The 54514-nt window shown below is 67.1% G+C and carries 58 protein-coding genes, 6 tRNA genes and 3 pseudogenes (1 of these 67 cut by a window edge); 38 read left to right on the top strand and 29 right to left on the bottom strand.

All coding sequences use genetic code 11. The features are described 5' to 3' along the window. Together AC1DXX_RS18060 and AC1DXX_RS18055 are read left to right on the top strand one after the other, a co-directional pair. A protein-coding gene (locus AC1DXX_RS18060) for an AMP-binding protein (RefSeq protein ID WP_478135574.1) crosses the window boundary here: on the top strand, positions 1-425 show its 3' portion. It extends 1228 nt beyond the left edge of the window; the window shows 425 of its 1653 coding nt (coding positions 1229-1653); its start codon lies off the left edge, out of view; it ends in the stop codon at positions 423-425. Beyond that, positions 418-861 carry a MaoC family dehydratase gene (locus AC1DXX_RS18055; RefSeq protein WP_478135573.1) on the top strand — a complete coding sequence of 148 codons (444 nt, stop codon included), beginning with the start codon at positions 418-420 and terminating at the stop codon, positions 859-861. Before AC1DXX_RS18060 ends, AC1DXX_RS18055 begins: the two co-directional genes overlap by 8 nt. Before the next feature lie 232 nt (positions 862-1093). Here the strand turns inward: AC1DXX_RS18055 and AC1DXX_RS18050 are convergent. Further along, positions 1094-1428: pseudogene (locus AC1DXX_RS18050) on the bottom strand (IS3-like element ISPsy28 family transposase); the annotation flags it as partial. A 75-nt stretch (positions 1429-1503) separates the two neighbouring features. On the opposite strand from AC1DXX_RS18050, the gene AC1DXX_RS18045 reads away from it, so the two are divergent. The 7 genes from AC1DXX_RS18045 to AC1DXX_RS18015 all read left to right on the top strand — a co-directional run bounded on the left by AC1DXX_RS18045 (position 1504) and on the right by AC1DXX_RS18015 (position 5076). After that, positions 1504-1893, top strand: a complete 390-nt coding sequence (locus tag AC1DXX_RS18045; RefSeq protein WP_478135572.1) for a DUF4345 domain-containing protein — start codon at positions 1504-1506, stop codon at positions 1891-1893. 50 nt (positions 1894-1943) lie between these two features. Next, positions 1944-2534: a hypothetical protein gene (locus tag AC1DXX_RS18040; RefSeq protein ID WP_478135571.1), complete on the top strand. Its 591-nt coding sequence runs from the start codon at positions 1944-1946 to the stop codon at positions 2532-2534. 120 nt (positions 2535-2654) lie between these two features. After that, a complete protein-coding gene (locus AC1DXX_RS18035; RefSeq protein ID WP_478135586.1) occupies positions 2655-3074 on the top strand; it encodes a styrene oxide isomerase in 420 nt (139 codons plus the stop codon). Positions 3075-3164: 90 nt separating this feature from the next. Then, positions 3165-3557 (top strand): DUF2750 domain-containing protein, encoded by a 393-nt coding sequence (locus AC1DXX_RS18030; protein WP_478135570.1) that lies wholly within the window; start codon positions 3165-3167, stop codon positions 3555-3557. 66 nt (positions 3558-3623) lie between these two features. Next, positions 3624-4007, top strand: coding sequence for a hypothetical protein (locus AC1DXX_RS18025; protein ID WP_478135569.1), 384 nt, complete (start codon positions 3624-3626; stop codon positions 4005-4007). Between the two features lie 56 nt (positions 4008-4063). Then, positions 4064-4600, top strand: coding sequence for a nucleotidyltransferase family protein (locus tag AC1DXX_RS18020; protein ID WP_478135568.1), 537 nt, complete (start codon positions 4064-4066; stop codon positions 4598-4600). Further along, complete coding sequence (locus tag AC1DXX_RS18015) at positions 4597-5076, top strand: VOC family protein (protein ID WP_478135567.1); 480 nt, start codon at positions 4597-4599, stop codon at positions 5074-5076. Before AC1DXX_RS18020 ends, AC1DXX_RS18015 begins: the two co-directional genes overlap by 4 nt. A 150-nt stretch (positions 5077-5226) precedes the next feature. Here AC1DXX_RS18015 and AC1DXX_RS18010 read toward each other — a convergent pair whose 3' ends face one another. Further along, entirely contained in the window at positions 5227-6144 is a 918-nt protein-coding gene (locus AC1DXX_RS18010; RefSeq protein ID WP_478135566.1) for a protein NO VEIN domain-containing protein, read from the bottom strand. Further along, the gene (locus AC1DXX_RS18005) at positions 6101-7036 is read right to left on the bottom strand and encodes a class I SAM-dependent methyltransferase (RefSeq protein ID WP_478135565.1); all 936 of its coding nucleotides are present in this window, start codon (positions 7034-7036) and stop codon (positions 6101-6103) included. Before AC1DXX_RS18005 ends, AC1DXX_RS18010 begins: the two co-directional genes overlap by 44 nt. Before the next feature lie 78 nt (positions 7037-7114). Between AC1DXX_RS18005 and AC1DXX_RS18000 the strand changes: the two genes are divergently transcribed. Then, entirely contained in the window at positions 7115-7591 is a 477-nt protein-coding gene (locus AC1DXX_RS18000; protein ID WP_478135564.1) for a helix-turn-helix domain-containing protein, read from the top strand. Positions 7592-7628: 37 nt separating this feature from the next. Continuing rightward, a complete protein-coding gene (locus AC1DXX_RS17995) occupies positions 7629-8462 on the top strand; it encodes an alpha/beta hydrolase (protein WP_478135563.1) in 834 nt (277 codons plus the stop codon). Between the two features lie 21 nt (positions 8463-8483). Here the strand turns inward: AC1DXX_RS17995 and AC1DXX_RS17990 are convergent, their stop codons facing one another. The 3 genes and pseudogenes from AC1DXX_RS17990 to AC1DXX_RS17980 all read right to left on the bottom strand — a co-directional run. Further along, positions 8484-8822: a carboxymuconolactone decarboxylase family protein gene (locus AC1DXX_RS17990; RefSeq protein ID WP_478135562.1), complete on the bottom strand. Its 339-nt coding sequence runs from the start codon at positions 8820-8822 to the stop codon at positions 8484-8486. Between the two features lie 42 nt (positions 8823-8864). Continuing rightward, positions 8865-9434, bottom strand: coding sequence for an RNA polymerase sigma factor (locus AC1DXX_RS17985; protein WP_478135561.1), 570 nt, complete (start codon positions 9432-9434; stop codon positions 8865-8867). A 31-nt stretch (positions 9435-9465) separates the two neighbouring features. Further along, a pseudogene (locus tag AC1DXX_RS17980) lies at positions 9466-9645 on the bottom strand (YgaP family membrane protein); the annotation flags it as partial. Positions 9646-9860: 215 nt separating this feature from the next. On the opposite strand from AC1DXX_RS17980, the gene AC1DXX_RS17975 reads away from it, so the two are divergent. Next, on the top strand, positions 9861-10199 hold the full coding sequence (locus AC1DXX_RS17975; protein ID WP_478135560.1) for a hypothetical protein: 339 nt from the start codon (positions 9861-9863) through the stop codon (positions 10197-10199). A gap of 59 nt (positions 10200-10258) precedes the next feature. After that, a complete protein-coding gene (locus tag AC1DXX_RS17970; protein ID WP_478135559.1) occupies positions 10259-10648 on the top strand; it encodes a nuclear transport factor 2 family protein in 390 nt (129 codons plus the stop codon). A gap of 4 nt (positions 10649-10652) precedes the next feature. On the opposite strand, the gene AC1DXX_RS17965 is transcribed toward AC1DXX_RS17970, so the two are convergent. Both AC1DXX_RS17965 and AC1DXX_RS17960 read right to left on the bottom strand, forming a co-directional pair. Beyond that, entirely contained in the window at positions 10653-11114 is a 462-nt protein-coding gene (locus AC1DXX_RS17965; protein WP_478135558.1) for an N-acetyltransferase family protein, read from the bottom strand. A 61-nt stretch (positions 11115-11175) separates the two neighbouring features. Continuing rightward, a complete protein-coding gene (locus tag AC1DXX_RS17960) occupies positions 11176-11625 on the bottom strand; it encodes a MarR family winged helix-turn-helix transcriptional regulator (RefSeq protein WP_478135557.1) in 450 nt (149 codons plus the stop codon). Positions 11626-11717: 92 nt separating this feature from the next. On the opposite strand from AC1DXX_RS17960, the gene AC1DXX_RS17955 reads away from it, so the two are divergent. Continuing rightward, entirely contained in the window at positions 11718-12131 is a 414-nt protein-coding gene (locus tag AC1DXX_RS17955) for an SgcJ/EcaC family oxidoreductase (protein ID WP_478135556.1), read from the top strand. A 4-nt stretch (positions 12132-12135) separates the two neighbouring features. Here the strand turns inward: AC1DXX_RS17955 and AC1DXX_RS17950 are convergent, their stop codons facing one another. Further along, positions 12136-13548, bottom strand: coding sequence for an NAD(P)/FAD-dependent oxidoreductase (locus tag AC1DXX_RS17950; RefSeq protein WP_478135585.1), 1413 nt, complete (start codon positions 13546-13548; stop codon positions 12136-12138). Positions 13549-13651: 103 nt separating this feature from the next. Further along, entirely contained in the window at positions 13652-14059 is a 408-nt protein-coding gene (locus AC1DXX_RS17945) for a nuclear transport factor 2 family protein (RefSeq protein ID WP_478135555.1), read from the bottom strand. Positions 14060-14187: 128 nt separating this feature from the next. Between AC1DXX_RS17945 and pdxR the strand changes: the two genes are divergently transcribed. The 4 genes from pdxR (at position 14188) to AC1DXX_RS17925 (ending at position 18900) form a co-directional block, all read left to right on the top strand. Further along, complete coding sequence (gene pdxR / locus AC1DXX_RS17940; RefSeq protein WP_478135554.1) at positions 14188-15726, top strand: MocR-like pyridoxine biosynthesis transcription factor PdxR; 1539 nt, start codon at positions 14188-14190, stop codon at positions 15724-15726. 154 nt (positions 15727-15880) lie between these two features. Further along, positions 15881-16891: a taurine ABC transporter substrate-binding protein gene (gene tauA, locus AC1DXX_RS17935; RefSeq protein WP_478135553.1), complete on the top strand. Its 1011-nt coding sequence runs from the start codon at positions 15881-15883 to the stop codon at positions 16889-16891. 337 nt (positions 16892-17228) lie between these two features. Further along, positions 17229-18017 carry a taurine ABC transporter ATP-binding protein gene (locus AC1DXX_RS17930; protein WP_478135552.1) on the top strand — a complete coding sequence of 263 codons (789 nt, stop codon included), beginning with the start codon at positions 17229-17231 and terminating at the stop codon, positions 18015-18017. Then, positions 18010-18900, top strand: coding sequence for an ABC transporter permease subunit (locus AC1DXX_RS17925; RefSeq protein WP_478135551.1), 891 nt, complete (start codon positions 18010-18012; stop codon positions 18898-18900). Before AC1DXX_RS17930 ends, AC1DXX_RS17925 begins: the two co-directional genes overlap by 8 nt. Here the strand turns inward: AC1DXX_RS17925 and AC1DXX_RS17920 are convergent. From AC1DXX_RS17920 to AC1DXX_RS17910, 3 genes are all read right to left on the bottom strand, one after another. Next, a complete protein-coding gene (locus tag AC1DXX_RS17920; protein ID WP_478135550.1) occupies positions 18812-19864 on the bottom strand; it encodes a LysR family transcriptional regulator in 1053 nt (350 codons plus the stop codon). The genes AC1DXX_RS17925 and AC1DXX_RS17920 overlap by 89 nt on opposite strands. A gap of 294 nt (positions 19865-20158) precedes the next feature. Next, complete coding sequence (locus AC1DXX_RS17915) at positions 20159-21214, bottom strand: DNA methyltransferase (protein ID WP_478135549.1); 1056 nt, start codon at positions 21212-21214, stop codon at positions 20159-20161. Continuing rightward, entirely contained in the window at positions 21211-22347 is a 1137-nt protein-coding gene (locus AC1DXX_RS17910; RefSeq protein WP_478135548.1) for a hypothetical protein, read from the bottom strand. Before AC1DXX_RS17910 ends, AC1DXX_RS17915 begins: the two co-directional genes overlap by 4 nt. A gap of 149 nt (positions 22348-22496) precedes the next feature. Between AC1DXX_RS17910 and AC1DXX_RS17905 the strand changes: the two genes are divergently transcribed. From AC1DXX_RS17905 to AC1DXX_RS17895, 3 genes are read left to right on the top strand one after another with little or no spacing between them, the layout of a single operon-like run. Continuing rightward, positions 22497-22946: a DUF4124 domain-containing protein gene (locus AC1DXX_RS17905; protein ID WP_478135547.1), complete on the top strand. Its 450-nt coding sequence runs from the start codon at positions 22497-22499 to the stop codon at positions 22944-22946. Positions 22947-22997: 51 nt separating this feature from the next. After that, positions 22998-23459, top strand: coding sequence for a ribonuclease HI family protein (locus AC1DXX_RS17900; RefSeq protein WP_478135546.1), 462 nt, complete (start codon positions 22998-23000; stop codon positions 23457-23459). 45 nt (positions 23460-23504) lie between these two features. Continuing rightward, positions 23505-23753: a DUF3297 family protein gene (locus AC1DXX_RS17895; protein WP_478135545.1), complete on the top strand. Its 249-nt coding sequence runs from the start codon at positions 23505-23507 to the stop codon at positions 23751-23753. 14 nt (positions 23754-23767) lie between these two features. Here the strand turns inward: AC1DXX_RS17895 and AC1DXX_RS17890 are convergent, their stop codons facing one another. From AC1DXX_RS17890 to AC1DXX_RS17855, 8 genes are all read right to left on the bottom strand, one after another. Continuing rightward, the gene (locus AC1DXX_RS17890) at positions 23768-24694 is read right to left on the bottom strand and encodes a DUF2272 domain-containing protein (protein WP_478135544.1); all 927 of its coding nucleotides are present in this window, start codon (positions 24692-24694) and stop codon (positions 23768-23770) included. 24 nt (positions 24695-24718) lie between these two features. After that, the gene (locus tag AC1DXX_RS17885; RefSeq protein WP_478135543.1) at positions 24719-26245 is read right to left on the bottom strand and encodes an AMP-binding protein; all 1527 of its coding nucleotides are present in this window, start codon (positions 26243-26245) and stop codon (positions 24719-24721) included. Then, positions 26242-27678, bottom strand: a complete 1437-nt coding sequence (gene sauS / locus AC1DXX_RS17880; RefSeq protein ID WP_478135542.1) for an acylating sulfoacetaldehyde dehydrogenase — start codon at positions 27676-27678, stop codon at positions 26242-26244. Before sauS ends, AC1DXX_RS17885 begins: the two co-directional genes overlap by 4 nt. Positions 27679-27695: 17 nt before the next feature. Continuing rightward, positions 27696-28685: a tripartite tricarboxylate transporter substrate binding protein gene (locus AC1DXX_RS17875; protein ID WP_478135541.1), complete on the bottom strand. Its 990-nt coding sequence runs from the start codon at positions 28683-28685 to the stop codon at positions 27696-27698. After that, positions 28682-29491, bottom strand: a complete 810-nt coding sequence (locus AC1DXX_RS17870; RefSeq protein ID WP_478135540.1) for an IclR family transcriptional regulator — start codon at positions 29489-29491, stop codon at positions 28682-28684. Before AC1DXX_RS17870 ends, AC1DXX_RS17875 begins: the two co-directional genes overlap by 4 nt. Positions 29492-29932: 441 nt before the next feature. Beyond that, positions 29933-31669 (bottom strand): cobaltochelatase CobT-related protein, encoded by a 1737-nt coding sequence (locus AC1DXX_RS17865; protein ID WP_478135539.1) that lies wholly within the window; start codon positions 31667-31669, stop codon positions 29933-29935. After that, a complete protein-coding gene (locus AC1DXX_RS17860; RefSeq protein WP_478135538.1) occupies positions 31666-32658 on the bottom strand; it encodes an AAA family ATPase in 993 nt (330 codons plus the stop codon). Before AC1DXX_RS17860 ends, AC1DXX_RS17865 begins: the two co-directional genes overlap by 4 nt. A gap of 27 nt (positions 32659-32685) precedes the next feature. Beyond that, on the bottom strand, positions 32686-33519 hold the full coding sequence (locus AC1DXX_RS17855) for an IclR family transcriptional regulator (protein ID WP_478135537.1): 834 nt from the start codon (positions 33517-33519) through the stop codon (positions 32686-32688). 159 nt (positions 33520-33678) lie between these two features. Here AC1DXX_RS17855 and xsc point away from each other — a divergent pair, with 159 nt between their 5' ends. Together xsc and AC1DXX_RS17845 are read left to right on the top strand one after the other, a co-directional pair. Next, positions 33679-35502, top strand: coding sequence for a sulfoacetaldehyde acetyltransferase (gene xsc, locus AC1DXX_RS17850; protein WP_478135536.1), 1824 nt, complete (start codon positions 33679-33681; stop codon positions 35500-35502). Further along, positions 35499-36716 (top strand): acetate/propionate family kinase, encoded by a 1218-nt coding sequence (locus AC1DXX_RS17845; RefSeq protein WP_478135584.1) that lies wholly within the window; start codon positions 35499-35501, stop codon positions 36714-36716. Before xsc ends, AC1DXX_RS17845 begins: the two co-directional genes overlap by 4 nt. A 30-nt stretch (positions 36717-36746) precedes the next feature. Here AC1DXX_RS17845 and AC1DXX_RS17840 read toward each other — a convergent pair whose 3' ends face one another. Continuing rightward, positions 36747-38240: an MFS transporter gene (locus AC1DXX_RS17840; RefSeq protein ID WP_478135535.1), complete on the bottom strand. Its 1494-nt coding sequence runs from the start codon at positions 38238-38240 to the stop codon at positions 36747-36749. Positions 38241-38327: 87 nt separating this feature from the next. On the opposite strand from AC1DXX_RS17840, the gene AC1DXX_RS17835 reads away from it, so the two are divergent. Then, positions 38328-39296, top strand: coding sequence for a LysR family transcriptional regulator (locus AC1DXX_RS17835; protein ID WP_478135534.1), 969 nt, complete (start codon positions 38328-38330; stop codon positions 39294-39296). A gap of 7 nt (positions 39297-39303) precedes the next feature. On the opposite strand, the gene AC1DXX_RS17830 is transcribed toward AC1DXX_RS17835, so the two are convergent. Beyond that, a complete protein-coding gene (locus AC1DXX_RS17830; RefSeq protein ID WP_478135533.1) occupies positions 39304-40239 on the bottom strand; it encodes a LysR family transcriptional regulator in 936 nt (311 codons plus the stop codon). Between the two features lie 86 nt (positions 40240-40325). On the opposite strand from AC1DXX_RS17830, the gene AC1DXX_RS17825 reads away from it, so the two are divergent. Genes AC1DXX_RS17825 through AC1DXX_RS17815 form a run of 3 tightly spaced genes read left to right on the top strand, consistent with a single transcriptional unit; the run spans position 40326 to position 44944 of the window. Next, positions 40326-43262, top strand: a complete 2937-nt coding sequence (locus AC1DXX_RS17825; protein ID WP_478135532.1) for a molybdopterin oxidoreductase family protein — start codon at positions 40326-40328, stop codon at positions 43260-43262. A gap of 4 nt (positions 43263-43266) precedes the next feature. Then, complete coding sequence (locus AC1DXX_RS17820; RefSeq protein WP_478135531.1) at positions 43267-44004, top strand: 4Fe-4S dicluster domain-containing protein; 738 nt, start codon at positions 43267-43269, stop codon at positions 44002-44004. 7 nt (positions 44005-44011) lie between these two features. Continuing rightward, a complete protein-coding gene (locus AC1DXX_RS17815) occupies positions 44012-44944 on the top strand; it encodes a dimethyl sulfoxide reductase anchor subunit family protein (RefSeq protein ID WP_478135530.1) in 933 nt (310 codons plus the stop codon). Positions 44945-44949: 5 nt separating this feature from the next. Here AC1DXX_RS17815 and AC1DXX_RS17810 read toward each other — a convergent pair whose 3' ends face one another. From AC1DXX_RS17810 to AC1DXX_RS17800, 3 genes are read right to left on the bottom strand one after another with little or no spacing between them, the layout of a single operon-like run. After that, a complete protein-coding gene (locus AC1DXX_RS17810; protein ID WP_478135529.1) occupies positions 44950-45879 on the bottom strand; it encodes an SMP-30/gluconolactonase/LRE family protein in 930 nt (309 codons plus the stop codon). A gap of 19 nt (positions 45880-45898) precedes the next feature. Beyond that, positions 45899-47302 carry a DUF2314 domain-containing protein gene (locus AC1DXX_RS17805; RefSeq protein ID WP_478135528.1) on the bottom strand — a complete coding sequence of 468 codons (1404 nt, stop codon included), beginning with the start codon at positions 47300-47302 and terminating at the stop codon, positions 45899-45901. A 59-nt stretch (positions 47303-47361) separates the two neighbouring features. Next, positions 47362-47658, bottom strand: a complete 297-nt coding sequence (locus tag AC1DXX_RS17800; protein WP_478135527.1) for a hypothetical protein — start codon at positions 47656-47658, stop codon at positions 47362-47364. Between the two features lie 123 nt (positions 47659-47781). Here AC1DXX_RS17800 and AC1DXX_RS17795 point away from each other — a divergent pair, with 123 nt between their 5' ends. From AC1DXX_RS17795 to lgt, 10 genes are all read left to right on the top strand, one after another. Beyond that, positions 47782-48438 (top strand): response regulator, encoded by a 657-nt coding sequence (locus tag AC1DXX_RS17795; protein ID WP_478135526.1) that lies wholly within the window; start codon positions 47782-47784, stop codon positions 48436-48438. A gap of 32 nt (positions 48439-48470) precedes the next feature. Further along, positions 48471-49832, top strand: coding sequence for a sensor histidine kinase (locus AC1DXX_RS17790; protein WP_478135525.1), 1362 nt, complete (start codon positions 48471-48473; stop codon positions 49830-49832). A gap of 92 nt (positions 49833-49924) precedes the next feature. Further along, a complete protein-coding gene (locus tag AC1DXX_RS17785) occupies positions 49925-50119 on the top strand; it encodes a hypothetical protein (RefSeq protein WP_478135524.1) in 195 nt (64 codons plus the stop codon). 84 nt (positions 50120-50203) lie between these two features. Further along, positions 50204-50280, top strand: a tRNA-Leu gene (locus AC1DXX_RS17780). A gap of 12 nt (positions 50281-50292) precedes the next feature. Beyond that, a tRNA-Pro gene (locus AC1DXX_RS17775) sits at positions 50293-50370 on the top strand. 25 nt (positions 50371-50395) lie between these two features. After that, positions 50396-50471 (top strand) — tRNA-Trp (locus tag AC1DXX_RS17770). A 7-nt stretch (positions 50472-50478) separates the two neighbouring features. Beyond that, a tRNA-Glu gene (locus AC1DXX_RS17765) sits at positions 50479-50554 on the top strand. A gap of 99 nt (positions 50555-50653) precedes the next feature. Next, a tRNA-Asp gene (locus tag AC1DXX_RS17760) sits at positions 50654-50729 on the top strand. Positions 50730-50760: 31 nt separating this feature from the next. Next, positions 50761-50835, top strand: a tRNA-Cys gene (locus tag AC1DXX_RS17755). A 27-nt stretch (positions 50836-50862) separates the two neighbouring features. Continuing rightward, a complete protein-coding gene (gene lgt, locus AC1DXX_RS17750; RefSeq protein ID WP_478135523.1) occupies positions 50863-51693 on the top strand; it encodes a prolipoprotein diacylglyceryl transferase in 831 nt (276 codons plus the stop codon). Positions 51694-51750: 57 nt separating this feature from the next. Here the strand turns inward: lgt and AC1DXX_RS17745 are convergent, their stop codons facing one another. The 3 genes from AC1DXX_RS17745 to AC1DXX_RS17735 all read right to left on the bottom strand — a co-directional run bounded on the left by AC1DXX_RS17745 (position 51751) and on the right by AC1DXX_RS17735 (position 53732). Continuing rightward, complete coding sequence (locus tag AC1DXX_RS17745; protein ID WP_478135583.1) at positions 51751-52044, bottom strand: DUF6985 domain-containing protein; 294 nt, start codon at positions 52042-52044, stop codon at positions 51751-51753. Between the two features lie 356 nt (positions 52045-52400). Continuing rightward, entirely contained in the window at positions 52401-52856 is a 456-nt protein-coding gene (locus tag AC1DXX_RS17740; protein ID WP_478135522.1) for a hypothetical protein, read from the bottom strand. A gap of 120 nt (positions 52857-52976) precedes the next feature. Further along, positions 52977-53732: an ankyrin repeat domain-containing protein gene (locus AC1DXX_RS17735; protein WP_478135521.1), complete on the bottom strand. Its 756-nt coding sequence runs from the start codon at positions 53730-53732 to the stop codon at positions 52977-52979. Positions 53733-54249: 517 nt separating this feature from the next. On the opposite strand from AC1DXX_RS17735, the pseudogene AC1DXX_RS17730 reads away from it, so the two are divergent. After that, positions 54250-54514: pseudogene (locus AC1DXX_RS17730) on the top strand (hypothetical protein); the annotation flags it as partial.

Here is a 54514-nt window from a genome sequence, read left to right as displayed (position 1 = left end):
AGGCGCTCGCCAACGGCTGGTTCCGCACCGGCGACGTCGCGGTCCTGCATGCGAACGGGTATGCGCAGATCACCGATCGGTCGAAGGACGTGATCATCTCGGGCGGCGAGAACATCTCCTCGGTCGAGGTCGAGGATGTCGTCCATGGACACCCGGCGGTGCTGCATGCCGCTGTGGTGGCCCAGCCCGACAGCAAGTGGGGCGAGGTGCCGTGCGTGTTCATCGAACTCAAGGCCGGTGTCGCTGCGCCCACCGAGCAAGAGATCATTTCGTTCTGCCGCGAGCGCCTGGCTCACTTCAAGTGTCCGCGCCGGGTGATCTTCACTCCCTTGCCGAAAACGGCCACGGGAAAAATCCAGAAGTTCCGCCTCCGCCAGCAGGCCGGAAGCCAGGAAGCCATCACCGTGCTGGCGAGCCATGGTTGAGTTCGAACCCGCAGCCCGTGCGCCGGTCGGACCCGGCTACCGTTTCTCGCGAACCTATACCTTCGACGAAGAACGAGTCAAGGCATTCGCCCTGGCCGCGGGAGACGAGAACCCGCTGCACCACGATGCGGAATTCGCAAGAGGCACGCGTTTCGGTGGATTGATAGCGAGCGGTACTCACACCACTTCGCTGTTGATGGGGCTGACCGCCACTCACTTCGCCAAGAAGGGAGACGTGCTGGGAATCAACTTCTCGGTGGACCTGTTGCGTCCCGTGCTGGCGAGCGAGACGGTTCTCATCGAGTGGACCGTTTCATCGATCGCGGCCCGTCCGAGGGGCGGCTGCATTGTCGAGATGCAGGGTCGGGTGAATGGGGCGGACGATCGGACCTGCGTTCTCGCGCACGGCACAGTCCTTTTCACGCCCGACGCATGACGGTCGGCAGCCGCTAGAGAGGGCGCCGTTTCTTTATCAGCCGGAGACAACCTCATGTCATTTGCAAGAAGCCTATCGGACATTCCATTCCGTCGTATTGCGGCGGGCATCGGCATCACGCTGAGTCTGACCGCGTGCGGGCGGCGGAGGCAGCCCTGGCTCGGCGGACTATAGACCGCACTGCTTACGTCGGCTCCGACACCGCGCGCAAGGGCGTGGCTTATTGACCATCGTCGCTCAGATGACGGCGCTGCGCGCTGCTGGCCTTGCGCACGAAGTGCTCGTGATATCCCGTCAAACTGATTCGAAGCACCCGGCATTGCACAGAGATCGGCCACACGCGTCGGTGGCGTTGGACGAAGGCGTACTTCACCGCTGCGCTTTCGCGAAGTACGCCGTGGCTTTTTCCAGGATGTCGCGCTCCATCTTCACGCGCGCCAGCTCGGCGCGCAGCCGGCTGATCTCCATCTGCTCGGCGCTCACCGCCTTGCTCTCAGCGCCGGCGAGCTTGCCTTGGCGCTGCGCCTCGACCCCGTTGAACAAGGTCTGCTCGACCACGCCCAATGTGCCCCGCCCCCGTCTGTATGCCGCTGGCCGCACGGGCACAATCGCAGCGTCGCAACAGTCCGATCGAGGTACACCGTGCTCGCAACCCAGCGCATCGTGCAAGTCAGTCTGTTTCTTGTTGCTGCAGTCGCATTGTTCGGCGGCACAGTTCAACTGGTCATGGGGCAGCCCGAGACAACGCCCAGATTGGACAACCTGCACCGTTTCATGGGCGGCATCTATCTGTCGATGGGGGTCATCAGCCTTTGGACGGCGCTCACCATCCGAAAACAGGGAACCCTTGTCTATCTGATTGCCTTTGCCATCTTCATGGCCGCCGTCGGACGGCTTGTTTCCATGAGCAAAGTCGGGTTGCCCGAGCCTGCAAGTGTCTGGCTTGCTTACCTCATCTCCGAGTTGGTGTTCCCCGTCATCATTGCTTCCGCTCACTGGGCTGCACAGCGGCGCACGTCTGGGAAAGGCTAGCGTGGCCGCGCTCGGCGGCACCCGACATTCGCGGTCGTGCTCCAATCGCAATGGACGAACGAGCCATATCCAAGATGCAGCTGATTGATCGATACCTTCCCGTCTTCCAGTTCCAGGAGCGTCATGCAGTTGTCGCAGCGAATTCGCCTGAGCAATTGCTGGATGCGGCGCTGCGTCCCGGCGCGACCGAAGACCCGTGGGCGAAGAGCTTCATTCGGCTTCGCGAGCTGCCTGATCGCCTGCTTGGCTCGCTTGGCGCCAGAAGCGGCTTGAGCCATCGCCCGGCTTTCGGCATCGACGACTTCATGCCCTTGGGACGCGACGCCGACCGCGAACTTGCGTTCGGCCTGGTCGGGCGTTTCTGGCAACGCGACTATGGCCTTGTCCAACTGTCGCAACCGCAGACGCAGTTCATCAGCTATGCCGAGTCGAGCCTGGCCAAGTTGGTGCTCAACTTCAGCACGGATGTGTTGCCGGATGGCCGTACGAGGCTGACGACCGAAACCCGGGTGCACTGCCTCGACGGTAGCGCGCTGCGCCGCTTCACGCCGTACTGGTGGCTGATCCGTCCAGTCAGCGGTTTGATTCGACGTCGCCTGTTGACCCGAATCCGCGACGTGGCAATTTCTGCCCACAGCTGATCGTGGCGTAAACCGCTGCAAGTGGCGCATCGTCACAAGGGCCTGGACCAGGCGGCGCCACAATCCCACGACCTCGCATTTGCGAGGGCTACACCCTTCCTTCTAAGTCTCTTGGAACTCATGCACTCCGCCGCACGCCACCTCGTCCTCCACGCATCGATCGTTCTTCTCTTTGGCCTGCTGCTCGGCGCCCCGTACGCGAAGGCAATCAAGCGAGGCGCGCCGCCGAATATCGTGAACTCCTGGCGCGTTGCTCACCTGAGCTTGCCAATCGGCGCGACTTTGATGTTGGCTGTCGCCGCCTTGCTGCCCTCCATGACTGTCCCGGCCGTGCTGGCCTGGATCATCACCATCGCACTCATCGTGTCGGCCTATGGCTTTGGCATCTCGACGCCGCTGGCCGCTCTGACTGGCGAGCGGGGCCTATCCCCTGGGGGCGCGGGCCTGGGGAGGCTCGTCTACCTTGGAAATTGGGTCGGTGCCGCAGCCTCTGCCATCGGTGCCGCTGCGTTGGTCGTCGCCGCGTTTCTGTCACTCTAGGCCCGAGTCGGCGGCGGATTCAACCAGTCATTCGCGACGACGAGCCAAAGTCGATGACCAACCCAAACTCCCCACATCCGGCAGCACCCGATGAAGCCGCTTCATGAAAGAGAGATTGCTGCGGTACTCGAGACCGACGGTCCCACCCGGTACGCGCACTTCGTTGGACAGGTCGCCGATTGGGAAGCCGTGTGGGGCCTTCGAGGTCCCGATGGCTGGGTCTCGATTTCCGATGAGACCGAGGCGCCCATGTTTCCGGTATGGCCCCACGAGCCCTATGCGCGCATGCTGGCCGTGGGCTTGTGGGCGAATGCAATCCCGACGCCGATCGAGGTTCATGAGTGGATCGAGAAGTGGCTGCCCGGCCTTGCGCAAGATCGTATGAAGGTCGCTGTTTTTCCCACGCCCGAAGGCAAGAGCGTTGTCGTTGATCCGCTTCGATTGCGAAGCGATATCGAGGCGGAGCTTGCGCGCATCGAATGACGAACCGTCGGCTATCGGTCAATACCAGAAACTCGACAGCCCGGCAGGGCTGGACAAGGATGCGATATGAATTTTGAAGAGAGCTTCCGCGCCTGGTTGGGCGAGTCCGTCTCGGAGCCGATTCCGGCATCCGTGAGGGCGTTTGCGTTCAACCTCTTCGAGTATCCAGAAACGCCGGCGGTGAAGTTCGGCGTCGAACTCATCGGTGCCGGCTCATTCGACCTGGCGGATGCAGACTGGGCCTGCGACGAAGTTTGGGAGCCTTCTTGCCGACGGCTCGAGATACCTGCGAGCTTTTCGGGCCAGGCTTGGGAAGACTGCCTCGACCGCGTCAAAGGCCTTGTTCTTCGCTGCCTTGAATCCCAGCTCCATGGCCCGCTGCTCAAGCGAGGGGAGGCGGTGGGATTGGGGTTTGTCGATGGAGACCTGAGTGTGGTCTGGCACAGGTAGCCACTCGCGGGTCAAGAGCCGACGGTCGCCCAAAGCTTCTGCCTTCGCCATCGCGTATGAACTTCGACCCTTCGCCTGAGCTCGAGACAAGGCTGGTTGCCATGGTGCGCTCGTCGAGCAGCTTGATGGCTGCGTTGAGGGAGGTCCGCTCGCTGGGATTGAACTCTTGGTGCATCGGCGCCGGTGCCGTGCGTTCGCTGGTCTGGGACGCGCTCCATGGCCATGAACAGCCTTCGGCGATGGAAGACGTCGATGTCGTCTACTTCGACGACGCGGCTGCTGATGCAGAGCAGGATGCGGACCTTGAACGACGTCTCCGCAAGGCCATGCCGGCGTTGCGTTGGGAGGTCACGAATCGGGCTCGACGACCTTTTCGCAATGCGCGTTCGACACAACCCGCTCAGAGCGAGCGCCGCGACCTATCGGCAGCGCGTGCAATCGAAGCGGTTCGGCGAGCGATGGCCTTTGCTTTCGATTCACGCGGACTGACGGCACTGCCTGGATCGCGAGGGCAGTTGGAATCATGGGCATTCCGGGTGCATCATGCCGAAGCCGCAAGGCTTATCCCTCCCAATTCAGGAGAACCCAGATGATCAGCAAGAACACGATTTGTCTCTGGTACGACGGCACCGCGTTGGACGCCGCGAAGTTCTACGCCGAGACGTTCCCCGACAGCGCGGTGGGAGCCGTCCATCGCGCGCCTGGCGACTATCCCTCGGGCAAGCAGGGCGATGTCCTGACGGTCGAGTTCACGGTGATGGGCATCCCTTGTCTCGGCCTGAACGGGGGCCCGGCGTTCACGCACAACGAGGCTTTCTCGTTCCAGGTTGCGACCGACAACCAAGCCGAAACGGACCGCTTGTGGAACGCGATTGTCGAAAACGGCGGCCAGGAAAGCGAATGCGGCTGGTGCAAGGACAAGTGGGGACTGTCATGGCAGATCACGCCACGCGCCCTGACGGCCGCGGTCACCGATCCTGATCCGGCGGTGGCCAAGCGCGCGTTCGAGGCCATGATGGAGATGAAAAAGATCGACATCGCTGCGATCGAAGCGGCCCGGCGCGGCTGACGCTCCCGGTGCCGGCCCGGCCTTCGCCGCCGCGACCGGGCGTTCGCTTGTGTTGGCCGGAATTCGTACTCGCCATGACAGCAGGGTTCGCAGCCAAACGGCTTGACCCCAAGGAGGAAGAGGGCCCCCTCCTGCCCAGCGAGAGGCTCGCTACCCCAGCGTCTCGAAGCCAGGCGCCTGTTCCATCTCGGAAGGCTTGTAGATCTTGTGCTGCGCCACGGGACCGAGGGCGTCCGCGACCACCAGGAGGCGCCAGAGCGGCTCGCGCGTCGAGCCCGCCCGTTCTTCGCTCGTGAGCTGGAAGCTGGGCAGCCCTGCGGAGGTGCCCTTCACCGCGACCTTGAGCAGCGCCGCGCCCTTGGCGTTCGACACCTCGATGTCGTAGCCGAGGTTCTGGCCGGTCACATCCTCGGCGTTGTAGCCGTAGCCCTTGAAGTGACGCATCACGTAGCCCATCGCGGCGGCCTGGACCTCTTCTCGCGAGGCGCCCGCCACAACCGCGGCGGCCGGCTCGCTCACATCCGGAACACCGCCTCGCGCCCGGGCTGCCTGCATGTCTGCTTCGTCGGGAACCCAGCCGCGTGGGCCGCGGACCAGGACCGCGAGCTTCTGTTCGGGCTCCCAGGTTGCGACGTGCCATTCGTTTTCGTCGCGCACCCGCGTGGACACCTTCGCGCCCTTGTTGCTCTCCAGTTCGGCGATGAGGACCCGGTTGGTCTGCAGAACGGCCCGAAAGCCCTGGCCTGCGTCGACCGTCCGCTTGAGCAATGCAAGGCGGTCCTTGGCACGCTGAACCTGGTGGGGGCTGCGCGCGCCGCCGCCTGCGCGGTGCTGCGTATCCAGCGACTCGAGGCAGAACCAGCGTCCGCCGGCACCGACGCTCACGTACTCGGCCCAGATGGTGGCAATGACGTTGTCGCCTGTCGCGAGCCAGGCGTGCTCGAATGGCTTGTCCCGCGCGTCGAACACACCCATCTTGGCGACGATTTCGACCGGCGTGAGGCGTGGTCCTGACAGCCGCATCTCATCGATGACGGCGAGTACGCGGGGGTCGACTTCCTTGTCCATTCTGGGGGCTTCTGGCGAGAGTTTGGGGGGAAGGAGTATGCCGTATCGGCGCCCGGGCGCCGATCAGCCAGCAGGCCGCGGTGAAGCGGACCTCGGGGCCGTGCACATACGGATCGAAGGCGGCGCGGACAGTGTCGATGACCTGCATGCGCGTGCGCGCGTCCGCCTCCTGGAGAATCAGGCCGACAGGGCCGAGCCGGCCGAGGTAGCCGAGCAGTTCCTTCTCGGGCAGCGTGCAGTCCACGTCGATCGGCTGGATGTCGATGTCGGCCCAGCCGCTCTCCTCCAGGATGGCGCAGACCCGATGCCGGTCTGCGAAGGCAAACTGTCCCGGCGCGCCCGGCTGGCGGGCGGGCATGTCCGGCAGCAGCGGCGCCGCGGCGCGCTCGGCCGTCGTCATGAACGGGTTTTCCGCGGCGCCGCGCCAGGCGATGACGCGGAGCGCGGCGCCGTCTCTTGCGGCGCGCCGCAGGTTCGCGAAGGCCAGGACCGGGTTGTCGAAGAACATGACGCCGAAGCGCGAAACGATGAAGTCGAAGCTCGCGGGCTCGAAGGCGTGGGCCTGCACGTCGGCGCGGACGAAGCTGGCCGGCACGCCTTCTTCCCGTTTGGCGCGTGCCCGGGCGGCGGCGATCATCGGATCCGAAATGTCGACGCCGACGCAGTGGCCCTCCGCGCCGCACCGCCGCGCAACGGCGAGCGTCGTGCTGCCCGTACCGCAGCCGACGTCGAGCACCCGGTGCCCGGAGCCGGCGCGGACCGCCTCGGCGAGCTGCTCCTCGAACGGCTTGAACATCTGGTCGAGCACCTCCTGTGCGTCGACCCACGCGCGTCCGGCGCGGCCGTTCCAGAGCGCTGCCTGCTCGTTGCCGGCCTGGGGCGTGACATCCATGATGGTTTTCCTTTCCTTGCATGCCCTCGAGAGGCGGGAGCTAGACTGTGCGACTTCAAGTCGACTTGAGGTCAAGAGGTGATTCATCTGGACATCGCCGAGGTGGCGCAGCGATCCGGCATTCCTGCCTCGACGCTGCGGTTCTATGACGAAAAAGGGCTGATCGCCTCGACCGGGCGGCGAGGGCTGCGCCGCCTGTTCGCCCCCGGCGTGCTGGAGCGGCTGGCGCTGATCGCGGTGGGGCGCGCCGCCGGCTTCTCGCTCGACGAGATCGGGCTCATGTTTTCGCCGGAGGGGCAACCGCGCATCGACCGGCAGATGCTCGCGGCCAGGGCGGACGAACTCGACAGGACCATTCGCAAGCTGAGCGCCATGCGCGACGGCCTGCGGCACGCCGCCGTCTGCCCGGCCCCGAGCCATATGGAATGCCCCACCTTCCTTCGCATCCTGCAGGCCGCCGGGTCTGGCGCCATCGGCGCGCGAAGCAAGAAGGCTCCGCAGCCGCCGGCAAACCCGCTCCGGAAGCGCCCGCTTTCTGGAACGAAGCGAAACTAGGGGCTGTACAGCCTGACCCTTCTCTCCGGAGCCCACCTTGTCATCCAAAGTCTCCCGCATCGCACTCTCGGCGTCGGCCGCTGCCATCGGCGGCCTCGCGGCGTACTGGACCCTCCTGGCAACACGCCAGGGACACATCCTGTTCAATGCCCGAAAGCATCCCGTCGTTCATTTGTCCGAGGACTTTTCCACGTACTCGCACACGGTGCCCGGCGGGATGGTCCGCGGGTATGTCTATCACCCCCAGGGCGAGGACGCGGTGCAGGACCTGTTCATCTATTTCGCAGGCCGAAGCGAAGACGTCCGTGCCACTGCGCAGACGCTGCACTGGCTTCCGGAAGGCTTCGGATTCGCCGCCATCAACTACCGGGGCGTGGCCGACTCGCAGGGGCACCCCTCCGAGATCGCCTCGGTGGAGGATGCGAGCCAGCTCGCCAAGCACTTGCGCCGGGCCTTCCCGCACGCGCGCCTGCACGTCGTCGGTCGAAGCCTGGGGACGGGCGTGGCCATTCAGCTCGTGGCGCGGCAGGACTTCGCGAGCCTGCAGCTGGTCACGCCCTACGACTCGATGCTGGAGGTCGCAAAGAGGCGCTTTCCGCTCGTTCCGCTTTCCCTGTTGCTGCGGCACCAGTTCAACTCCCTGGAGCACTGCAGCGAGGTCGCCGCGAAAACCCAGGTCCTGCTGGCCGAGCGCGACGATGTCGTGCTGCCGGAGCGCTCACAGAGGCTCATCGCCGCCTGGCCCACGCCCGTCAGCGTGCAGACCGTGCCCGGCTCCGACCACTACAACATCATGGGCCTCGAAGCGACCTGGCTTCATCTCATCGACTTCGCGTTGACGGCCGTCCTTCCCGAGACGAAGGCCGCGTGAGCTGACGCATGCGCCCTTGGGTCAGGCCGACGGTGTTTCGTCGAACAGACGCAGCGCCAGCAGGCCGTGGCCAACGGTGGCCCCTGCGCGCACGGCGGCCGCAATGAGCGCTATCTCGGCCAACTCTTCCCGGGTGGTACCGAGTTTCCTGGCGGCGCTTGCATGGACGTCGAGGCAGTAGGCACATTGCGTCGTCAGCGCGACAGCCAGCGCGATCCATTCCCGGACCTTCGGAGGAATCTCGCCATCGCTGCGCTTGGCCGCGTGATCGAAGCCGAGGAAGGCCTTGGCCTCGACGGGCGCCAGCGCAATCATCTGCCGCGCGTAGGCCATGTCGGCCGGGGATTGATAGTGGGTCATGTCGGTTGGGGATTGATGGTGGGTCATGGCTCGCGTCCGCGCTCAGCGCTCCGGGTGGCCCGGCTCGGGCAAGCCGTCCTTGAGCCAATAGCCGCTGGACAGCAGTTGCGTGCGAACCAGCCCCCGCGCCCGGTGCAGACGGCTCTTGACCGCTTCGACGCTGATGCCGAGCTGAAGAGCGACTTCGGGTGCCGTCAGCTCGTGGACGTCGCGCAGGATGAGCACCTCGCGGTAGGGCGGCGACAGGCTTTCGACGGCGCGCGAGAGGTCCATCCGCAAGTCGACGGGCGTGGCCTGGGCTTCGGGCAAAGCGGTTTCAGGCACGTCATCGAGTGCCTCGGTGCCGGCCCGGCCCCGAAACAGGCGGTAGCACTCCCGCTCGACGATGCGGAACAGCCAGGTGGCGAAGGTTGCCGCCGTGCGCAACGCACCGATGTGGCGATAGAGCCGCCAGAGCGCTTCCTGCACGGCGTCTTCCGCATCTTCGCTGGTCGAGCAGGTGCGGCGTGCGAAGCGCCGGACGTCCGGCTGGCAGACCTGCATGAGTTCGAGAACGGCTCCGGGCCTGCCGCTGCGCGCAGCCTCGACGAGTTGAAGGCGGGCGTCTTGCATGGGGCCACCCGCCGATCGACCGGCGTCCGATCATTGCGCACGCCGGGCAGAAGCCGACGAGGGCCGTCAACGCCAAGGTCGCGGCGATCAGCCATCCGGCCCAGGCGGCCGCACCCACGAGAAAAGCCGAGGCCGCTCCGGCCAGGAACATCGCGAGAACGACGCGTGCGGCGCGCTCCCAGTGGGGCAGGTTGCGTTTCAGATAAAACATCGTGAGTCCTTTCGGCTGGTTGTTACTCCTCTCCAAGAGGCGCAAGAAAAGCAAAAGGATTCAGGATTCCGGAAAATTTCCGGATCGGCCTTCTCCGGCGCGAGGTCGAAAGAATACCCTTCGATCCCGCCGTTGCCGGAACATGACCGTCGCTGTCCGGCTCGATTCCTCCCGTCCTACACGTGCGGCGCCCTCCTGCCCGCAGCATGGAGGGCATGAGCAAACTGATCCTTGTGTGCATGAGCGCGGCCGCGTGGTGCGCAACCGCCATCGCCGAACCCGTGAAGGTGCCCGTCGAGAGCGGCGAGAAGGGCACCGTCTACCTGGCGCCCAACGTCAACTCCACCGAAAACTCGGCCTACACCAAGGGGGCGACCTTCGGCGTGGAGCGGCCCGATGGCAGCGGTACCTACATCGGCACCGACACCACCATGCCGCGGCCCACGTACTCGCTGGGCGCCAGCACGGGTGGCAACCTGTCGCTCACGGGCGGCGTTTCTTCGGATGGGAAGAACAACAACGGCGTGAAGGCCGGGGTCAAGATCAGGTACTGACCGATCATCGGCCCGGGTGCCGCTAGACTCTCCCGCACCACCGCTTGAGGAGAATCATGATGTCGATCGACACCCTCGCTACCTGGCATCGGCTGGTCAAGGAACGAGACGTGAACGGGCTCAACACCCTGCTGGACGAAGACGCCGTCTTCTACTCGCCGGTGGTGCACAAGCCTCAGCTCGGAAGAAGCATCACGGCCAGGTACCTGGGCGCGGCGTTCCAGGTCTTCTTCAACGAGACCTTCCACTATGTTCGGGAGCTCAAGGGCGAGCGCGATGCGGTTCTCGAATTCGAACTCGAGCTGGACGGCATCACCGTCAACGGCGTCGACATGATCAAGTGGAACGAGTCGGGAAAGATCACCGAGTTCAAGGTGATGCTCAGGCCCCTGAAGGCCGTGAACCTGATCCATCAAAAAATGGCCGCGGCGCTTCAGGCCGCGACGTAGCAGTTCACACCAGCGTGCCGTACACGATGAAGCCGTCGTGCGTCGCCACCTTGTCGTAGAGCGTGCGTCCGGCCGTGTTGGTCGCATGCGTCTGCCAGTACACGCGGTGGCCGCCCGCGCGCTGCACGTGCGCGTACACGCCCTCGATCAGCTGTCTTCCGACGCCCTGGCCCCGCTGCGACGAGTGCGTGAACAGGTCCTGCAAATAGCAGGTCGGCTCGATGCGCGTCGTGCTGCGGTGGAACAGGTAGTGGGTCAGCCCCACGAGCTTGCCGTCGCGCTCCGCGACGAGTGCATGCACGGGTTCGTAGGCGTCGAAGAAGCGCTGCCACGTGACCCGCGTGATCTCATCGGTCAGCGCCGTGGGGCCCTCGCGTCCGTAGAAGGCGTTGTAGCCGTCCCAGAGCGGCTTCCAGCCTGCGTAGTCGTCGGGCGTCGGTGGGCGGATGAGGAGAGAAGAACTCATGGCGTCTGCTGATAGGGCGTTGGTGGGACGGCCGATTTCAACATGATCGGCGCTTGCGGCTTCATCTGTCCTTGCCCAGTTGCGCCAGCGCATCCGCATACGCTGCCGTCGCACCCTCCAGGTACAGCTGCAGCCCGGACAGCTGCTCGGGGCTCATCTGCTCGACGACCTTGGCGATCGGCGCCCTGACGTGCGCGAGCAGGCCTTCCAGGTTTTTCGGCAGCAAGTCCGTGTGTTCCACCACCACGCGCCGCCTGTCCGAGGGGTCGACGGTTCTGCGCGCGTAGCCGGCGTCGACCAGTCGATCGATGGCGCGTGTGGCGGCGCCGGTGGTCAGCCCCAGGCGCTGGCCCAGCTCGCCGCTGGTCAGCGCGCCTTCCATCTCCAGGATGTTGCAGGCCTGGTAGTCGGTGACCGTCAGGCCCAGGTCTTCGGCGGCGGCCAGGTGGAACAGGACGATCTCGGCGAGATAGCGGCGGTACGAGTTGCTCAGCTGTTTGGGTGGGGTCATCTCGGATCTTGCTGAGTCTGTCGCGTTACCTGAAATTACCTGCACGTATGCAGCTAATGCTAGCATGCAGCCATATCGCACGGAGCAAATGCATGAGCACAGATTCGGAATCCTCCATCGAGCAGACGCTGTACGCGATGAAAGCCGCCTGGGATGTGGGCGATGCCAAGGCCTACGCCGCGCAGTTCACCGAGAGCGCGAGCTACGTCATCTATATCGGCCTGTGCTACATCGGCCGTGCGGCCATCGAACGCGCGCACGAAGAGGTCTTCGCGCGATGGCAGAAGGGCAGCCGCATGGCGATCGAGGTGCTGGAGGTGCAGCGGCTCGGCGACGACGCGGCCGTCGTGCTGACCGAGGGCGGCGTCGGCAAGGGCAATGCGGTGTCCCGCAACAAGGTGCAGACCTTCACCATGGTCCGGCGCGAAGGCCGATGGCTGTGCGCCGCCTTTCAGAACACGGGAAAGAACCGCCTCCTGATGGCCCTCACGAAGTACTTCTCGTGACCGGCTATTTCTCGTCCCGCAGCCAGTACCACTTGTAGAGCATGCGCTGGCCGATGCGGCGGAACGGCGCGAACGCGCGCGACTCGACCAGTCCCCCCACATTGGGGAAGGGCAGCGGCGAGCGGTAGATCGGCAGTTCGAACACGTCCTTGCCGGTGTCCTTTCCCGCCACGCGTTCGGCCAGCCGCTTGCCGGCCCAGGTGGAAAACGACACGCCGTTGCCGCCGTAGCCCACCGCGTACCAGATCTTCTTGCCCGCATCGGGCTGCGTGATGCGCGGCATCATGTCGTGGCTCATGTCGACCCAGCCCCACCACGAGTAGTCGATGCGGATGTCGGTCAGCGGCGGGAACTTGCGCGCGATCGCATCGGTCAGCAGCTTCAGGTGCACCGGATGTTCGGCATCGGCACCGCTCACCGCGCTGCGGCTGCCGATCTGCAGCCGGTTGCCCCTGAGCAGCCGATAATAGAAGCGCAGCGTGCGCGTGTCGGTCAGGAAGGTGTGCGACTTGAAATTGGTGGCGGCCAGCTCGGCATCGCTGAGCTGGCGCGTCACCACCGAGTTGGAGAGGATCGGCATGATCCTGTTCTTCAGCAGCGGATTGAGCGCCTGCCCCGTGTAGCCGCCGGTGCACACCGCCACGCGGCGCGCGCGCACCGTGCCGGCCGGTGTCTGCAGGTGATGGACGCCTTCGATGGTGTACCAGCCCTGCACCGGGCTCGAGGTGTGAACCGTCACGCCCAGCGCGCGGGCCCTGCGCATCAGGCCGAAGGTGAACTTGAGCGGATGGATGCCCACGCCTTCGGCCTCGAACATCGCGCCCCGGGTTTCGCGTTCGTCGCAGTAGTCGCGCCGCACTTCCTCGGCGCTCATCATGCGGGTGGCGTAGCCGAAGGTCTCGCGCATCAGGCGGGCTTCGGCTTCGAGGCCCGCGAGTTTTTCGGGGCGGTGGGCGAGGTAGAGGTGGCCGCCGTCATAGGCGTCGCAGTCGATCAGCATCGTCAGGTGGCGGAAGTTCTCGAAGCCGCTGCGGATCTCGGCATCGAGCTTCTTCGCGGTGTCGAGGCCCCAGCGCTCGATCCACTGCGAGCGCTTGAGCCGGCCGCTCGCGTTCTGGCCCTGGCCGCCGCTGCGGCTGGAGCAGCCCCAGGCGGCCTGGTTGGCTTCGAGCACCGTGGCCTGGATGCCGTGCTCCTGCGCGAGGTACAGCGCGGTCGACATGCCGGTTGCGCCCGAGCCGATGATGGCCACGTCCACATCGATGTCGCGCAAGAGCGGCCCGTCGTCCTCGGGCGGCGGGCCGGCGCTCGCCACCCACCAGGTGGGCGCGTAGGCGCGGCCGGCGCCGGGGTCGGCCGCGAGCAGCGGGTCGTATTGGGGGTCGTAGGGGCGAAACGGCGCTTGCGGCGGTTGCATGGAGGCGGCGCCGTCGATGGTGGCGGCGCTGGCGGCGATCAATCGGGCGGTCCCTGCTGGCATGGTCATGAGGGCTCCAGTAAGAAGGAAGTCCGTGCGTTTGCTACGTCGCTGCGGGCAGGTTGGGTCGGGCCTTGCGGAACACGTTCTTCAGGTGGATCTTGCCGTCCCTGAAGGTGAAGACGTCGATGCCGTCGGTCTCGATGCGGCTGCCGTCGGCGGCGGTGCCGGTGAAGGTCCATTGCGAGGTGCCGAAGTCGCCCTGCACGAAGTGCCGGCCATTGACCCACTGCGCATCGGGCACGGCCTGCCAGGCCGATGCGAAGGCCTTGCGCACGGCCTCGGTGCCGACATGGCGGGTGCCGCAGGCGTCGGGGCCGGCGGCGGTCTGGAAGACGCAGTCGGGCGTCATGAAACTCATGAGGGCGTCGATGTCGTGGCGGTTCCAGGCGTCGCCGAAGGCGGCGAGGGTGGCGGTGGTCACTGAAGGGGAAGGCTGCTGGGCGGTCACGCGGGAACTCCGGAAATGAATACGGCAAGGGTAGGCAGCCGGATGCCGGCGCGATAGGGCCAGTTGCGGGGATTCGACCGAGCCAGAATGCCACGGATCGCGAGCGCTGTCCTAAACTGCGGCGCACCATGCCCCCGAATCCGCGAGCCACCCAATGGGCGCAGCTCTTCGCGCTGCCCGACCAGCCGGCGCTGCCGCTGCAGGCCCGCCTGCGGTCTGCGGTGGTGCAGGCGATCCTCGAAGAACACCTGGCGCCCGGCGCGCCGCTGCCATCGTCGCGCGAGCTTGCGGCATTGCTGGGCCTGAGCCGCAACACCGTCACCTCGGCGTACCTGCAGCTGATCGACGAAGGGTTTCTGGAGGCGCGCCCGCGCAGCGGCGTGTTCGTGGCGCACAACGCGCGTCCGCTCTCTGCCGCGCATGCGGAGCCGCTGGTGGGGCGCAGCGGACAGGCGAGCCAGCCGCCGGACTGGTCGGGGCGCGTGCTGCGCTCGCTGGTCGACAAGCCCACGCTGTCGAAGCCGGACCGGTGGCGCGACTATCCGTATCCTTTCGTCTACGGCAATTACGATCCGCAGCTTTTTCCCACCGAGGATTTCCGCGAGTGCTGCGCGCGCAGCCTGGCGCGCTCGCAGTTGCCGCACTGGACGCCGGACTTCGAGACGGACGACGTGCCCGACCTGATCGAGCAGATCCGCACGCGGTTGCTGCCCAGGCGCGGGGTGTTTGCGCTCAAGGAGGAGATCCTCGTGACGATGGGCGCCCAGCATGCGTACTACCTGCTGGCCGAGGCATTGTTCGACGCGCAGACCCGGGTCGGGCTGGAGGAGCCGGGGCACCCGCATGCGCGCAACAGCTTTTCGCTGCGGCAGCCGAAATGGGTGGAGGTGGATGTCGATGAGGACGGGCTGGTGGTCGATGCGCTGCCGGCGGCCGACTACCTGTTCGTCACGCCGTCGCACCAGAGTCCGACCACTGCGACGCTCAGCCTGGAGCGGCGGCAATGGCTGCTGCGCAAGGCCGAACTGCAGGATTTCGTGATCATCGAGGACGACTACGAGGCCGAGAACTTGTACGAAGGTACGCCAATGCCTGCGCTCAAGAGCCTGGACAAGACGGGGCGGGTGATCTACGTGGGCTCCGTGTCGAAGAGCCTTTCGCCTGCGCTGCGCCTCGGCTTCATCGTGGCGCCCCGCGCGCTCATCAAGGAGCTGCGCGTCATCCGGCATGCGATGGTGCGGCATCCGAGCGCTTTCCTGCAGCACGCCTATGCATTGTTTCTTTCGCTGGGGCACCACGAGTCGCATGCGCGGCGGGTGAACCATGCGATGCAGGAGCGGCTGGCGATCGCGGCGCAGGCGCTGCGGGATCACCTGCCCGATTTCGAGTTCCGGCTGCCGTCGGGCGGGGCTTCCATATGGGTGCAGGCACCTACGTGGGTGGATGCCACCGAGCTGTCGTTGATGGCGCGCCATCACGGGGTCCTGATCGAGGCTGGCGATGTGTTCTTCGCGAAGCCGCCTTATCCGTGTCCCTTCTTTCGGCTGCGGCTTTCTTCCATTGCGGCTTCGCAGATTCCCGCGGGGATCCGGGCCTTGGGGATGGCCGTGGAGGAGCTTGCGCTGGCGCGCGGCGAGGCGCGGCCGGCGGGCGGCCGGACTCACTGAGTCTCTGGGGAAAACGCACCGCTCTCGTGCCCGGCGCACCAGAACAAGGGTATTCACGGACACGCTGGCTCCATGCCCGCATCGGCGCTGGTACTTCCTGGCTGGAGGCGATGCGTGCAAAGTCGCTGCGAGATTCATCCACTGGAGAAACCCGATGACCATGTCCCGCCGTCTCCCCCTCCAACTCGCCGTGCTGGCTGCAGCACTCACCACGCTGGGCAACGCCGCCTTCGCGCAAACCAAGGAACTCACTTTCGCCCACCAGGACATGCTGGTCCCCCTGCGCCTCGTGATGGAATCGGGCGAGGTCGAAAAGGCCACGGGCTACAAGATCAACTGGCGCATGTTCGCCGGCGGCGGCGACGTCATCCGCGCAATGGCTTCGGGCGACGTGCAGATGGGTGAAACCGGCTCCAGCCCGCTCACGGCTGCGGCCAGCCAGGGCCAGGACATCAAGCTCTTCTGGATCTCCGCCGACATCGCGAATGCCGAAGCACTCATCGCGCGCAACGCGTCGGGCATCAACAGCATGAAGGACCTGGCCGGCAAGAAGGTCGCCACGCCTTTCGTCTCCACCGCGCACTACCAGCTCATGGCCGGCATGAAGATGGACGGCGTGGACCCCAAGAGCGTCAACGTGATGAACATGCGCCCGCCCGAGATCGCGGCCGCCTGGGAGCGCGGCGACATCGACGCCACCTTCATCTGGGACCCGGTGCTGTCGAAGATCAAGGGCACCGGCAAGACCATCGCCACCTCGGGCAGCATCGGCAAGCGCGGCGCGCCCACCTTCGAGGGCATCGTGGTCAATGCCAAGTGGGCTGCGGCCAACGAGCCTTTCATGATCGCCTTCGTGAAGGCGCTCAACCGTGCCAACGAGGAATACAAGGCCACCGGCAAGAGCTGGACGCCCGATTCGCCGCAGACCAAGGCGATGGCGAAGTGGACGAAAGCCGACCCGAAGGACGTGGGCGCGGCCATGGCGCTCTACACCTTTCCGACGATGGCCGAGCAGGTCTCGCCGGCGTGGCTGGGCGGCGGCGCGGCCAAGGCGATGGCGGGCACGGCGGCGTTCCTCAAGGAGCAGGGGCGGGTGCAGGAGGTGAAGCCCGACTACGGCGCGTTCGTGACTACTGTCTACGTGGACAAGGCGATGGGCAAGTAGGTGGGGCGTTTGGTGCTTCGTTTGGGGCGCTGCTGTTCGGGGCGCGCTCACGCCGACGGTGTGCTCTGCTCCGCGAATGTCCCCCGGCGCGGCCTAGGGCCGCATGCCTCCTCCTTTATTTCGCTGCGCAGAGCACACCATCGGCGTGAGCGCTCAGAGCACTTGTTGATCGGCCGCAAACCAGCGGCGTGCCCTCGTGCACAGGGCACCGGGTGCTCCCCGCAGCGAAATAAAGGAGGAGCGAAGCGGGGGACATTCGCGGAGGGGAGCACCCGGTGTCCTGGGCACGCGCCCCGAACAACAGCGTCAAGAACACGACACGCAATGGAGAACTGAGATGCCCACACTCGACATCCGCGACCTCACGGTCAACTACGCGGTCAAGGGCGGCACGCTGCAGGCGCTGGCCCCCGTCAACCTCACGATGCACGACGGCGACTTCGTCGTCGCGCTCGGCGCCTCGGGGTGCGGCAAGACCACGCTGCTCAACAGCATCGCGGGCTTCCTGCCGCCCTCGACCGGCGAGATCCTGCTCGACGGAAAGCCCGTGATCGGCCCCGGTGCGGACCGCGGCGTGGTGTTCCAGAAGCATGCGCTGATGCCCTGGCTCGACGTGCGCGACAACGTGGCGCTGGGCCTGCGCCTCGCCGGCACGGGCAAGGCCGAGCGCGACCGCATTGCCGAAGACAAGCTGGCACTGGTCGGCCTGCAGCAGTATGCGGACCGCGCGGTGTACGAGCTCTCGGGTGGCATGCAGCAGCGGGTGGGCATTGCGCGCGCACTGGCCAGCGACCCGGCCGTGCTGCTGATGGACGAGCCGATGGGCGCGCTCGATGCGTTCACGCGCGAGCAGGTGCAGGAGATCCTGCTCAAGGCCTGGTCCCAGTCGAACAAGATGGTGTTCTTCATCACCCACTCGGTGGAAGAGGCGCTGTTCCTCGCCACGCGGCTGATCGTGATGAGCCCGAGCCCCGGGCGCATCTCGCACGTCTACGACGACGTGCCGTTCTCGCGCCAGTACCTTGCGCACGGCGATTCGCGCAAGGTGAAATCGGAACCCGAATTCATCCGCATGCGCGAAGAGGTTCTCTCCATCGTTCATCATCGCGAGGCTGCCCATGCCTGAGGTCACGATTGCGTCGCCTGTTGCTGCCGCCGCCATGACGCCACCCTCCAAGCCCGCTGCGCCGCCGCCTCCCGCGCCCGGTGCCAAGCTCAAGACCAGCGCCTTCAAGGTGCCGGGCGAGGGCTCGAGCGTGACCATCAGCGTGGTCACCGTGGCGGCGCTGGTCGCACTGTGGTTCATCGTCACCAACATGGGCTGGGTCAAGCCGCTGTTCCTGCCGACGCCGCAGGCGGTGTTCCAGCAGTTCTACGAATACCTCACGGGCCRGGCCAACGACAAGCCGCTGTGGCAACACTTCCTGGCGAGCATGTTCCGCGTGTTCTCGGCCTTCTTCCTGGCCTGCGCCACGGCCATTCCGGTGGGCATCGCGATGGGCATGAGCCGCTTCTGGCGCGGCATCTTCGATCCGCCGCTGGAGTTCTACCGGCCGCTGCCGCCGCTGGCCTACCTGCCGCTGATCATCATCTGGTTCGGCATCGACGAGCTGCCGAAGGTGCTGCTGATCTTCCTGAGCTGCTTCGCGCCGCTGGCGCTGGCCGCGCGCTCGGGCATGCGCAGCGCCTCGCAGGAGCAGATCAATGCGGCGTACTCGATGGGCGCGAGCTACATGCAGGTGATCCGCCACGTCATCCTGCCGTCGGCGCTGCCCGACATCCTGGTGGGCATGCGCATCGCCATCGGCTTCGGCTGGACCACGCTGGTGGCCGCCGAGATGGTGGCGGCCAACATGGGCCTGGGTCAGATGGTGCTGAACGCGTCGAACTTCCTGCGCACCGACATCGTCATCATGGGCATCATCGTGATTGGCGTGGTGGCTTATCTGTTCGACCTGCTGATGCGCTGGCTCGAGCGACGCCTTGTGCCATGGAAAGGGCGCATGTAGGAGGCAGCGACGCTGTCGGTGGATGAGGAGAAACCGGGGACAGCGCCGGCAGCGGCGGCAGCACCGGGTTCTCGCCGTCGGAGCCCATCGACTGCTCCAGAAAGTCGAGCATCGCGCGCATGGCCGCGCTGTTGTGGCGGCGCTGCGAGTAGGCGGCGTACAGCCAGTGGTCGTGGTCGCGCGGCATGTACTCGCGCAGCACCGGCACCAGCGCGCCGCGCTCCAGGTGCGCCTGCGCCAGCGGCTCGGGCACGTACACCGCGCCTACGCTGCGCAACGCCAGCTCGATGAGCGCCACCGCGTCGTTGGCTTCCATGCGGCTGTGCACCGGCACCTCGTGCGGCTTGCCATCGATCTCGAACGACAGGTGCGTGGTGGGCGCCGCCGAATAGCTCAGCACGTCGTGCCGGGCCATGTCGTCGGGCACCTGCGGAATGCCGCGCTGGGCCCAGTAGGCCGGCGTGGCGCAGACCACCATGTCGAACTTCACCAGCCGGCGCACGATCAGGTTCATGTCGTCAATGCGGCCGCCCGTCAGATGGATGTCGATGCCTTCCTCGATCAGGTCGATGGCGTGGTTGGTGAACACCAGGCTCACGTACACATCGGGATATAACTTGATGAACGCGGCGATCACGTCCGACAGCCAGCCGGCGATCAGACCGTTCGGCGCGCTCATGCGCAGGCGGCCGCGCGGGTGGGCGCCGTGGCCCTGCAGGTCGTTCAGCGTGTTCTCGGCCATCGTCACCAGCTCGGTGCTGCGGTCGAGCAGCACCTGGCCGGCGTCCGTCAGGCTCAGGGAGCGGGTCGAGCGGTTGAGCAGGCGCACGCCGCTGCGGGTTTCCAGCTCGGCCACATAGCGGCTGACCGTGGCTTTGGACATGCCCAGCGAATCGGCTGCACGAGAGAAGCTGCGCCGGAACGCGACTTCGCGGAATGTTTTGATGAGATCGAGGCCGTCCATGGATGGGCGCATTGTTCCAGCTTCGGGGTTGGGGGAGCGGCCGGTAGGGGCATCCGGCAGGCTTTGTGCGGCGCGCTGCATTCGGGGTGCGTGCACAGGCCACCGGGTGCTCCCCTCCGCGAATGTCCCCCGCTTCGCTCCTCCTTTATTTCGCTGCGGGGAGCACCCGGTGCCCTGTGCACGAGGGCACGCTGCTGGTTCGCGGCCGATCAACCAGTGCTCTGAACGATCACGCCCACGGTGACCCGCATCCCCAAAGCCCCGGCCGAAATCGAACCGAAACCCGGTTCCATTTCAGCGCAGCTCGTAGCAGATGTCCAGCCTCACCAGAGCGCCGCTGCTGTCGATCCGGTCGGCGCGGAAGTAGTAGCGCCCGCGGTAGCTGTCGAAGTGAAGGGGCAGCGCCACGGGCTCTCCCCAGCTCGTCAACGCGAAGCCCCGTTCACGCAACCCATGCAGCAGGGCATCGAGGCGCTGCGGGTCGGCGTCGACACGGATGTCCGCATCCGCGGGCGGCGTGCCTTGCGGGTCGCGCAGCCATCGCGCGAAACTGCCGATCAATGTGAAGGCATGCCCCTGCGTGCGCAGGGCATCGAGCAGGTCGGCGGTACCTTGCAGTTCGATGCGCTCGCGCTGCTTGCGGAAGACCAGCGCGTATTCGTGGCGCCGGTCCGTTCGCATCGCGGACGTGTCGCCAGGGCCGCTGTCTTCGCTGTCGTGCGGATAGACCAGCACGCGCTCCTCTTCCATGGTGAAGAGCGAGCCCAGGATGCGTGCGAGGTCGAAGGCCAGCGGCAGCACGCGTTCGCCGAGGCGGATGTTCTGTGCCATCGCGATGCAGGCACCGCCTTCGCGCAGCCCCGCGCGCACGCGATGGAACACGTTGCGCAGCCCCTCCAGGTGCTGCGCATAGCTCTGGCTGTCGTAGAGCTGGGAGGCCGCGGCGGCGCCTGTCCATCGGCAACCGAAGTAGGGCACGTTGGTCAGGCAGAGGTCGAAGGGCGGCAGCGCGGCGGCGTCGAGCGTGTCGCACGAGCCGTGCAGGAGTGTCGTGCCGTGCGCGAGGCCATGGCGCGCCAGCCGCTCGCGGATGAGATCGATCCGCCCCGCGTCGATCTCGCAGCCCGACGCCAGCCGGTCTTCCAGCCGCGCTGCCAGCAGGGTCGTGCCGAAGCCCGCGAACGGATCGAAGACCGTGTCGCCTTGCCGGGAGAACCGGCGCACGAAGGGCAGCATCTGCTCGACCCATCCGCAATCGCGCCCGCCCAGCGGGTCGCGTGCGCGCAGGTCTTCCGGCAGCCTGTGGTGCGGCGACTCGTGGTCGAGCATCAGCCAGCTGTGGCCGGTCATGGGCTTTTCGCCTGTCCGATGCGGGTGTCGAGCAGCACGTCGCGCCCGGGCTCCCAGCCGGCGCACAGCTGGCCGTCGGGAAAGTAGACCAGCTTGTAGATGTCCCCGGTCGCGTGGCGTTCGTGCATGGCGCCGTAGTCGGCGCTTTCGAAGACGACGGCCAGCCCGCTCGCGGTGCGCAAGCGCAGGTTCCAGAAGTAGTAGCCCTCGGTGAGGCTCTCGATCGTCCATTCGCGCGAGAGGGCCGGATCGTCGAGGCAGGCCGCCAGCAGGTCGTCCATCGACACCCGTTCCGCGCCCAGGTAGCGCGCGGTGGCGTTGTCCCGGTAGCCGTCGTCGAGCCGCGAGAACTCCCGGAAGACGACGGTGCCGGCGCCGCAGCGCCGTGCCCACGCGAGGTACGCCGCCACATCCTGCGGCTGCGCGACGCCGCTGCGCTGCAGGATGCACACGAGGCGCAGCGCAACGGCATCGGCCAGCTGCCGCGCGGTGCGTTCGAACACGGCCTGGTCGCCGATCGCCACCCCGGGCCGGAACCGCATGATGGCCTGGTTGACCGTGCCTTCATGGTGGTGGCGGGACAGCTCCAGCCAGCTCAGGCCGAAGTCCTGCAGCGCGCGCCGCAGCACCTCGCCTCGCGGCGCCGCGAAGCCGGCGCCGTTGGTGTAGAGCACGCGGTCTTCGACGACCGGGCCGTCGCCTTCGCCGGCGGCCAGCGTGCCGAGCAGCTGAAGCATCCAGTCGGCGTCGTCGCTCGTTTCGAGGCCCGAGAGCGACCACGAGAGCGGCACGCCGCGCAATGCCCGCAGCGCGCGGGACAGGCCGTCGAAGTAGGTGGGCGCCGGCCGCAGCCGGGACGCCGGCGTTCCGCCATCGGCCTTGCGCAGGTTCTCCGAGCAGAAGCTGCAGCGCGCCGAGCAGGGCTGCACCGCCGCGTACGGCGTGAAAGTGACGGGTTGCGCAAAGCGCCGCTGCCTGCCGCCGATGGTGTGGGTGTGCCAGCGCGCGGCTTCGCGCGGGAGCGGGGCGCGCAGGTTCACCTGGCCCAGCGCGGGGCGCAGGCGGGCGAAGAGCGGGGAACTCGCGCTGCGCGGCAAGTCGGCAACGGCGATCCTGTCCATCGGGGACGTCATGGCGCGCGGCACGGCAGGCGCGCGCGTGGCAGTCTTGGAGGGAATGGCAGGGGCATGGCAGGCGGTGGGACAGGGAATCGGCACACTCGCAACGATACGATAGCGCCGGCCGGATTGGGCTTCGGGACGCAATCTGTTAGAACCCCTCCATGCGCGCACCGGCCTTCTTCATTCCGCTCTTTTTCGTCGCCCTGGCTGCGCAGGCGGATGTGGTGCGCTGCACCGATGCCAGCGGGAAGATCTCGTACACCGACGGTCGTTGTCCGCCGGGCAGCCGGGTGTCGCGCCAGGTGCCGATCGACGAGTCGCCGCCGCCACCGGTGCCGATGCCGCGCTCGCAGCCCGAGGCGTCGGGCCCGTCGGCCTACGCACCGCCGCCGACGGCCGCGCCGCCAGGTCTGGCGATCATTCCGCGCAACCCGATCGTCGAGCAGCCCGCCGCCGATCCCCCGGTCTACATCCTCGGACCGGACCCGTACTACGACGGTCCCCGCCGCCCGGCCTATCGCCAGCCGCCGCAGCAGCTGCGCGACCCGGGGCCGCCACCGGGCCAGCGGCCCTGCCAGAACCTCGCGGGCATCAAGCGCAGCAACTGCTGAACGCCGGCGCGGCCGGCCGGCTGGCTCGCCAGCCGCGAAACGCACCCACCCATGAATCTTCCCGCGCCCGAGCGCCTTCGCCCCTGGACCGTCTACTGCGACGGCAGCGCCATGCCGAACCCGGGGCGCATGGGCATCGGCGCCGTCATCACGCAGCCCGACGGCACCCGCCACACGCTCTCGCAGGCCACGCACACCACGGGCTGCAACAACGAAGCCGAACTGCGGGCGCTGACCCTGGCCCTCGAGGCACTGCGGGCCCGGGGCGCGACGTCCGTCCTCGCATACAGCGACAACAGCATCCTGGTCGAGCAGCTCAGCGCGGCCGATGCCCGGCCGATCGCACGCCTGGCCCCGCTGTTCGACGATGCCCGTGCCTTGCTCGGTACGTTCGAGGAGGCGAGCGTGCAATGGATTCCGCGCCATCGCAACGCGGAGGCCGACGCACTGGCGCGCGCCGCCCTGGGCTTCGCACCGAAGCCCGCTGCCAAGGCCTGGAAGAAGCGGCGTTAGGCCGAGGTCCTATCATTCGGGTCGATTTCGAATAAACCGCGACCCATGACCGAAGCCACACCCCGTCCGCCCCTTCCCGACCGCCTGTCCACCGATGCGCGCAGCCCGCACCATGTGGCCGCCATCTTCGAGCACGACATCGGCATCCGATTCAACGACAAGGAGCGGTTCGACGTGGAGGAGTACTGCATCAGCGAAGGCTGGATCAAGGTGCCCGCGGGCAAGGCGGTGGACCGCAAGGGCTACCCGCTGCTGCTCAAGCTGAAGGGCAGGGTCGAGGCGTTCTACCGGTAGGCGGGGCCCACCCCTCAACGCCACTGCAGCAGCAGCGACCAGGGCTGCCGGCTCATGTGGCGGTCGATGCATCCGGCCGCACCGGCGGTGCAGCCCTCGGGCAGGTAGCTCGGGTCCAGCAGCTTCGTGCCGGGCGCGAAAGCCAGGCGGCGCGAGGTGACCGACTGGACCACGTTGCCGCCCACGGCGTCGAAGCCCGTGGCATCGACGGCCACGACCACATCGCAATGCATCGGCAGCGGCTCGCCGCCGGTGGGGCGCCGGGCCAGCACCTCGCCGATCTTGTCGAAGCTGTCGAGCCCGGCACCGGCATCGCGTGCCTGGCAGGCGAGATCGCCGACGCGCGGCGGCGTGCGGGTCAGGTCGCAGGCGCGCAGGGCGTAGCGCGTTGCCAGGCCTGCGGCCTCGTCGAGCCCTGCGCGCCATGCGGCGCCTGCGTAGTCGGCATGCGCCTCCGAGAAAACGAACTCGTCCGGGCCGAGCCCTGCCTGCCGCGCGAGCCAGCTGATGAAGGCCGCGGACCACGGTGCGTCGATCACCGCGACGCGGCGCAAGGCGGTGTCGATGGAAGGCGGTTCGGACGGGGCGGCCACCCGGTCGGGATCGGTGCCGCGCAGCCGCACGCCGGTCGCCTGCCAGTAGCCGAGCACCCGTTGCCACGGTGCGAGGTCCAGCGCCGAGCGGCGGACGTCTTCGGCCTCCCAGTCGCCGGCGCTGGTGAGGCGGCCTTCGGCGTCCATGGTCTGGGCGCCGAAGGCCTGGTGCTCCTGCCGCGCGAAGGCCGCCATGGCGAGTGCGTGGGGCGGCGACGGAATCTGCGCGGCTGTGTCGAGGCAACCTGCTGCGGCCGCTGCGTTGCCTGCGGCCGCAAGCAGGAAGACCCAGGCACCGGTGGCCRCAGTCTTCCACGGCGAAGAAGGGATGGCGATGGAGGTCGGCATGTCAGCGGGGAGCATAGCCCGCCGTCACACCTCGAACAGCGGCAGCAGCTTCAGGCGCTGCACCTTTCCGGAAGGCCCGCGCGGCAGGTCGGCGACGAAGCGGTAGTGGCCGGGCGCTTTATAGCGGCCGAGCACGGTGACGCTGAAGGCGTGCAGCTCTTCTTCGGTGCAGCTGCAGCCTTCGCGCAACACGATGCACACGCCGATCTCCTGGCCGTAGTGGCGGTCGGGCACGCCCACCGCCGCGGCTTCGAGCACCGCGGGGTGCTGCAGCAGCGCCTCGTCGATCTCGCGCGGCGCGATGTTCTCGCCGCCCTTGATGATCAGCTCCTTGATGCGGCCGGTGACGAAGAAGAAGCCGTCTTCGTCGCGGTGGCCGAGGTCGCCGGTGCGCAGCCAGCCGTCGGGCGTGAAGCTGGCGCGGGTCGCTTCCTCGTTCTTGTAGTAGCCGAGCATCACGTTCGGCCCGCGGATCACGATCTCGCCGGTCGTGCCGCTGGGCACCGCCGCCAGTGTTGCATCCACCACGCCCGCCATGCAGCCCGAGGCGCGGCCCACCGCGCCGAGCTTGCGCGCGGCCGGGTCCATGGGGTTGGAGAACGAGGGCGCGGCAGTCTCGGTGAGGCCCATGGTCTCGACGATGCCGATGCCGAACATCTGCTCGAAGGCGCGGTGGTGCTCGGGCGGCAGCGCGGCCGAGGCCGAGCGGCAGAAGCGGATGGCCAGCGTCTGCGCGCGCGGCGGCTTCGGGCCTTCGAGCAGGTACGAGATCATGGTGGGCACCACGTTGATCCAGCTGCACTGCGTCTGCGCGGCCTGCGCCCAGAAGCGGCCGGCCGAGAATTTCGGCGGCATCGCGAGGCTGCCGCCGTGCGCGAGCGGCGCCAGCATGGTCACGACGAAGGCGTTGATGTGATAGAGCGGCAGCACCGCGAGCACCCGGTCCGCCGGCTGCAGCGCATGCTCGGTGCCGATGGCATGCGCATTGGCCGCGAGGTTGCGCTGCGTCAGCATCACGCCCTTGGGCATGCCGGTGGTGCCGGAGGTGTACATCAGCAAGGCGACGGCGTCGGGTGAAGGCGGGGGTGGCGCTGCATCCCGCAGTGCATCCGTTTCGCCCGGCAGCGCCTCGGCGTCGGGGTCGACCACGATCAGCGTCACGGGGCGGTCGAAGGACTGAACGATGCCGCGCACGCGCGCTTCCCACTCGGGCGCCACGCAGACCAGGCGGCAGTCGGCGTGCGAGAGCACGTAGCGCATTTGTTCCGGCTGCGAGAGCAGGTTGACCGGGTTCACGCAAAAGCCGGCATGCATCGCGCCCAGCAACAGGCGCAGCGTCTGCAGCCCGTTGGGCATCACCACCGACACCGTGTCGCCCGGCTGCGCGCCGTGGGCCCGGAGCGCGGCGGCAATGCGGCGGCAGCCGTGCGCGAGTTCACCGTAGGTGACCTGGCGCTCGCTCTCGGTCGATCGGGCATACACCGCATGCGGCCGCAGCGCCGCCTGCCGCTCGACCAGCGCGTGGACCGTGGACGCAGCCACGTCCCTCATGTCGCCCCGTGCGCTGCGAAGAAGGCGCCGAAGATCTCGTCCTCGCTCGGCACCTTCTCCGGAATCGGCCGCGACACGCGCGTGATGTTCAGGTAGTGCCGGAAGTTCATGTTGTCGGAGAAGTTGTTCTTGCCCCAGGTGCCGCAGCCCATCGACAGCGAGAAGGGCAGGCCGTTGTCGAAGCTGCCGCCGGTGGCGATGCAGTGCGCCTGGTCGACGATCACGCGCGACACCGGCAGCGTGAGGCCGAGCATGAGCGCGCGTTCGGGCACGGCGCTGTGCAGGCCGACCGAATGGCCGGCGCCTTCATAGGCATAGATGCGCTCGACCGTGGCGGCGGCTTCCTCGAAATCGCGTGCGGCATAGATCGCGAGCACCGGGCTCAGCTTCTCGCCCGAGAACGGGTGATCGTGGCCCACGCCGTCTTCCGCCACCATGAGGATGCGCGGATCGGTGGCGGCAATCGCCAGCCAGCCCGCGCGATTGGCGCCATCGACCGCCGCGGCGCGCTCGGCGATCACGCGCGCCGACTGGCCGATGACGGCGGCCGAGAGCTTGCCGTCGGGCCACATCAGCGCCTGCAGCGTGGCCTTCTGCGGCGCCGCGAGCATGACGGCGCCCCGATCCTTGAGCGCAGCGAGCATCGCTGCGCGCACCGCATCGACGATCACCAGGCTGTTCTCCGACGAGCAGCTGGTCGCGTTGTCGAAGGTCTTGGAGCGCACGATGCGCTCGGCGGCCGCGTTCACATCGGCCGTTTCGTCGACGATGCCCGCCACGTTGCCCGCGCCCACGCCGAAAGCCGGCGTGCCGCTCGCATAGGCCGCGCGCACGTTGGCCTGCGAGCCGGTCGCCACCACCAGGTCGCACAGGCGCATCAGCTCGGCCGTTGCCTGCTTGTTGATCGGCAGGGGCAGCAGCTGCACCAGGTCGCGCGGCGCGCCGATGCGGTCGAACTGCTGGTGGATGAACCCGATGAGCCGCGCCGCCGTCGACCAGCCCTTGGGCGAGGGTGCGACGATGACCGCATTGCGCCCCTTGAGCGCATTGATGATCTTGTTGGCCGGCGTTGCGCCGGGGTTGGTCGAGGGCGTGACCGCGCACACCACGCCCACGGGCCGTGCGATCTCGACGATGCCGCGCGCCGGGTCCTCGGCGATCACGCCGACCGAGCGCGCGCCATGCAGGTCGCGCAGCAGGCCGAAGGTCTTGCGATGGTTCTTGCGGACCTTGTCCTCGACGTTGCCCACGCCGGTGTCGGCCACCGCCAGCTCGGCCAGCTCGCGGTTGCGCGCCGGCTCGACGATGGCCCAGCCGGCCGCGACCACGGCGGTGTCGACCTGGGCCTGCGACCAGGTTTCGTAGATGCGCTGCGCGGCGCGGGCACGCGCCACCAGTTCGGCGATGGGGGAGGAGGGGACTGGATGTTCCATGGGTCTGTCTGTATCGATCAATCGACTTTGATGCTGGCTTCTTTCGCGAGCTTTTGCCAGCGCACCAGTTCGGTGGTCACGACCTTGCCGAGTTGCTCGGGCGTGCCGCCGACGCCTTCGCTGCCTTGCGCCAGCAGCTTGTCGCGGATCTCGGGTTCCTTGACCACGGTGTTGATCACGCGGTTGAGCTTGTCGATGGTGGGCTGCGGCGTCTTGGCCGGCACGAACACCGCGTACCAGGAGTCGACGTCGAAGTCGGGAATGCCGGCCTCCTGCATCGTCGGCACGTCGGGGAAGGCCGCGCTGCGCTTGGTGGTCGAGACCGCGAGCGCCTTGAGCTTGCCGGCCTTCACGAACTGCGCCGCCGCGGGAATCGACACCCACAGCAACGGCACTTGCCCGCCCATCACGTCGGTCACGGCCGGGCCGCCGCCGCGGTAGGGGATGTGCGTCATGTGCGTGCCGGTGCGCAGCTTGAGCAATTCGCCCGCCAGGTGCCCGGGCGAGCCGTTGCCCACCGAGGCGAAGGAGATGCTGTCGGGCTTGGCCCTGGCAAGCGCCACCACCTCGGCCACCGTGTTCGGCGCGAACTGCGTGTTGGCCACCAGGATCTGCGGCAGCGAGGCGACCAGGCCGACCGGCGCGAAGTCCTTCGCGGTGTCGAAGCTCAGCTTGGTGTAGATGGCCGGATTGATGGTGTGCGAAGAGAGCGTGAACAGCACCGTGTAGCCGTCGGGCGCCGACTTGGCCACGACTTCCGTGCCGATGGAGCCGGCCGCGCCGCCGCGGTTGTCGATCAGCACCTGCTGGCCCAGCAGGGTCGAGAAGCGCTCCTGCACGATGCGCGCGATCACGTCGGTGCCGCCGCCGGGCGGGTAGGGCACGATCAGGCGGATCGGCTTGACCGGGTAGTCGCTGCCGTTTTGCGCCTGGGTTGCGAAGGGTGCGGCCAGGGCCGCCGCGGCCAGCAGGCCGGTGCGCAGCCAGGGGGCGAAGAACAGATTCATTCGAGTCTCCTTCTCTTGGGGGTGGATGTCGGCAGTTGCGCGAACGGCGCCGGGCTGGCCCGGTAGCCGAGCGTCACGCTGGCGTCGCGTGCGCAGGCCATCAGGCGGTCGGCCAATCCGCGCGCCTGGGTGCGTGCGAAGCGGATCGAGGGCACGCTCATGCCGACGGCCGCGACCGCCTCGCCGCGCGCGTTGAACACCGGCACGCCCAGGCCGCAGACGCCGATGCGCCATTCCTCGCGGTTCTCGGCGTAGCCGCGAGCGCGTGTGCGTTGCAGTTCGAGGAGGAGTGCATCGAAGTCGGTGATGCTGTTCCTGGTGTGCGCCACCAGCGTGCCGAGACGCTCGCGCAGTGCCGGCACATCCAGCGCGGCCGCTGCAAGCAGTGCCTTGCCCGATGCCACGCAGCAGGCCGCAGCGCGCCCGCCGATGCGCGAATAGGCGGCCACCGGCAGCGGGCTGTCGAACTTGTCGAGGTAGACGATCTCGGCGCCGTCGAGCACCGCGAGGTGGATGGTCTCTCCGGTGAGCTGCGCCAGCGATGCGAGGTGCGGCCGAAGCAGCGCGCCGACGTCGGCCGCTTCGGAGACCAGCGCACCCAGCTCGAACAGGCGCAAGCTGGGCCGGTAGGCGCTGGTGTCCGGGTCTTGCACCGCCCAGCCGCACTCGACCAGCGTCTGCAGCGTGCGGTGCGCGTTGCTGCGTGCCATGCCGAAGGCCTGCGCCAGGTCGGTGACGCGGCAGTCGCGCTGTTGGCGCGTCATCCATTCGATGGCGGCGAGGCCCTTGGCAAGCGTGGAGTCCATGAGGCTTTCAGAGGCGTTCCAAATATTGGAACGCTGTTCTCGGATGTGAAACGCAATGTAAGAACCAGGGCTGCCCTTTGTCAATCGGGGCTTTGGATGTAGTTCTAAATGTCTCAGAGCCTGTTTGCGATCTGTTCGGGGTGCGTGCACAGGACACCGGGTACTCCCCTCCGCGAATGTCCCCCGCTTCGCTCCTCCTTTATTTCGCTGCGGGGAGCACCCGGTGCCCTGTGCACGAGGGCACGCTGCTGGTTTGCGGCCGATCAACCAGTGCTCTGAGGGATCACGCCGATGGGGTGCCTTGCGCAGCGAAATAAAGGAGGAGGCATGCGGCCTTAGGCCGCGCCGGGGGACATTCGCGGAGCAAGGTACCCCGTCGGCGTGATCACGCCCTGAACAGCAGCCCCCAAAGTGGCCCCGAATAGATCGCAAACAGCGCTCTCAGCGCCGGTGGCGCCCCGCCATGAGGTCGATCACCTCGCGGAAGATGGTGTTGCCGGTGGAGGCCGCGAGGTCGAGCACGTGGCTGCGGCCGTAGTACGGGCTCAGGTCCAGCCCGACGCCGATGCCGGCGATCTCGATGCCGCCGCGCTGCTCCTGCCGCGCGACCACGTCGCGCAGGTGGTGGTCGAGGTAGTGCGCGTCGTTGGCGAGATGCGTGGCGCTGTCCATCGGCGAGCCGTCGGAAATCACGAGCAGCAGCTTGCGGGCCTCGGGGCGCTGGCGCAGGCGCAGGCAGGCCCAGTCGACCGCCTCGCCGTCGATGCCTTCGCGGAACAGGTCGGCCTTCAGCAGCGCGGCCATGGCGGGGCGTGCGCGCCGCCAGGGCATGGCAGCGGCCTTGAAGACGAGATGGCAGCGCTCGTTGAGGCGGCCGGGGTGAAGCGGCCTGCCAGCGCGCATCCACTCGCGCTGCGCCCGGCCGCCATTCCATGCGCCGGTGGTGAAGCCCAGCACCTCGCTGGTCACGCCCGCCTGTTCGAGCGCACGCGCGAACACGTCGACCATCATCGCGACCGGTTCGGCGTGCTCTTTCATCGAGCCCGAGCAGTCGATGAGGAAGCTCACCATGCAGTCGGCCACCGGCGCCATGCGTTCGGTGCGGAACAGGCGGCGCTCGGTCGGCGAGGCCACGAGTTGCGCGAGGCGGCGGCCGTCGATCAGGCCTTCTTCCTGAGCGCCGTCCCAGCCGTCGCGCGCGGGGTCGGCCAGCAGCGCGTGCAGCTCGCGGGCGAGGCGGGCGATATTCACGCCCTGTGCGGCGATGCGGCGGTCGAGCTTTTCGCGATGCCCGGCGAGCACTTCCTTGCGTGCGAGTGTGGCGGCATCGTGCTCGCGGTCATAAGCGGTGGTGAAGACGCGGTAGGCGCCGCCTGCGTCGTCGAGCAGCTTGCTGCGGCCCGACTCGGCGGTGGTGAAGCGCTCGACGATCTCCTGGTCCATGTCGGCGACGAGGCTGAACACGCTGCGCTTGTCGTCGACCTGCGGATCGCGCGCGGCGCTGCTGTTTTCTTCGCCGGCTTCGTGCAGCATCGCGGCCACGGTGCGTGCGATGGCAAGGGCGTGCACGGCATAGGCGGCCTGGTCCGCCCGGTCGCGGCGCAGGCCGGCGAGGGCATGGCCGATCAGCGGTGCGAGCGCGAAGCGCGTGGCTTCGAGCATGTCCTCGGTTTCTTCCACCACCTGCTGGCCGCTCACGCGGGCGCGGCAGATCTGTGCGACGGCGTAGAGCAGGAGGCCACGGGCCGTGTCGGTCAGGCCGGAGTGATGGAAGGCGAGCGACCACTGTTCGTGGCGGTGCCGCAGGTTGCGGCGCATGCCGGCCATGACCTCGGGTGCGAGCGCTTCGGCGCGGAACTGTTCGAGCATCTCGAACAGCATGCGCTCGACGGGCTCCTCGGGTTGCAGGCCGGCATGGACGGCCGCGTCCGAGAGCGTGAGCCGCAATGCCAGCCCATCGGCCACGCCGCGAAACGATGCGAAGTCGTCGGTCTCCGGCGAGGGATGCAGATGCGGCGCAAACCACGGCAGGGCCACGCGCCCACGGTGCAGGCGTCGTCCGCGAAAGTGCAGGTCGCGCTCGCCGCTGAAGGCCCGCACCACCCCCGCGCAAAGCTCGGCCACCTGTTCCTCCTGCCGCACGCGGCGCTGCATCGCGCTCGCGGGCGTGTCGGTCATTCGCGCGGGCCCGACGAAAGCTGGTGCGACTCCTTCAGTTCCTGGTCGAAGCAGCGCTGGAAATATTCGGCCACCAGCGGCCGCTCGGCGTCGTCGCACTTGTTCACGAAGGAAAGGCGGAATGCGAGTGCCGGATCCTTGAAGATCTCGACGTTCTCGGCCCAGGTGATGACGGTGCGCGGCGACATCAGCGTCGAGAGGTCGCCGGCTGCGAAGCCCTTGCGCGTGAGATCGGCCACGGCCACCATCGATGCGACCAGCTTGCGGCCCGCATCGTCGGCCAGCGACGGCACGCGCGCCTGCACGATCGCGATCTCTTCATCGGCCGGCAGGTAGTTGAGCGAAGCCACGATGTTCCAGCGGTCGATCTGCGCGTGGTTGAGCCGCTGCGCGCCGTGGTAGAGCCCGTTGAGGTTGCCCAGGCCCACCGTGTTGGCCGTCGCGAACAGGCGAAAGAAGGGGTGCGGCCGCAGCACCTTGTTCTGGTCCATCAGCGTGAACTTGCCGTCGCGCTCCAGGATGCGCTGGATGACGAACATCACGTCGGGCCGCCCCGCGTCGTACTCGTCGAAGACCAGCGCCACGGGCCGCTGCAGCGACCACGGCACGATGCCTTCCTGGAACTCGGTCACTTGCTGCCCTTCGCGGAGCACCACCGCGTCCTTGCCCACGAGGTCGAGCCGGCTGATGTGGCCGTCGAGGTTGAGCCGCACGCAGGGCCAGTTCAGGCGCGCCGCCACCTGCTCGATGTGGGTCGACTTGCCGGTGCCGTGCAGGCCCTGCACCATCACCCGGCGGTCGCGCGTGAAGCCGGCGAGGATGGCGAGCGTCACGTCGGGGTTGAAGCGGTAGACCGCATCGACCTCGGGCACGTGGTCGTCGAGTCCTCCGCAATGGCTGAAGGCGGGCACCTGCAGGTCGGTGTCGATGCCGAACACCTCGCGCACGCTGAGCATCCGGTCGGGTCGCAGCGCTGCGGTATCGGTCACGGCGGGCTTTCGGGGAATGCGGGTGGCTCAGGCCTGCGCGCGGTCGGTGCCGGCATCGGCGTCGATGCGGCTCAGCGCCTGCGCGGCGCGCTGCAGCGCGGGCAGCAGCGTCTTCGCCTTCGCGGCATCGAGCCGCATGATCGGCGCCTGCACCGCGATGCACAGGTTGGAAGGGCCGTCGTCGCCGGAGGGCACCAGCGCCGCAATGCACAGCAGGCCGGGCAGGAACTCTTCGTTGTCGATGGCGTAGCCGTCCTTGCGCACGCGCTGCACTTCCTTCTCCAGCGCCTCGGGGTCGGTCAGCGTCTTGGGCGTGTACGGCTCGAGCGGCGCGTTGGACAGCAGGCGGCGGCGCTGCGCGAGGCTCATCTGCGCGAGAAAGATCTTGCCGCTGGCCGAGCAGTGCACCGGCACGCGCGAACCCGAGTGCAGGTAGAAGCGCAGCGGCGCGGCGGTTTCCACGCGGTCGAGGTACACCACCTCGCTGCCCGACAGGGCGGTGAGGTTGCAGCTCTCGCCGATTTCTTCCACCAGTTGACGCAGCACCGTATGGCGCGCACCGTGCAGGCTGTCGTTGAGCAGCAGGTTCTCGGCCAGGCGCCGCAACCGCGTGCCGATGCCGTAGTGGCGGCCGTCGCCCTCGCGCTGCAGCAGGCCCGCGCCTTCGAGCTGCTGGAGCATGCGGTGCAGCGTGGGCTTGGGCATGCCGGTTTCTTCCACCAGGCCCTGCAGCGCGTAGCGCTTGTCCTTGGCGGCCATGACTTCGAGCAGCCCGAAGAGGCGCATGGTCGGCGTGTCGCCCGGCGCCGGTTCCGCGGTTTCGGGCGCAAGCCCTTTGACGATCTTCATGGGGCGGATCATAGTGCTTTTATAAAAAACAAGACAAGACGTACCGATTTTTGTAAATTGTTTGACGACAGGGCGGTGCCGTCCTATATTCCGCCGGAAAGAAATCCGGAACAAGTGGTTCCGGATTTTGAAACGCCACCGACCGCCCCATTCCTTCAGGAGACGCCTTCCATGAGCCAGAAGCAACCCGCCGAACCCGCCCGCGAAGCCGTCACCGGCGTGCAGAAGATGACGCCTTCCGAGGCCTTCGTCGAGACCATGGTCGCCAACGGCGTGACCGACATCTTCGGCATCATGGGCTCGGCCTTCATGGACGCGATGGACATCTTCGCGCCCGCCGGCATCCGCCTGATTCCGGTGGTTCACGAGCAGGGCGGCGCGCACATGGCGGACGGCTACGCGCGCGTCTCGGGCCGCCATGGCCTCGTGATCGGGCAGAACGGTCCCGGCATCAGCAACTGCGTGACCGCCATCGCGGCCGCCTACTGGGCGCACAGCCCGGTGGTCATGATCACGCCCGAGACCGGCACCATGGGCATGGGCCTCGGCGGCTTCCAGGAAGCCAACCAGCTGCCGATGTTCCAGGAGTTCACCAGGTACCAGGGCCACGTGAACAACCCCAAGCGCATGGCCGAGTACACGGCGCGCTGCTTCGATCGCGCCATCTCCGAGATGGGCCCGACGCAGCTCAACATCCCGCGCGACCACTTCTACGGCGAGATCACGACCGAGATTCCGAAGCCCATGCGCGTGGAACGCGGCGCGGGCGGCGAGAACAGCCTGAACGCGGCCGTCGAGCTGCTGGCCTCGGCGAAGTTTCCCGTGATCCTCTCGGGCGGCGGCGTGGTGATGGGCGATGCGGTGGCGGAGTGCCAGGCGCTCGCCGAACGACTGGGTGCCCCCGTGGCCAACGGCTACCTGCGCAACGACTCCTTCCCCGCGAGCCACCCGCTGTGGGCCGGCCCGCTGGGCTACCAGGGCTCGAAGGCCGCGATGAAGCTGATCGCGCAGGCCGACGTGGTGCTCGCGCTCGGCTCGCGCATGGGGCCCTTCGGCACGCTGCCGCAGCACGGCATGGACTACTGGCCGAAGGACGCGAAGATCATCCAGGTCGAAGCCGACCACACCAACCTCGGGCTGGTGAAGAAGATCACCGTCGGCATCCACGGCGACGCCAAGGCCACCGCCAAGGAACTGCTCAAGCGCCTGCAAGGCAAAACGCTCGCCTGCGACGCCACCAAGGCCGAGCGCGCCGGGAAGATCAAGGCCGAGAAGGCCGCGTGGGAAAAAGAGCTCGACGAGTGGACCCACGAGCGCGACCCCTTCAGCCTCGACGCCATCGAGGAAGCCAAGGGCGAGAAGACGCCGACGGGCGGCAGCTACCTGCACCCGCGCCAGGTGCTGCGCGAACTCGAGAAGGCCATGCCGCCGCGCGTGATGGTCTCCACCGACATCGGCAACATCAACGCCATTGCCAACAGCTACCTGCGCTTCGAGGAACCGCGCAGCTTCTTCGCGCCGATGAGCTTCGGCAACTGCGGCTACTCGCTGCCGACCATGATCGGCGCCAAGTGCGCCGCGCCCGACCGACCGGCCGTGGCCTATGCCGGCGACGGCGCCTGGGGCATGAGCATGGTCGAGATCATGACGGCCGTGCGCCACGACATTCCGGTCACGGCCGTGGTCTTCCACAACCGCCAGTGGGGCGCCGAGAAGAAGAACCAGGTCGACTTCTACAACCGCCGCTTCGTCGCGGGCGAACTCGAAAGCGAAAGCTTCGCGGGCATCGCCAAGGCCATGGGCGCCGAAGGCATCGTGGTCGACAGGCTCGAAGACGTGGGCCCCGCGCTCAAGAAGGCCATCGACATGCAGATGAACGAAGGCAAGACCTGCGTCATCGAGATCATGTGCACGCGCGAGCTCGGCGATCCGTTCCGCCGCGATGCGCTGTCGAAGCCGGTACGATTCCTCGACAAGTACAAGGACTACGTCTGACCGATTCGCTGCTAACACTCAACGCCGGGTCGTCCTCGATCAAGGCCGCGCTGTTCGAGGCAGCCGGCGAGGGCGGTGCGCTGCCCGCTGCGCGCTGGTCGGGCGAGGCCGACGGCCTCGGCGCGGGGCTGAAGGCGCGGCTGCGCGTGCGCAATGCGGAAGGCCACACGCTGCACGACGCCGCGCTGGAAGGCGACAGCCGTTCGCACCAGGGCGCGCTGGCCGCGCTGCTCGACTGGCATGCGCGGCAGGGCGGCGGTGGCCGCATCGCCGCGGTCGGGCACCGCATCGTGCATGGTGGCGTGAACTTCGTGGAGCCGGTGCGCGTCGATGACGCGGTGCTGGCCGAATTGACTGCGCTCGAACCGCTCGCGCCGCTGCACCAGCCGCACAACCTCGCGGGCGTGCGCGCCGCGATGCAGGCCTTTGGCGGCGTGCCGCAGGTGCTGTGCTTCGACACCGCCTTTCATGCAGCGCAGCCCGACGTGAACCGCCGCTTTGCGCTGCCGCGCGCGCTGCACGACGCGGGCGTGCGGCGCTATGGCTTTCATGGCTTGTCCTACGAATCGATCGTGACGCAGTTCGCGCAGCTTGCGCCGCAGCTCGCGCAGCAACGCGTGATCGTCGCGCACCTGGGCAACGGGGCTTCGATGTGTGCCGTGGCGCAGGGCCGGTCGGTGGCAACGACGATGAGCTTTTCCCCACTCGACGGCCTCACCATGGGCACCCGCTGCGGCCATCTCGATGCGGCCGTGGTGCTGTACCTGATGCGTTCGCGAGGCATGTCGGCGGACGAGGTCGAAAAGCTGCTGTTCCGCGAATCGGGTCTGCTGGGGCTGTCGGGCGTGTCGAGCGACATGCGCGAACTCGAGGCCTCCGCCGTGCCGGCCGCTGCCGAAGCCATCGCTCATTTCACCGAGCAGGTGGTGCAGCACATGGGCAGTCTTGCCGCGGCGCTGCGCGGCGTGGATGCCGTCGTGTTCACCGGCGGCATCGGCGAGAACGCCGCTGCGCTGCGCGAGCGCATTCTCGGGCAGTGCGGGTGGCTCGGTATCGATGTCGATGCGAACGCCAACACTGCCGGCGCCACGCGGCTGACCACGCCGCAGAGCCCCGTCAGTGCCTGGGTGTTCAAGACCGACGAAGAGGCGGTGATTGCGCGGCACACCGCGCGCGCGTTGCGCCAACAGGCCGGGCATCCACCGCCTCGATGACCTGCGCCCGGCGCGCGATCCGGGCCGGCTTCACGAGGTGGGTTCGAGCAGGCCGTCCTTCGCCGGTCCCTCGTGAGGCCGTGTCTGCACCAACCAGCCCGAGGCCACCAGCGCAAGAAGCGCTGCCACCGCGGCGCAGCCGAACACGGATTGCAGCCCGTGCCCCAGCGCCGCCGTAACGGCATCCGCCGCTCCACGATGTGCCAAGGCACCCACCGCGGCCAGTTCCCGATGGATCAGGTGCGTGAGCAGCGCAGCCAGCAGTGCCACACCCGCCGCGCCGCCAAGGCTGCGCAGCATGATGGGTGCCGCCGTGGCGATGCCCATGTGCTGCGCAGGCGACACGCGCTGCGCCACCACCGTGACGATGGGGAAGAGCAGTCCGAGTCCCAGTCCCAGTGGCAGCAGGGCGGCCGACAGCGCCAGGGGCTCACCAGGAAACCAGCGCAGCACACCCACGATCAGGCCAAAGGACAGCAACATCAGCGCACAGGCCGTCCGCGCCATCGAGGCGACAGGCCTCTGTGCGCGGAGCAGCTTGCCGCTGGTCACGGCCGCCACGGTGATGCCTGCCATCAAGGGCAGCAAGTGCCACGCAGAACCGGTGGGCGACAGGTGCAAGCCGATCTGCAGGTACTGCGGCAGGAACACCACGGCGGCGTAGAGTGCAACGCCGCTGGCCATCCCGATGAAGCTGACCGCCGCATAGGCGGGCCGGGCGAACAGCGACAGCGGCAGCAAGGGGTGTGCGGCGCGATGCTGCCGCCAGACGAAAGCCAGCGTGGACGTGGCCCCCAGGCCCAACAGAAGCCACAGCGAAACGCGCTCGGGCAGATCGAGATGGCCGTGCTGGGTGGCCAGCAACAAGAAGACGAGAGCGGCCGTGAGGAGCGCTGCGCCCAGCCAGTCGATACGCATGCGCTGCCGTCCCTCCGGAGTCGGTGCTTCCGCCGGCGCCGGCTTCGATGGCAGGGTCGATGCCAGCACGCCCCAGGCCAGCGCCGCGGGCGGCACGTTCATCCAGAACGCCCAATGCCACGACAGGTGCTCCACCAGTGCGCCACCCAACAAGGGACCGAACATGGTGGACACGCCGTATGCCGCGCCGAGCAGCGCCTGGTAGCGGCCGCGCTGGTCGGGCGCGAACAAGTCGGGAACGGTCAGCATGGTGAGCGTCATCAGGCCGCCGCCGCCTGCGCCTTGCAGGGCTCGCGCAAGCACCAGTTGCCGCAGATCCTGGCTCGCCCCGCAGGCCAGCGAACCCACCAGGAACAAGCCGATCGCCAACAGCAGCATCGGCTTCTTGCCCAGCACATCCGCCAGGCGCCCGTACAGCGCAATGACCACCGTCGCGGCCAGCAGATAGGCCGAGAACACCCAGGCCAGCGGCCAGCCTCCCGTGAGCTCGCGTGCAATGACGGGCAGCGCAGTGGACAGGATGGTCTGGTCGAGCGCCGCGAGGATGAGCGTCAGCACGAGCATGGCGAATGGCAGCAGGGGCGAAGAAGTGCGTAAGGCTTTCATGGAACCGTTTCGATCGTGGCAAGGGGCGCCAGTGTCGGAATCGGCAATGATTTTGTACGGTGCAATGTATTGAACATATGATTTCGTATGGCGAACACATACGACCTCAACCTGTTGACCGCGCTCGATGCACTGCTGTCCACCGGCAGCGTGACGGCGGCCGCCGCGCGGATGCACCTGAGCACGCCCGCCATGAGCCACACGCTGGCACGCATCCGCGAGTCGTTCGGCGACCCGATCCTCGTGCGCGCCGGCCGAAAGCTCGTGCCGACGCCGCGCGCCCTTGCGCTGGCAGAGCCCGTGCGCGCCTTGCTCGCACAGGCACAGGCGTTGCGCGCACCTGCAGACGCGGAAAGCCTGGCTGCCGTGCGGCGGCGCTTTGTCGTGCGTGCGCCCGAGGGCATTGCCGTGGTGTTCGGGGCCAGCCTGTCGCAGGCGCTGGAGATCGAAATGCCGTTGGCTGCGCTTCAGTTCCTCCCTGAAACCCACGCGGACCCGGGCGCTTTGCGCGAAGGGCGCATCGACCTGGATGTGGGCAGCTTTCGAGGCGCCGATCCCGAAACCGAGACCCTGGTGCTGTCGGAGCAAACACTGGTGGGCGCCGCACGCGCCGGACATCCGCTGCTGAAGGGGTTGAAGAAGACGCCCATGACGGCAGAGCGATATGCAGCTGCGCGTCACGTCGGCGTCACGCTGCGCCAAGGCGAGCCTTCGCCGGTGGACACGGCCCTGGCCGAACTGGGTTTGCAACGCCAATTGGCGCTGCTCGTGCCGAGCACTTTCTCGGCGCTGATCGCCGCCTCGCGCACCGAACTCGTGGCCAGTGTTTCCGAACGCCCCGCACGGGGCATGGCTGCTTCGCTCGGCCTGGCGATTTTCGAGCTGCCGGTTGCGGTGCAATCCGAACCCCTGCGCATGGCATGGCACCCGCGTCACCGCGTCGACCCGGCGCATCAGTGGCTGCGCGAGTGCATCCGGCGACTGCTCAATGACCGGCGCTGGATCGTGCCTTCGGTCGCGTCGCTGACCGGGGGGGCGAAGAAAGGCGTGGTGTGAACAGGCCCTAGAGCGGGCGGTGGCCTGCGCGCGGCACTGTCGCCCCGCAATGCCGCAAGAAATCCGTGGTCGCGCGGCCCAGCAGCTTGTCGCGGTGCATCACCGTGGCCAGCCGCCGCATGCCCGCCGGCAGCCGCGTGCGCAGCTCGATCAGGTGGCCGTCTTCCAGCGCCTGCGCCACCGTGTAGCGCGAGAGGCAGGCGAGGCCGGTGCCCGAGGCCACCACGCGCTTGATGGCCTCGGTGCTGCCGAGCTCGAAGCCCACGCGCACCTGCTCGAGGTTCTGGATCAGCCAGGCATCGGTGACCTGCCGCGTGCCCGAGCCGTGCTCGCGCAGCACCCAGGTGGCTTGCGACAGCTGCCGGTGCGTGGCGATGCGGTTCGCGAGCGCATGGCCCGGCGCGGCGACGATCACCAGCTCGTCCTCGCGCCATGCGCGCACCACGAGGTCGGGGTGTGTCTGCGGTCCCTCGATGAAGCCGACATCGACATCGAACCCGGCCACCGCCTCGATCACGTCGCGCGTGTTCGCGATGTGCAGGTGCACCTGGCTCTGCGGGTGAAGCAGGGTCCATTGCGACACGCGCTCGGGCAGCAGGTATTCGCCGATGGTGAAGCTGGCCGCCACGCGCAGCGGCGCCGCATGCTCGCCGCTGAAGAGCGCCTCCACCTCGCCCGCCTGGTCGAGCAGTGCCTGGGCCTTGGGCAGCAGCGCGCGGCCGTTCTCGTTGAGCACCAGCCGGCGGCCGAGCCGGTCGAACAGCAGGGCACCCACGGAAGTTTCCAGGTCGGCCAGCGCGCTGCTCGCGGCCGACTGCGAGCGCGCGACGCGGTCGGCCGCGGCGCGGGTGCTGCCGCCGCGCGCGGTGGCCACGAACACCTCGAGCTGGCGCAGGTTGAGGCGCAGGCGCTGGGTAATCTGCTGATCTGTTTTTCCGGTCATCGTGAGCGATATTCTCCGCTTTTTCGTTTGATTGAAGCTCCCTAACATCGGCGCTGCCCCCGCTTGAAAAACAAAAAGGACCGCCCGTGTTCAGTTTCCTCTCCCGAGAGCCCGTGCACGATCCGCTCACCGCGCCGACGCCCACGGCGGACACCGAGGTCAAGACCACCACCTGCTACATGTGCGCCTGCCGCTGCGGCATCCGCGTGCACCTGCGCGAGGGCGAGAACGGGCCCGAGGTGCGCTACATCGACGGCAACCCCGACCACCCGCTGAACCAGGGCGTGATCTGCGCCAAGGGCTCCTCGGGCATCATGAAGCAGGTGTCGCCCGCGCGCATCACGCAGCCGCTGCTGCGCAAGGCGGGCAGCGAGCGCGGGGCCGGGGAGTTCGAGCCGATCAGCTGGGAGCGCGCCTACGGCATGCTGACCGAGCGGCTCGGCCACATCCGCGCGACCGATCCGAAGAAGTTTGCGCTGTTCACCGGGCGCGACCAGATGCAGGCGCTCACGGGCCTGTTCGCGCGCCAGTTCGGCACGCCCAACTACGCGGCGCACGGCGGCTTCTGCTCGGTCAACATGGCCGCGGGAATGATCTACACCATCGGCGGCAGCTTCTGGGAATTCGGCGGGCCCGACCTGGAGCGCGCCAAGCTGTTCGTGATGATCGGCACGGCCGAAGACCACCACAGCAACCCGATGAAGATGGCGATCGGCAAGTTCAAGCGCGCGGGTGGGCGCTTCATCTCGATCAACCCGGTGCGCACGGGCTACTCGGCGATTGCGGACGAGTGGATTCCGATCAAGCCGGGCACCGACGGCGCGCTGTTCATGGCGCTGCTGCACGAGCTAATCGGCAACGAGCTGGTCGACCACGCTTTTCTCAAGCGCTTCACCAACGCACCCCAACTCGTGGTGCTGGACGACTGCGAGCGCGAAGGGCTGTTCGCCTTCGACCCGGAGCGCGGCCCGCCGGGCGACGGGCGCCATCCGCACAACAAGCTGGTGTGGGACAAGGCAAGCGGCAGCGTGAAGCCCGCCTACCCCGAAGGCATTGCCGACGGTTGCGATCCGGCGCTCGAAGGCCACTACACGCTGGCCGACGGCACGCGTGTCGCGCCCTCGTTCCAGCTGCTGCGCGACCGCGTGGCGAGCTGCACGCCCGAATGGGCGCAGGCCATCACCGGCATCGACGCCGCGCGCATCCGCAAGCTCGCCCGCGAGATGGGCGAGACGGCGCTGCAGCAGGCCTTCGAGCTGCCCATTCCGTGGACCGATGCCTGGGGCAAGCAGCACCCGACCACGCAGGCGCGGCCCGTGGCCTTTCATGCGATGCGCGGCTTGGCCGCCCACTCCAACGGCTTCCAGACCGTGCGGGCGCTGGCGGTGCTGATGAGCGTGCTCGGCACCATCGACGCGCCCGGCGGCTTTCGCCACAAGGCGCCGTACCCGCGCCACATCGTGCCCAACTACCGGGCCTTCAACGACCCCGGCATGATCCAGCCCAACACGCCGCTCAACGCCGCGCCGCTGGGCTTTCCGGCCAACCCCGAGGAGCTGGCGATCAACCCCGACGGCTCGCCGATCCGCATCGACCATGCCTTCTCGTGGGAGCACCCGCTGTCGGCGCACGGGCTCATGCACAACGTGATCACCAATGCGGTGAAGGGCGACCCCTACCGCATCGACACGCTGCTGATCTTCATGGCCAACATGGCCTGGAACTCCAGCATGAACACCATGGGCGTGCGCGAGATGCTCAACCGCAAGGACGAGAAGGGCGAGCACATGATCCCGTTCCTCGTGGTGTGCGACGCCTTCCAGAGCGAGACCGTGGCCTTTGCCGACCTGGTGCTGCCCGACACCACCTACCTCGAACGCCACGACGTGATGGGCATGCTCGACCGGCCGATCTCGGAATTCGACGGGCCTGTCGATTCGGTGCGCGTGCCGGTGGTGCCGCCGACCGGGGAGTGCAAGCCTTTCCAGGAGGTGCTGATCGAGCTGGCGTCGCGCCTGAAGTTTCCGGCCTTCACCACGCCCGAGGGCGGGCGCAAGTTCAGCGGCTACCCGGACTTCGTCGTCAACTTCGAGCCGCAGCCCGGCATCGGTTTTCTGATGGGCTGGCGCGGCAAGGACGGCACCGAGCATCTGCGCGGCGCACCGAACCCGAAGCAGTGGGAAGCGTATGCGCAGAACAACTGCGTGTTCCAGTACCACATGCCCGAGACCATGCACTACATGCGCAACTGGAACCGGGCGTACCTCGACTTCGCGAAAGACAAGGGCTGGCGCCAGCGCAACGACCCGGTGCAGCTGGCGCTGTACTCCGACACGCTGCAGAGCTTCAGGCTCGCGGCGCAGGGCAAGAGCCCGGGGCGGCAGCCGCCCGATGCACTGCGCGAACGCATCGAAACCTACTTCGATCCGCTGCCCTTCTGGTACCCGCCGCTCGAAGAGGCCGCAACCGATCTGGCGGCCTATCCGCTCAATGCGCTCACGCAGCGGCCGATGGCGATGTACCACTCGTGGGATTCGCAGAACGCGTGGCTCAGGCAGATTCACAGCCACAACTACCTGCATGTGAACCCGCTCACCGCGCAGGCCGCGGGCATTGCCGATGGCGGCTGGTGCTGGGTCGAAAGCCAGTGGGGCCAGGTGCGCTGCATGCTGCGCTACAGCGAGGCGGTGGAACCCGGCACGGTGTGGACGTGGAACGCGATCGGCAAGGCCGATGGCGCGTGGCAACTCGCGCCCGGTTCGGACGAGGCGCGCAAGGGCTTCCTGCTCAACCACCTGATCAGCGAGGAACTGCCGTGCGAAGGCACCGCGAGCGGGCGCATCAGCAACTCGGATCCGATCACCGGGCAGGCGGGCTGGTACGACGTGCGGGTGCGCATCCGGCCGGCCGATCCCGGCGAGCCGAAGGAGAGCTTTCCGCAGATCGCGAGCATGCCGAGTGCGCCCGGCGTGCTGGGGAAGGCGGCGAGTGTGTTGACCTACTTTGCGGGGCGCAGGAAATGATGCAGTGGTTGAAAGACCTGATGGCCCCGGCTTCGGCTTTGCCCCCTCTCCCGCWWGCGGGAGAGGGAGCCAATCCAAACGCGCGGAGCAGGGCGAGACGCTGGCGAAGCAACTCGCCCTCGTCATCGACCTCAACGTCTGCGTCGGCTGCCATGCCTGCGTGACCTCCTGCAAGCAGTGGAACACTTCCGGCAGTGCCGGCCCGCTGGCCGACGAGCGGCCCTACGCCGCCAACCCGACCGGCACCTTCTTCAACCGCGTACAGACCTACGAGGCCGGCGCCTTCCCGGCCACCGAGACCATCCATTTTCCCAAGAGCTGCCTGCACTGCGAAGACCCGCCCTGCGTGCCCGTGTGCCCCACGGGCGCGAGCTACAAGCGCAAGGAGGACGGCATCGTGCTGGTCGACTACGACAAGTGCATCGGCTGCAAGTACTGCGCATGGGCCTGCCCCTACGGCGCGCGCGAGCTCGACGAGGAGCGCCAGGTCATGACCAAGTGCACGCTCTGCGTCGACCGCATCTACGACGAGCACCTGCCCAAGGAAGATCGCAAGCCCGCCTGCGTGAAGGCCTGCCCGACGGGTGCGCGGATCTTCGGCGACGTGAAGGACCCGGACTCCGACGTGTCGAAGGCCATCCGCGAGCGCGGCGGCTACCCGCTGATGCCCGAGTGGGAAACCAGCCCGGCCAACCAGTACCTGCCGCGCCGCATCACGCAGCCGGCCGACACGCAGGGGTGACGAAGGCATGCACCCCGCGCTCTCGATTCTCTTCTTCACCACGCTGGCCGGTGCGGCGCAGGGCCTGGTGTTCACGCTCGCGCTGGCGGCGCTGTTCGGCCTGGCCATGGCGCCGGGTTTCCTGACGCTGGCGCTGGGTGTGGCCGAGGTGCTGCTCGTCGCGGGGCTCGCGGCCTCGTTCATGCACCTGGGCCGCAAGACGCGCGCATGGCGTGCGGTGCTGATGTGGCGCACGTCGTGGATGTCGCGCGAGGTCATCGTGCTTCCGGGCTTCATCGCGCTGGTGGCGCTGTGGTGGCTGTCGCTGCAGCTCGGCGCCGGTGCGCCATGGTCGTGGCTGCTGCCCGTGCTGGTGCTGTGCGGCGCTGCCGCGCTCTGGTATTGCACCGCGATGATCTATGCCTGCCTGCGCTTCATCGAGGAATGGGCGCATCCGCTGACCATCGTCAACTTCACGCTCATCGGCCTGTCGTCCGGACTGGTGCTGGCCTGCGCGATGGCCGCCCTGGCCGGCGAGGCGCGCTTCGTGCAGGTCTTCGGTCCGTGCGCGCTGGCTGCCACGCTGGCCGCATGGGCTGCCCGCGGGCAGGCGCTGCGGCGCAACGCGGGGATCCGCCACAAGTCGACGCTGCAATCGGCCACCGGCATTCGCACCGAGAAGCTGGTGCAGAAATCAATGGGCATGTCGGCCGGGGCGTTCAACACGCGCGAGTTCTTTCACGGCGCCTCGCTGGCCGCGCTCAAGAACATGAAGCTCGGCTTCCTGCTGCTGGCCTTCGTGCTGCCTGCGCTGCTGCTGGCGTGGGGGCTGGTCAGTGCGGCCACGTTGCCCTGGCTGCTCGCGGTGGTGGTGCAGGCGCCGGGCCTGCTGGCGGAGCGCTGGTTCTTCTTCGCGCAGGCGAAGCATCCGCAGAACCTGTATTACCAGGTGGTGTCCTAGCAGTCTCAGGTCGCGAAGTTCAGCGCAAGGCCCGGCGTCGGCCAGTCGTCGATGGCAATCAGCCGGCCGCTGCCCGAGAGCGTGACGTAGGCCGTGCGCCGGTCGCGTCCGCCGAAGCAGATGTTGGTGGTGTAGCGGTCGGGCAGGGGCACGTGCTCGACCGTGCTGCCATCGGGCGCGACGATGCTGATGCCGCCATGCAGCAGCGTGGCCACGCAGAGATTGCCGAGCGCATCGACCGCCATCGAGTCGAAGCGCTGGTAATGTCCGCCCGGTGAGGCGCACAGCATGCGTCCACCATGCGGCGAAGGCCAGCCGTCCTTGCGAACGCGCCCCGGCGCGGTGATGTCGAAGGCCCAGACGCGTGCGCCTTCGGTCTCGGCGTAGTAGAGCGTGTTGCCGTCGGGTGAGAGCGCGATGCCATTGGGCGTCATCACTGGCCGCGCGATCGTGCTGGCGGCGCTGCCATCGCTGTGGCCGTAGAACAGCCCGCCGCGGTCCATGTCGCGTTCGCGCGTCTTGCCCAGGTCGGTGAAGTAGAAGCCGCCCTGCGCGTCGAACACGATGTCGTTGGGTCCGCAGAGCGCGCCGCCCTCGACCGTGTCGTAGAGCCGCTCGGCATGGCCGGTGGCAAGGTTCACGCGCTCGATGCGCCCGCCCGAATAGTCCGCGGCCTGGCCCACGGGCCGGTGGCAGCCGTCGGCCTCGGTGTGCCATTTGAAGCCGCCGTTGTTGCACACATAGACGGCGCCATCGGGCCCGATGGCTGCACCGTTCGGGCCGCCGCCGAGGTCGGCCACCACCTGCACCAGCCCGTCGTGCCGCACGCGCGTGAGCGTGCCGCGCGCAATTTCGACCAGCAGCACCGAGCCGTCGTCCATGGCGATCGGGCCTTCGGGAAACTGCAGGCCGGTGGCGAGTTCGCGGATGTGCATTGGAGGCTCCTTTCTTCGGCTACTTCTTCCCGCCCTGCATGCGCGCAATGATCTTGCTGGTCTCGTTGCCTTCTTCGCGTCCGTCGGGGTGGCGGCGCATGTAGTCGAAGAGCTTGGCCTGCGACACCTTGACCATCTGCCCGGCATGCAGGCTGGGCACGTCGACGGGCTCGTTCTTCAGCAGGCCTTCGATGGTGTCGCCGCTCCATCGTGCGACTTCCACCCACATCCATTCGTTGCCGCCGTCACGCGTGGTGAACGGCGCCTTCACGAGGATGTACTCGCCGGGCTGCAGGCCCTTGTTGAAGGCGTCGCGCAGCCTGGGCAGCTGCGCGCCGGCCGCCTTGCTGGCCGCGAGCAGCTCGTCGTTGTGCTTCAGGCGGGTGACCGAATCTTCGTCGGCACCGAAGACGGCGGTGAGCAGGGCGGTCTGCTGCGCATGGCGGTCGGGTCCCTTGTAGCGGTCGAAGCGGATCTCGAACAGGCGGTTCTGCGGATCGCCGCTTTCCCACTTGCCGTTGACCAGGGAAAGCCTGGCGACGGACGCTGCATTGGGCTTCAGGTTCGTGAGCTGCGGGTCGCGTGCGCCGGCGTGCTTCAACGCGCGCAGGTCCAGGTCGAACTGGCCGGCGCGCGGAATGGTGGCGCCTTCGACCATGGCTTGCGCGAGCATGTTGACGAGGTTGCCCATCGGCCGGTTCGAAGACCACGAGAAGTCGCTCACCACCACGTCGGGCAGGCCGAACTTCGACATGCCGAGCGTGATGGCCCGCACCAGGTTGTCGCTGCGGTAGGCATGGATCACCGTGTGCGCCGCGGCATCGGGAATTCCGTTTTCCGAGGAGGCGATGCGGCGCTTCTGCCATTCGTCGGGCGTGAAGACCTCGCGCGTTTCCTCGTCCCACAGCAGGCCGTTGCCGTCGCGTGCGACCTGCAGCGCCACCTCGGTTGCCTTGGACAGTGCGGTTCGGGCTTGTGGCGCCGGATGCGCGAAGTCGAGGATCAGTGCCTTGTCGGTGCGTTGCAGGGCCTCGGCCTGCTCGCGCGAAAGGCCGCGGCCGAAGCGCTGCAACAGGTCCGTGCCCGGCGGCCGGTACTCTTTCTGCACCGTGGTCGTGTTCCAGTTCGCGAAGACGACCGCTTCGGTCACCGAGGCTGGCGACGGCATCGAGGCAGCGAGCTTCGGCGCACCTTCCATCCTGGCGAGGCGGCTGCGCAGCGAGGCCAGCGGATCTGCCGCAGGACGCGCCGGATAGTAGATGGCGAACTGGAAATGGATCGGACCCACGACGGGCGATCCCGCGGGCACGGGCTCTCCGGGAACGGCGCGCGGCGATGCGGCCGAGGCCGATGCTGCAACGAACGCCGAGACGAGGCAGGCGAGCATCGCGGAGAAGAATGAGGAGTGAAGCGTCTTTGGCATGGGCGCCATTTTGTGGCCTCATCGCGTCGGCGAAAAGACGCTCCCGAAAATCGGCCGTGCTACCGCCGCAGAAGAGCGCGCACAAGGCCGGACTGCCGCAACCGGACGACGAGGCTGCAGCGGCTCAGGCTGCAACGCCATTGAACCAGAAGTGGAATCACGCGCGATTCGCCGTCGCGCAGACCGGGTACACCCGGGTCTTCTGCCTTGTTGGCAAGATGCGCCGCCACTGCGCCCGCTGGAGGATCGCCCGCAGCCGCCGCCCCCATGCGGTCGCCACAGGCCGAGAGAAGCATGGCGGCCAGAACCACTGCCAGCAGCGACTGGCGCCTCGAGATTCTGAAAACGGTGAGCACGAAATACTCCATTCGATCCGGGCGACCAGCCATTGCCCCCGGCGGCCCGGTGCATCGGGGGTGCCGCATTCTTGGACGCCGAACCTTTGGGAATGCTTAAGGTTGGCGCCGGACAATCCGGCCATGCACCTCCTGCTCATCGAAGACGACCTCGACCTGGGCCGTGCCCTCTCGCAAGCCCTCAAGGCGGAGGGCTTCAGCATCGAATGGCTGCGCCGCATTGCCGACGCGCCGCGTTCTTTCGAAGGCGATGCCTGCGGATGCGTGCTGCTCGACGTGAGCCTGCCCGACGGATCGGGACTGCAACTGCTCTCGCGCTGGCGGCGCTCGGGCGTCACGGTGCCCATCGTCGTCATCACGGCGCGCTCCGCACTCGAAGACCGGCTGGCCGGTCTCGACGGCGGTGCGGACGACTATGTCGTCAAGCCCTTCGCGACGCCCGAGCTGGTGGCGCGCATCCATGCCGTGCGGCGGCGCTATGCGCACCAGGCGAGCGATGTATGGGCCTTCGGCGAACTCGAGATCGAGCCGCGCAGCCATGTGGCGCGGCTCGGCGGCGTGCCGCTCGACCTGTCTCCGCGCGAATTCCAGTTGATGCTCGAACTGGCCCGCGAGCCCGGCGCGGTGATTCCGAAGGGCATGCTGTCGCAGCGGCTGGATCCATTGGGCGAGCCGGTCGACTTCGGTGCCATCGAGGTGCACGTGTCCAACCTGCGGCGCAAGATCGGCGCGGAGCGCATCAAGACGGTTCGCGGCGTCGGCTACATGCTCGCGTCATGAAGTGGCTGTTCAAGCGCAGCCTGGTGCGCCGCGTGGCGCTGTCGCTGCTGCTGGCCTTCACGCTGGCGTGGGTCGCACTGGTGGCCCACATGTACATCAGCTTCCGGATGACCATGAGCACGAATTCCGGCGTGGTGCGCGTCGGCCGAGAACTCAATTCGGTGCTTGCCGGCATCGAGCGCGAGGACCTTGCGGTTTCCGTCGTGAACACGATGGCGAAGATGCTCAACGCGCTGCGCCGCGAGGAGGGCGAGCTTCCCGGCACGATTGTCCTCATGTTGCGCAACCGCGAAGGCAAGGAGATTCATGCGTCTCCCGAGATCGCCGGCCTGACAGTGCGCGGCGAACCCGAGAAGATGGTCGACGTCACGCTCAATGGCCAGCGGTACTGGCTGTACGAGGGGCGCAACGCGCGCTGGTCGGTGTGGATCGGTGAACCGCACTCGGGAATCACGTGGCTGATCGGGTTCTTCGGAAGCTCCCTCGTCATGCCGTTTCTGATTGCGTTTCCCTTCGTGCTCGCCCCGGTATGGATCGCCGCGGCCCAGGGCATCAAGCCGCTGCGCACGCTCGGCGAGCGCATCGATCTGCGTGGCGCGGAGGACCTGTCGCCACTGGGTTTCGATCCGAAGTACGCCGAGCTGGCGCCGCTCGTGAAAGCCCTGGAAGGATTGCTGGCGCAACTGCGAGGCAAGGTGGAGCGCGAGCGCTCGTTCGTCAACGATGCGGCCCACGAGCTTCGAACGCCGCTGGCGGTGATCGGCGCACAGGCTCACGTGCTGTCGCGCTCCACCGATCCGAAAGAGCGGCAAGATGCGGCACAGCACCTGGCACATGCCATTGCACGCGGCTCTCACCTCATCCAGCAATTGCTGGAGCTGGCCACCATGGACGGATCGGTGCGCCCCGCAGTGCAGCGCATCGACGTTGCGGAGTTGACGCGGCGGCACCTGGCGCAGGCGTCGAAGGACGCATCGGACCGGCAGCTCGAGCTGATTCTCGAATCGCCGGACAGCGTGCACTTCAGCCTGCCCGTGCCGCTGTACGAATCGGTGCTGCGCAACCTGCTCGACAACGCCGTCAAGTACGTCGATGAAGGCGGGCACGTGGTCGTGACGCTGCGCCTGGAAAACGGTGTGCTGATGCTGTCCGTGGTCGACAGCGGGCCGGGCATTCCGCTGGAGGAGCACGCCCTGGTGTTCGAGCGCTTTCATCGCGGCTCGGGCACGTCCACACAGGGCACGGGGCTCGGCCTGTCGATCGCGCGGCAGGCGTGCCAGCGCATGGGCGGCACGATCGAATTGAAGCAGAGCCCGACGGGCCGCGGATGCGCTTTCGTGGTCGCCATCCGGAGCAGGCTCGTGCTCGACCCTGTGCACGAGACACGGTGTTGAAAATAAGTGACGAGACCTGTTGACGGCAGGGTAAAGACTATTTACAGTCCGACTCATTCGCGGTCCCGGCCGCACAGCAAACAGGAACCATCGTGAAAGCAGCAGCAGTGATCCGCATCGGCAGCATTCGACCCGCACCGGGTCGGGCGCTCGTGCGCGTCGCGCTGTGCGGTGGCCTCGGCATGCTGCCGCCTTTGCCGCTCGATCAATGTCCGAACCAGACCCAGGCCAATCCGTGGGATTGCGCTTGTGAGGATCAGGTGTCACCGGGTGGAGGAAGCGCGTAGGCGCGTCACTCCCAAGCGCTCTCAAGCAGAGGCCCGGACACCGAAAGGTTCCGGGCCTTTTGTTCGCGTGCCTCGGACCCATCAGCCCCGGTGACGGAACCGGCATACGTGTCCGCCTTAGAAGCGGAATTCTGGGAGTTCGAATCTCCCCTGGGGCACCAATCGTTTTTTCTCTGGGTGTAGTGTCAATCTGGTAGACGGCCTGCCTTGGAAGCAGGAGGCTGCAGGTTCAAATCCTGCCACTCAGACCATTCTTTTTTCTTCTTCCTCATTCACGCGTGTGTAGCTCAACTGGCAGAGCACTGGACTCCAAACCCAGCGGTTGAAGGTTCGACTCCTTCCGTGCGCGCCATTTATTCGTCTCGTTCGTCTAGCGGTCAGGACATCGGGTTTTCATCCCGAAGATCGTGGGTTCGAATCCCACACGAGGCTCCAGCATGATGGCCCTTCGCCTAGCGGTCCAAGGCACCGGGTTTTGATCCCGGCATCCAAGGTTCGAATCCTTGAGGGCCTGCCATTTTTCTTTCTTCTTTCGTTCCGCTAACTCAGTGGCCAGAGTGCCTCCCTGTCTAGGAGGAAGCCAGGGGTTCGACTCCCCTGCGGAACGCCACACGCATGACTTTCATGGACTCCCAGTATTCGGCGCGGTAGCAAAGCGGCAGTGCAACGGATTGCAAATCCGTCCCAGACCGGTTCGACTCCGGTCCGCGCCTCCATTTCGCGGGGGCACAATGCCGCCCATCATGTTGACGTACCCCCAGATCGATCCCATCGCCCTTCACGTGGGCCCTTTGGCCATCCACTGGTACGGCTTGACCTACCTTGCCGCCTTCTGCATGTTCATGTTGCTGGGCAGCGCCCGGCTGCGGCATCAGCCGTTTGCCTCCATCACCGGCCCGGGCGCTTGGACGCGCAAGGACGTGGAGGACATCCTCTTCCTGGGCGTGGCCGGCGTGGTGATCGGCGGGCGCCTGGGCTACTGTTTGCTCTACAAACCCGGCTACTACCTGAGCCATCCGCTGGAAATTCTGGCTGTATGGACCCCTGGCATGTCGTTCCACGGCGGGCTGTTGGGTGTGATCGCAGCCATGCTGTGGTTTGCTCACTCCCGCCAACGCCCCTGGTTGCAGGTGGCCGACTTCGTGTCGCCCTGTGTGCCCACGGGCCTCGCAGCGGGCCGCGTCGGCAACTTCATCAACGGCGAACTCTGGGGCCGCTTTGCCAGCCCTGACCTGCCCTGGGGCATGGTGTTTGCGCACAGCGGCTCCATGCAGCCGCGCCACCCCTCGCAGGTGTACCAGTTCCTGCTGGAAGGGTTGCTGCTGTTCGTGCTGCTGTGGCTGTATGCCCGCCGCGAGCGCCGTGAGGGCCAGGTGGCCGCAGCCTTCCTGATCGGCTACGGAACGTTCCGCTTCATCGCCGAGTACTTCCGCGAACCCGATGCGCACCTGGGCCTCCTCTCGCTGGGCATGAGCATGGGGCAGTGGCTGTGCGTGCCCATGATCGTGAGCGGCATTGCCGTGTGGCTGTGGGCGAGCAATCGTGAACCTTTGGTCGCCTACGGCACCCGCTGAATGCAACCGCCGAGGCGGCTCGGCGGCCTCACACAGGTTGGAACATGGCACGGAATCCTATTCGACCCGAATGAGTTGCTCGTTCTCGAACTCGCAAGAGAATCCGTGTTCACTTTCCCACGGGCATTGGCATCTGATCTGGAGTTGTCTCGGTCCTGCGTCTCTCCAAGGCAGCGTCAGTTCCCAGCGATTGCATTGAAGGATAAGTGGGGCGGCCAATGCAACGGGCTTGAAGTCGTCGTGGCCGTAGTCGATGCACTCGATGCACTCATCGTAGTGCTCGAGAACCGCTTGGGCGACATGCGATTCAATCGTCGCAATCTCGCGCAGACAGGCGTGGTATGCATCGATCTACAATTCGGTGAATTCGCCTTCCTTGGATCTGCCGGCCAACACTTCGGCCCAATCGGCCGAGTTGATGCAAACAGTGAGGGCGTTGGCAGAGCCCATGAATGGTTGCCTTTCCGATAGCTCCCATATTTCCCCTATGGGCTCGGGCCTTGCGGTGAGTCCAAATCTCGGAAGCCACATTGGATCCACGTCGTAGGCATAGACGCAGTCGAGGTGTCCCAGGACGGGATGCCGCAGCTCTTTCTTGCTGGATGGATTCATGGATGCGCTGTTGCGTGTGTCCGCTCGTTCGAAGGGTTGGGAGTCACGATAACTCGTGCTGCGCGCCCGTACCAAGGGCGTAGTCAATTGATGGTTTAAGAAACCCACCAGTCCTGCACCAGGAATGGCCTGCTTTGCCCCGGCACGTACACCATGATGTGCCCTCGCCCGCACAGCGGGCCGCAGCGGGTGCCCAAGTAGCGGATGGCCACTGCGGCGATGGGGAGCTTCGAGTCGTTCATCAAGACCGTGGAGGCGCCGCTCTCCAGAGCGGCCAACACCATGGCCTTCGCCTCGCCATCCAGGGCCCCATTGACTTGCGTACAGCCGTTCTCACCCTTGACAGTGGTCGCAGCCGACAGCAGTGCGGATGCCCGTTGACTTTCGATGAGTGCAAGCCGTTCTGCCTCCGTCGTCCATGGAGAGGACGGGGCGGCGGCTTTCCTGGCCAGCTCCTGCCGATCCAGGAGCACGGTGACGCCGCTCAACGTGATCGAAAGACAATCCGGAGGTGGCTTGGGACGCTGTGCGACCGTGCGTGTCTCGTCCACGTCAGTGCCCGATGCGGGGCGATCGACTGGCGCTGCAAGGAGGAGTGTGGAAGCAAGCATTGGCACCATGGCAAACAGTGTTCTGCGACACAACGATTGGAAAGACATCTTGCGGTGCGCCTAACGTGAAATGCCCGCAGACGTCGCCCGCTCGAACAGTTCGATCCAATCAACATCGCCACGCTTTCGGGCGAGCGAGACGGGAGAGCTGCCACGGTTGTCCTGAGCATTCGGGTTCGCGCCGCGGGCAAGCAGGAAGCCCGCCAGCTCTCGGTTGCGCAGGGCCGTGGCAAGCATCAGTGGGGTGGTGCCCCGAGGGAGGCGGACATCGACCTCCAACCCAAGCGCCAGCAGGCGATCCGCCCAGCGGTGTTGCTGTGCGCGGCCTGCATCGTTCGTGGGCACCGGCGCCATGGACATCCTGTGCAACGCCGTCGCGCCGAAGTCGCCGACGTGCAACGGGTCTGCGCCGCGGGCCAGCAACAGCTCCGCCGCCCCGTAGTGCCCGCTGCTCAGTGCGGCAAACAAGGGCGTGTCACCGCCGCTGTCGAGTGGCCGGTCCGTTCGAGCACCGGCATCGAGCAGCATGCGCACTTCCTCCTGTTCACCGAATGACGCGCTGAAGCCCAGCATGCTGATGCCCGAGAGGCAGGCGTTGGGGTCGTCTCCGCGCGCCAGCAGCCCCGCAAGCTCGGCGCGCCGCCCTTTTCCAAGAACAAAGGCGATCGCCGGAGCATCCTGGGTGGCACGCTTGAGCGCCTCATCTGAGTAGTCGTCGAAGTCGGTGCCTTCCGGGGGCTCGGGGCAGCGCTTCAATGGCGCGGCTGCGCAGGCGGCCATCACGAGCGACAACAGCCCAGCCGCCAGGCGTTTCACTGGCCGCCTCGCACATGGGCGTTTGTGGCGTCGTCCATCATCTTCCGCATCTCGACATGCTTGCCTTGACTCTGCAACTGCTTGGCCTCCAGACACTCCATGTCACCAAGAACCCCATGGCCTTCGTGTGCAGCTCGATGTTACCCAGGTGCTGATGCGACTCCGGTCCGCGCCTCCATTCATTTTTTCAACTCCCGGTGGGTTGCCGGAACCCGCCGCACGACCGTACTGTGTGGTGCTCCCCACAGTGCCGGTAATCTGAAAGTACCAATGAAGCGGTGCTGGGCCTGTGTCGGCACAGCTTCGTCTTTGCCGGGAAGAATGCGCGGGCTATCATTTCATTCGCATGGTGTCTGCGGGTCATGCAGCGTGCGCAGTTTTGCGTGCGGTGCAGGGATCGGGCCTGAGCTTCGTTGATCAAGGCCAGCTGCAGCAGGAGCGGTGAGTTCCGCTAGACGATCGCATCGGCGCTCCGGCGTGCGATGGCGGATCGAGGGTCACAGGGAGAGAAAAAAATATGGCGGATTTCACATCGATTTCGATAGGCGCGCTCCTGCGCGTGGGTACTTCGCAGCGCGACCGCCTGCTGGTGCTGCACACCCCCTTGGGCGCCAACAAGCTGCTGGCCGAGCGCCTCGACGGCGTGGAGTCCCTCGACGGCGGGGGCTTCCGCTTCGAACTCACCGCGCTCAGCGACGACGCCCACATCGAACTCAAGACCCTGATGGGCCAGGGCGTGCGCCTCGATCTGCAGACTGCCCAGAGCCGCACCGAACTGCGCC

The sequence above is a fragment of the Variovorax sp. P4_B10 genome (assembly GCF_056402375.1).
This window is presented reverse-complemented; position numbering and strand designations above follow the sequence as displayed.

Coding starts and splice junctions, on each gene's coding strand:
- AC1DXX_RS17970 (WP_478135559.1), top strand. CDS start 10,259: ATGTCGATCGACACCCTCGCTACCTGGCATCGGCTGGTCAAGGAACGA.
- AC1DXX_RS17895 (WP_478135545.1), top strand. CDS start 23,505: ATGACCGAAGCCACACCCCGTCCGCCCCTTCCCGACCGCCTGTCCACC.
- AC1DXX_RS17910 (WP_478135548.1), bottom strand. CDS start 22,347: ATGACGTCCCCGATGGACAGGATCGCCGTTGCCGACTTGCCGCGCAGC.
- AC1DXX_RS17990 (WP_478135562.1), bottom strand. CDS start 8,822: ATGACCCACTATCAATCCCCGGCCGACATGGCCTACGCGCGGCAGATG.
- AC1DXX_RS17835 (WP_478135534.1), top strand. CDS start 38,328: ATGGCGAACACATACGACCTCAACCTGTTGACCGCGCTCGATGCACTG.
- AC1DXX_RS17975 (WP_478135560.1), top strand. CDS start 9,861: ATGAGCAAACTGATCCTTGTGTGCATGAGCGCGGCCGCGTGGTGCGCA.
- tauA (WP_478135553.1), top strand. CDS start 15,881: ATGACCATGTCCCGCCGTCTCCCCCTCCAACTCGCCGTGCTGGCTGCA.
- AC1DXX_RS18040 (WP_478135571.1), top strand. CDS start 1,944: ATGGACGAACGAGCCATATCCAAGATGCAGCTGATTGATCGATACCTT.
- AC1DXX_RS17805 (WP_478135528.1), bottom strand. CDS start 47,302: ATGCCAAAGACGCTTCACTCCTCATTCTTCTCCGCGATGCTCGCCTGC.
- AC1DXX_RS17885 (WP_478135543.1), bottom strand. CDS start 26,245: ATGAGGGACGTGGCTGCGTCCACGGTCCACGCGCTGGTCGAGCGGCAG.
- AC1DXX_RS17865 (WP_478135539.1), bottom strand. CDS start 31,669: ATGACCGACACGCCCGCGAGCGCGATGCAGCGCCGCGTGCGGCAGGAG.
- AC1DXX_RS18025 (WP_478135569.1), top strand. CDS start 3,624: ATGAATTTTGAAGAGAGCTTCCGCGCCTGGTTGGGCGAGTCCGTCTCG.
- pdxR (WP_478135554.1), top strand. CDS start 14,188: ATGCCCCCGAATCCGCGAGCCACCCAATGGGCGCAGCTCTTCGCGCTG.
- AC1DXX_RS17840 (WP_478135535.1), bottom strand. CDS start 38,240: ATGAAAGCCTTACGCACTTCTTCGCCCCTGCTGCCATTCGCCATGCTC.
- AC1DXX_RS17870 (WP_478135540.1), bottom strand. CDS start 29,491: ATGGACTCCACGCTTGCCAAGGGCCTCGCCGCCATCGAATGGATGACG.
- AC1DXX_RS18055 (WP_478135573.1), top strand. CDS start 418: ATGGTTGAGTTCGAACCCGCAGCCCGTGCGCCGGTCGGACCCGGCTAC.
- AC1DXX_RS17875 (WP_478135541.1), bottom strand. CDS start 28,685: ATGAATCTGTTCTTCGCCCCCTGGCTGCGCACCGGCCTGCTGGCCGCG.
- sauS (WP_478135542.1), bottom strand. CDS start 27,678: ATGGAACATCCAGTCCCCTCCTCCCCCATCGCCGAACTGGTGGCGCGT.
- AC1DXX_RS18010 (WP_478135566.1), bottom strand. CDS start 6,144: ATGGACAAGGAAGTCGACCCCCGCGTACTCGCCGTCATCGATGAGATG.
- AC1DXX_RS17960 (WP_478135557.1), bottom strand. CDS start 11,625: ATGACCCCACCCAAACAGCTGAGCAACTCGTACCGCCGCTATCTCGCC.
- AC1DXX_RS17905 (WP_478135547.1), top strand. CDS start 22,497: ATGCGCGCACCGGCCTTCTTCATTCCGCTCTTTTTCGTCGCCCTGGCT.
- lgt (WP_478135523.1), top strand. CDS start 50,863: ATGTTGACGTACCCCCAGATCGATCCCATCGCCCTTCACGTGGGCCCT.
- AC1DXX_RS17950 (WP_478135585.1), bottom strand. CDS start 13,548: ATGCAACCGCCGCAAGCGCCGTTTCGCCCCTACGACCCCCAATACGAC.
- AC1DXX_RS18015 (WP_478135567.1), top strand. CDS start 4,597: ATGATCAGCAAGAACACGATTTGTCTCTGGTACGACGGCACCGCGTTG.
- AC1DXX_RS18005 (WP_478135565.1), bottom strand. CDS start 7,036: ATGGATGTCACGCCCCAGGCCGGCAACGAGCAGGCAGCGCTCTGGAAC.
- AC1DXX_RS17930 (WP_478135552.1), top strand. CDS start 17,229: ATGCCCACACTCGACATCCGCGACCTCACGGTCAACTACGCGGTCAAG.
- AC1DXX_RS18030 (WP_478135570.1), top strand. CDS start 3,165: ATGAAGCCGCTTCATGAAAGAGAGATTGCTGCGGTACTCGAGACCGAC.
- AC1DXX_RS17965 (WP_478135558.1), bottom strand. CDS start 11,114: ATGAGTTCTTCTCTCCTCATCCGCCCACCGACGCCCGACGACTACGCA.
- AC1DXX_RS17920 (WP_478135550.1), bottom strand. CDS start 19,864: ATGGACGGCCTCGATCTCATCAAAACATTCCGCGAAGTCGCGTTCCGG.
- AC1DXX_RS17900 (WP_478135546.1), top strand. CDS start 22,998: ATGAATCTTCCCGCGCCCGAGCGCCTTCGCCCCTGGACCGTCTACTGC.
- AC1DXX_RS17795 (WP_478135526.1), top strand. CDS start 47,782: ATGCACCTCCTGCTCATCGAAGACGACCTCGACCTGGGCCGTGCCCTC.
- xsc (WP_478135536.1), top strand. CDS start 33,679: ATGAGCCAGAAGCAACCCGCCGAACCCGCCCGCGAAGCCGTCACCGGC.
- AC1DXX_RS18035 (WP_478135586.1), top strand. CDS start 2,655: ATGCACTCCGCCGCACGCCACCTCGTCCTCCACGCATCGATCGTTCTT.
- AC1DXX_RS17985 (WP_478135561.1), bottom strand. CDS start 9,434: ATGCAAGACGCCCGCCTTCAACTCGTCGAGGCTGCGCGCAGCGGCAGG.
- AC1DXX_RS18020 (WP_478135568.1), top strand. CDS start 4,064: ATGAACTTCGACCCTTCGCCTGAGCTCGAGACAAGGCTGGTTGCCATG.
- AC1DXX_RS17815 (WP_478135530.1), top strand. CDS start 44,012: ATGCACCCCGCGCTCTCGATTCTCTTCTTCACCACGCTGGCCGGTGCG.
- AC1DXX_RS17810 (WP_478135529.1), bottom strand. CDS start 45,879: ATGCACATCCGCGAACTCGCCACCGGCCTGCAGTTTCCCGAAGGCCCG.
- AC1DXX_RS17830 (WP_478135533.1), bottom strand. CDS start 40,239: ATGACCGGAAAAACAGATCAGCAGATTACCCAGCGCCTGCGCCTCAAC.
- AC1DXX_RS17855 (WP_478135537.1), bottom strand. CDS start 33,519: ATGATCCGCCCCATGAAGATCGTCAAAGGGCTTGCGCCCGAAACCGCG.
- AC1DXX_RS17955 (WP_478135556.1), top strand. CDS start 11,718: ATGAGCACAGATTCGGAATCCTCCATCGAGCAGACGCTGTACGCGATG.
- AC1DXX_RS17915 (WP_478135549.1), bottom strand. CDS start 21,214: ATGACCGGCCACAGCTGGCTGATGCTCGACCACGAGTCGCCGCACCAC.